Raw genomic sequence first — 56,170 nt, forward strand, 5'->3', positions numbered from 1 at the left:
TCGGCGTAGCTGAATTCCATCTGATAATCGGGGAAAACCTCGATCAGGCGTCCGATCATTCGCCGATTGAAGTCGGGCGACAACGTGTTGTTCAACGCCACTTTCAACGTGCGCTGCCCCGGCACTTTCAATGCCTCGACTTTTTCTTCCATCTGTCGTGTGGCAATCAACACTCGGTCCATATACGGCGTGAGCTCGGTGCCTTGCGGCGTCAGCGTCAAGCCTTTGTTGGAGCGGCGAAACAAGCGGAAACCGAACTGCTCTTCGACCTTGTTCAACTGCGCGGCCAACGCCTGCACGGTCAGGCACGAATGCTCGGCTGCGGCCGACAACGAGCCGGTCTGCACGATGCGCATGAGGTTGCGTAAGGTTCTGCTATCCATGGGTAATGCCCTCTGAAGTGGGCTGGGTATTGTTGTTTACGAGACTGCCCATCCGGCGTCATATGCCGGCTATATTCCTGCACCTGAGCATAGTTGTCGCGGGTTTAGTAGCGAATTGATGTCCCCGCCGATGGTTGGAGGCTGACAAAGGATCGGGGTTTTTGGTGACGTGGGGGTGATTGGGGTCAAAAAAAGTGCCCGACTCGGACGAGTCGGGCAATTTTATATGTCTCGGGACTACATCATTTCGAGTTGTTTCCCACACCGAAACACTACTTTTTTTTAGCGTTATCGGAAGCCTCCTATAGAACATAGCGAACGGGCTGATTTACCTCCAAAGCATAAGTAGCTGAAATATCGAGCAGTAATTTTCGGGGCGTTAAGTCCAAAGCGTATGGATATCCAGGCAATGCCGGCATCCGCGAAGCTAGCGAGTCGATGCCATGAGTTTGCAGGGGAGCAGGGCGTTACCCGACCAAAAAAACTGGAAAGATCTGGGCTTGCCGGATATTCGGGATATTGAACCCGGGCTTTTGATTTCTGCGGTTAGAGAGCTTCCGGGTGCATCAAGCCTCAATGCCGCGTGGGAGCAAGTTGCCAGCGGCTTCGGACTTGATCAGGGGCTGGATGCTGTTCTGATCGAAACACCTTATGAACCGATTTTGGTGAAGCGTGAACATTTACTTCATACGGTGGAAAAGCGTCCGAATGCCCGTGAGCGGTTCACCGAATTTGCCCGCGATACCCTGACGAGACCATTAGAGATATGGCGGGTTTCCTACGATGATGCCTCATTTCGACTTTCCTTCATCGGTGCTTACAACGCGAGATACCAGATGCTGGTGGTGATACATGTTGAGCACGGCAACGTACTCTGGAATTTCATGAACTGTGACAAAAAAAGCCTGAACAAGCATCGGCATGGTGGGCTGCTATATCGACGTTACCGATAGCGCAAACAAAAAAGGGCAGCCTTCTCAGGCTGCCCTTCATATGAATGTCGCTTGATATTGTGCTCCCTCAAGCAGGGGAGAAGAGGTCTCACCCGAGCGCTGATTTTCAGGTCATCAACGGGGTTCCTAACGCCGACTATCGCCACCTGAAGGCAGTCGGTTTCGCGCTCTTGGCCAGATTCTCTGCCACGGAACATTGCAGTGTCAATCTGGAGTTTTGAGTGGCTTATTCGTATACGAATAATTCAATGGAAAATATTCATATTTGTACTACGCTCAAGTTGCGTTACAGCTACGAAGGATAAACATGCCTACCTCAACTCAAGCCCTCACCCCGCATGAACAACTCGACGTTCCGGAAGCCGGGCGCGTTGCGTTGAAATTCTTCTTCAACCTCATGGAACGTTGGGGCTGCAACGCCGAGCAGCAGCGCACGTTGCTGGGTGGCGTCGGCAACACCACGTTCTACAAGTACAAACACCTGCCGCCGAACATACGTCTACCGCATGACACGCTGGAGCGCATCTCGTATCTGATGGGCATTCACAAGGCGTTGAGCATCATCTTCAGCAACAGTCGCGAGCGCGCTTATACGTGGGTCAGCAGCCCTAACACTGCCGCGCCGTTCAATGGGCGGACGGCGCTGGATTACATGTTGGCAGGGCGCGTGGTCGACATCGCTGACGTGCGCCGCTACCTCGACGGGGTGCGCGGTTGAAAGCCCCTCCGCTGGCCGAGCCGCAATGGCCCAAGGCCTACCGGATCGTCAACAGCAGCTTCCCGCCGATTGCGCTGTTTGAAGATGTGCTGGACCCCGAAGACCTGGAAATCGCCTACGCGCTGGAAGCGCTGACCAATGACCGCTTGATCGAACAGGCCGGCGTGCTCGCCCGCGTGCGCCCCGAAGACCGACTCTCAGGCCCCGGTTCGACGCCGGTGATGGCGGCATTTACCCACATTGGCAAAAGCAGCCGTTTCACCGATGGCACTTTCGGCGTCTACTACGCCGCCAGCAGCCAGGCTGCCGCCATCGCCGAAACCTGCTATCACCAGGAGCGTTTCCTCGCGGCCACCAACGAGGCGGATCTTGAATTGACCATGCGTACCTACGTCAATCGCGTGGTTAAACCGCTGCATGATGTTCGTCACGACTTCCCCGACTTACATCAACCCGATCCAGACGCCTATGGCCCATCCCAGTCGTTTGCCCGACAACTGCGCGAATCTGAATCCTGGGGACTGCTCTACAACAGCGTCCGCCTGCCGGGCCACGAATGTGTCGCCGCGTTCCGTCCGCCGGCAGTGTCGATACCGAAGCAGGGCAATCATCTGCGTTATGTGTGGAGTGCGAGCCAGCGCAGGATTTCGTTTGTGTTTGAGATCAGTCAGGTTTGAAATGCAGAGTTTTTGCGCAGGAAGGTACATTGCGCTGCATCCGGGTCTTTCGCGCCGCCGGATAATGCTGGTTGTGACCGGCAAACCCTGCACGTTGTCGGTGTGCAGAGGGCCGGTCCGTGGAGTCCACATACCTGAAGCTTCTCGCGTTACAGCGAGGGCGTTTTTCTGCCTGTTTTGTCGGGTTTTATCTTTTGTGCAATAACGGCAAAGTCTGCGCGCTTCCAACGCGGCAGGGTAGTGTCACCCCGGGATGCCTCCTTGAAGTAGGGCAAAGTTCCCCAGAGATCCACATCGCCTACCAGGTACACGCGATGCTGGGCACGCGTCAGCGCCACATTGATCAGGTTTGGTTTTGACGAAGCCCACTGGGCTCCTCCGGCGTTTTCGGGGTCGGTCCCCAACACCATAAACACAGTTTTTTCTTCCTTGCCTTGAAACGTATGGACGGTGCCGATGCTGCGCTTGATCCAGTGTTTCAACTCATCTCGCTTTGGCGCTGAAGGTTGCCACTCGACTTGCATGATCTGTTCACGCAGGGTCTGACGAATAGCCTTGAACGGCGAGATCACATAAAGCTCGGGCAGTACGCGGTCACGTTGGAAGAGCGACACAATGACCTTGATCATGAACTCGATCTGCTCTGGCACCGATTGCTTGCGTTCAACGGCGCCCCGAATGTCGACCCATCCACTTGCAAGATCAATCAAAGGTGCAGCCATGGGCACGCGGGTTCGCAGGCCGTAGACCATTTTGTTGTCGTAGGCGATGCGATTGGCGAGCGAGAACATCGGTTCATGACAACGACGGTGTACGCGCAGGGGGCTTCCGATCCAGATGTTCTCGTCCATGAAAGAGGCATAGGCGCCGAACCGATTAGCCTGGTCGGCCAGGCGCTGCACGGAAACACAATGGGGGGCGTAAGCATTGTCGGCTGTTACTGGATGGAGCTTTCCCAGCGCATCAATAAGGGGGGTTGGCAGGGTAAATACCGGTTCAATTTGCAACGGATCCCCCACCACGACGCACCGCTTGGCGCGCCAAAGTGCGCCGACCGCTGCTTGTGGGACAGCCTGTCCGGCCTCATCGATAAATACCCAGCCCAGCGAGCCTGGGCCTAAGCCGCGAAACTGATTGGCGAAAGACGCGAACGTACTGGAAACGACGGGCACGACCATGAACAGGTTTTGCCAGATTTGCAGCGTATGCTTCGGATCTTCCGGCACTTGATTGGAAAGCACTTTGTTTACAGCAACCAGGTTGGCTCCCAGCGCACCACCCTTTTGTGCGGTCTCATGTACCCACGCTTGCTGAAGCTGCAACGCAGCGGCGAACAGTGCTGAGCGCAGCTGCGCCAGCTCTTCGTCGTGCCATAGCCCTTCAATCTGCAATTGCTCATCACTGACCAGGTCCAGCGCTCGAGTGGGCAAGCGAGGTACACGTAACCGAGTACGGAGTTGGTCATGTTCCGAGCACCAATTGCGCCATTGCTGCGTCAACAAGCTCAGTTTCTGTTTCTCGTTCTCTAGATCACGGGTTGCTTCGTTTAATTCGTCGGTATGTTTCGTCACCTTGCCCTGTAGCGCCGTGATCCCTTGATGAGTGCTGAGCTGATTCAGAGCGTTGGATTTGCGTTGTTGAACGTACGCCTTCGCTTCCTGAGTGCGGAACAGGCGCGCCCAGAACCCGGGAGATGAGCGATCAATCAACTGCTGCTCCAGAATCAGCTGTTGTAGTGTCTGCTGCAGGGTACGCACTTCGTGCTGTTTAATGGTCAGCGCAGCAGAGATGACATCGACGTGTGCTTTCGCCTCTTGAATAAGGGCGACCGATGAAGCGAGATAATCGGCTTCAGTGCCTTGGCCAACGATGTCGAGCAATTCGGCCAGTCGCTCACGTTCGGTCAAGGCGGCCTCGACGGCTTTATCGGCCTGGTGAAAGAGCTCGCGAGCGTCGCTGAAGTTCACCGGGTTAGGTTCTTTGAGCCAATCCCAGAACCGTTTTGGTTGCTCACTGCTCTTGGTCTTAAGCGAGAACATGCTGAAGCGCTCATTAAAGAGACGTCGATTACGGGAGTTGCCCAGTGCACAACTGATCAACCCCCAGGGCATCTGATCTCCCTGAGGAGAAGTTGCGCCGCCCTTGCCTTCTTTCACCGCAATATTGTGTGCCACGGGTTGCAGATAACCGCAGTGACGCCAGTGTTCACCCAATGCTTTGCGCTTGACCAGGTCGACGGAGATATTTTCGACCGCAGCATTGTTTGTCGACGCTACCACCATTTCGAACCCGGTCAGTGCGTCAATCAGTGGACGCAATGTGACCGTGTTCGAGTTTCCTTTGAACCGAACCCGGCTGGAGTTTTTGACAAACGCATCATCCGCTTTCGCCAGCCCCGCCAGTATCCGAGCGCGCTGGACGATGTTGTCGGCAAACAGATCGCGCAACAGTGTCGTCTTGCCTGTGCCTGGCGGGCCGTTGACGGCAAAGAGGCCGTCGTTTTGGGTTTCTTGGCGAATCTGGTTGAGCGCAAACTGTTGCATCAGGCTCATCGATTGATCAGCTTCCGCCAACCAGTGTCCACGGTTGAGAAAACGTGGACGCAGTGCATTCAGGATCGCCGTGCAGCCGCCTTCGCTGTACAGGTCTATTCGATTGATCGCGGGCAGTGCACTCAGGAACTGCGCCAGCGTTGGTGGAATGGTGCCGCTGCTGACGCCTTCAATGGCGCGTTCGATATCGCGGATATAAAAGCTGTTGAGGATATCCAGTTCCTCAAGCACATCTTCTTCGTCATCCTTTTCTGACTCGTCCGGGACGATCTTTTCAGAAGATGAGCCGTTGAGGGGTTTTACTTTCGCGGTTAGCACTGCAATGGGTTGCGCGTCGTCAGGGGTGAAGCCGGCCCAATCGCAGAGCAGAGTCTGAAGCTTCACCACCTCGTGGGCTTGCATGCTTTGGCCCGCGAAAGTGCCACGACTGCTCATGAAGTTACGCAGTCTTTGTATGAGGTCCTCTCGTGCCGAATTGAACGCGTCATGGCTCAGGGACTGGAGTCCGCTGGACAGCGTTTGACCAAGCGCCCAGGGCGTTGTGGAAATGGAAATTGCGTCGATGACCGGGTTGCCTGCTCTATCCAGAGGCAACTTGGCGAAGCAGGTCATGCCCTCAAGCTCTGTCCGCTCTTCATTTTCAAAGCCGCCTTCATCGGTCGAAGCCGTTTGTGGAGGAGGCAATACGCTTTCACAGATACGACTGATTTGCGATTTGTCGAAGATGCCAAGAAAAAGGTTATAGCCGGTAACAGTTTTTTCTTCGGCTACGTCGATGCTGAGCCAGTCAGCATCAGTTTGTTCAAGGTTGTTACGCCGAAGGGTCGTGGATTGCCATTCTTCAAGATCATCAAGATATTGCTCCAATCCGTAGGGGATGAAGAATTCGACCTTATGCCAGTAATCCAGAATTGCGAGGGTTGTTGCTTGAGCGAGGGGGGTCACGTACTTATTCCCGAAAGTCCTTGTTCGAGCGCGCAGTTTACAACGGATGCTTTGACCGCAGTCAGCACGCTTAATGTGGACGTTCCAGAAACAACAAAGCCCCTGCATTTCTGCAGGGGCTTCGTTTTGTATGGTGCCGGCACCAGGAGTCGAACCCGGGACCTACTGATTACAAGTCAGTTGCTCTACCAACTGAGCTATACCGGCGTGTGGGCGACGATTATAGCGATTGGGTTGGTTCTGTAAACCCCTGAATTCAGACTATTTTTATGCAGGTGCTGGATCAGGTTCGGTGAAGAGGCTGTCTCTGCGTTTTGGCCCTTGAAAACAGGAGCTTCAACGGTCTGGCGCCTAAGGGAAGAGGGTGCGTTTTTCTTGAGCAAATCTGTCGCGCATAAGCGATTTATGTCCTTTTGATTGGGAGCTTATGCACAACGGATCGACTGGATTGCTCGCATTGGCATGAATTTGCGGAGCGGTTCTCATTTTGTTCGCAAATCCCTGTTTTTCAGGTTTTTTATCTATATGAACAAAAAATGACCAGCTGTGCTAAAGCCTCGAAACAGGCGCGGATATTGGATCCACTGAAATTCCATCAACAGAGTTATCCACAGGCTGTGCGAATTTAAACGCGCTCGGCCAACAACATGAAATTACGCGGAGTCAGCGGCGTATCGCAGAAGGTGCCAAGGCGTACGACGTATCCCAGCTTGACGAGGAAAAGTGCGCGGTCCAGATTCAGCCAAAGCTCCAGCGGTCGTCGGAATAATCCTCGCAATAACTCCAGGTTGCGAACTTCGGCCAACCGCAGCCATCCGGCTGCTTCTAGCGCTGGCCAATCTTGCGAGCCGACTGTGGATAACTCTTTGAGCGCTGCCAGATCGCGGCAGTAATCAGCGAATGGTTTGTCCAGCCAGGCGCTGGGCAGCGATGGCGTCGGCAAGTATTCGTCGACACCGCGCAGCTGTCGTTGCAGCAGATCGAAAGCCAAACGACGGGCCATCGAGGTATCGCGCTGCCGTCGGATCCGTGCACCAGCGGTGACGGTTTCGCTCATCGGCAGCGCCAGATCTTCCAGCGAGAGCAGTAGGAGTGATCTTGTTCCGGCCGAGGACAGTGGCTGATATTCGCTGCGGCTGATGCGGTTGTAGCAGCAAGGCGCGATTGCCATTTGCTGGCAACCGGCCGCGCTGGCCAGTTGCATCAAGCGCACATGCAGATCGCCGCAGGCGTGGAGGGCGACGGGTGTGTGGGCTGCGTTCAATACACCTGAAGCACTCGCTGCCAACACATCCTGCTCGACATGCAGCGCATGTAAATGATGGCGCTGACTCAACGCCTGACCGCTGGCGACCAATGCCGGATCGTATTCAACGCAGGTCAGCTGTTGGCCATCACTCAACAACCGCCGGCCCAGGTGGCCCTTGCCGGAGCACCAGTCCAGCCAGTGCGTCGGTTGCGAGGCGAAAGCCAAACGGCTGGCAAACGCCTCGATCTGCTGCCACTTGCGTCCCGGTACGTCGACATTCAGTCGATGGCCCGCAGCTTCCAGTGCATGCCCCGGCAACTCACCAACAGCACTCAGCTCAGCCGACAGCGTCGCCAACGAAGCAAACGGCTCCGGCACATCCACAAGATCAGCAGGTTGGTTGTGAGCGTTTTCTGCGTCTTCCAGAGTGCGCCCGCGTAGCCACAAGGCCAACTCCGGGTAGGACGCTTCCCAGGCAAGAGAACGATGAGTGAACGGACGAGGTTTCCACAGCGCCTGATGCTCAATCAAAAAAGTGTCCAGCGCGGTGAAGCGGGCGAGTAAGTCCTCGCCCGTCAGCACGCAGGAGGAGTCAACGCCCTTGGCAGGCATCGACGCGCAACCATCGCTCCAGCTGTTTGAATGCCTGAACGAGAACAAACGACATCAGCAGGTAAATGACGCCTGCGGTGAAGAACATATCCACGGTGAGGTAGTTGCGGGCGATGATCGTGCGGGTAATGCCGGTGAGTTCGAGCAAGGTCACCGTGCTCGCCAGAGAACTGGCCTTCAACATCAGGATGACTTCGTTGCTGTAGGCCGGCAGGCCGATGCGCGCGGCGCGCGGCAGGACGATATAGAACAAAGCCTTGGCCTTGGACATGCCCAGTGCACGTGCGGCTTCGATCTCCCCAGGGGGGATCGCTTGAATGGCGCCACGCAGGATTTCGGCGATATAGGCAGCAGTATGCAGGGTCATCGTGGCGACGGCGCACCAGAAGGGTTCTCGCAAATACGGCCACATGAAACTGTCGCGTACGGCGTCGAACTGAGCCAGGCCGTAGTAGACCAGAAACAGTTGCACGAGCAACGGAGTGCCACGAAAGAAAAAGATGTAAGCGTAAGGAAATGCGCGAACAAACCAGAGTTTGGAGGAGCGCGCGATGCCCAGAGGGATCGCCAGCAACAACCCGAGAATAACGGCGATGCCCACCAGTTCGAGTGTCAGGACGGCGCCCTGAAAGAACTTCGGCAGCCACTTATAGATGACTTCCCATTCCATTACGTCGTCCTCACGAAGCCACGGGCGGCGCGTTTTTCCATGAAGTGCATGGTGGCCATCGCCAGTATGGTCAGGCCCAGATACATGACGGCTGCGACCAGATAGAAGGTGAATGGATGCTTGGCGAAGGTCACGGCGTTCTGCGCATTGCGCATGATTTCTTCCAGGCCGATGACCGACACCAGAGCGGTGTCTTTCATCAGGATCATGAACAGGTTGCCAAGGCCTGGCAGGGCGATCCGCCACATCTGCGGCATGATCAACCGGGTGAAGATTCGCCATTTCGACAGGCCCAGGGCCTGACCGGCCTCACGGTGTCCTTTCGGAATGGCCAGGATGGCGCCACGAAAAACCTCCGTGGCATAGGCGCCGAAGCACAGTCCGAGTGCGGTTACGCCCGCCACAAAGGGGCTTAGCGCCAGGTCTGGATTGCCAAAGTATTCGCCAATGGCATTCATCGTCTTGACGGTGCCGAGGTAGATCAGCAGAACCCAAAGCAGTTCCGGCACACCACGTACGATGGTCGAGTAGGTTTCGCCAAGCCATTGCAGCGGCTTGTACGGGGAAGTCTTGGCCAAGGCGCCGAGCAGGCCGAGCACCAGTCCCAGGCACAGGGCCGTGAGAGCCAGTTGCACGGTCATCAGCGCGCCGGCAGCGAGGGCCGGGCCGAATCCGTAGAGGTCGATAATCATGGATTTCTGTTCAAATTGCGGCAGGCAAAGTCGGGAGCCGGCGCCATCGCATGGCGCCAGTCCCACAGGTCAGGATCAGTAGATGCTGAACGGGAAGTACTTGTCGTTGATCTTCTTGTAGGTACCGTCGGCGACGATTTCCTTCAGGGCGGCGTTCAGCTTCTCACGCAGAGGGTCACCCTTACGCACAGCGATGCCGATCTTGTCGCTTTCCACGACCGGGTCGCCTTTGAACTCGTAGTTCTTGCCAGCGTCGCTTTTCAGCCAGTCATAGTTGGCGTACTTGTCGGCGAGGATCGCGTCGACACGACCGGAAGTCAGGTCGAGGTAGGCGTTTTCCTGAGTGTCGTAGAGTTTGACGTTGACATCGCTACCGTAGGTGTCATCAAGCCAGGTGCCCGCCAGCGTGGCGCGCTGCGTACCGATGGCCTTGCCTTTGAGCGAGTCCTTGTCGGTTTTGAAGTCGACGTTTTTCGGGGCGATGAATTGCAGCTTGTTCGAGTAGTACGGGTCGGTGAAGTCCACCGCGCCTTTGCGCTCGTCGGTGATCGACAGCGAGGAGATCAGGAAGTCGAATTTCTTCGCGTTCAGGGCCGGGATGATGCCGTCCCAGTCGGAGGTGACCACGGTGCACTCGACTTTCATCTTGGCGCACAGGGCGTCGCCGATGTCTTTGTCAAAGCCGACAACCTGGCCGCTGGCATCTTTGTTGTTGAACGGCGGGTAAGCCGCTTCGATGCCCATCTTCAGGGTTTCGGCCATGGCACCGGCGCTGAACGCCAGGGTGACGGCCGCAGCCAGGAAGACCTTTTTATAGTTCTGCATGCATGTTGCTCCGTTAGCGGTTGCTGGACATGAATTGTTTGCAGCGCGCCGAAAGCGGGTTTTCGAACACCTGCTGTGGCGATCCTTGCTCTTCTATAAGGCCCTGATGAAGGAACACCACTTCGCTGGAGACCTGACGGGCGAAACCCATTTCGTGGGTCACAAGCAGCATGGTGCGGCCTTCTTCGGCCAATGCGCGGATGACACTAAGTACTTCCTGAACCATTTCCGGGTCAAGCGCGGAGGTGGGTTCGTCGAACAGGATCACCTTCGGTTGCATGGCCAGCGTGCGGGCAATCGCTGCGCGTTGTTGCTGGCCACCGGACAATTGCGCCGGGTAGGCGTGGCGCTTGTCGGCGATGCCGACCTTGGCCAGCAGCGCTTCGGCGACTTCGATGGCTTCGGCCTTGCTCTGGCCGAGCACACGGCGCGGTGCCTCGATGATGTTGTCGAGGATGCTCATGTGCGGCCACAGATTAAAGTTTTGAAACACAAAACCAATTTCGGAACGCAGGCGGTTGATCTGTTTGCCGTCGGCGGCAACCAGTTCGCCATTTTTGGCGGCCTTGAGCTTGAGTTCTTCACCGGCCACCAGAATCTGGCCCTGATGCGGGTTTTCCAGCAGGTTGATGCAACGCAGGAACGTGGACTTGCCGGAACCGGAGGAACCCAGGATCGAGATCACATCGCCGTCACGGGCGGTCAGCGAAATGCCTTTGAGCACCTCAAGCTTTCCGTAGCGTTTGTGCAAGTTGCGGATTTCAAGCGCGGGCGTGGCCTCAGCCATGTGCGTTCCTCATATATGTTGCGCTCCAGCTGTTGGGTGGCCTTCCTGGCGAGGCGGCCACGCTAGCATAGCGTTTCAATGGCAGCCAACAGCGCTACGAGCGGTAAACGGATGGCATGTGGCAGGTTGTCGCATCAGCACAGCTGACTGTCGCCCCATCAACAACCGAACGGGTGTTTGATCGTGCAATCCCGTGGGTGTCGCGTAAAAAAAGGCGCGATGTTGCCAGCTTTGGCGGGGTGTTGGAAGCGCTATCCGGCCGAACGTTCCTGAATCGCCCTTTTATTGTGCATCCCACACTTTTTCAGTGTGTTTCTGGTGCGCCCGATCGTTTGAAAAGTGAGTCGCAGGGTAACGCTCTGGCGTAATGCCATTAAATCCAAGGACTTGCGATGACTGTCCGGTCGCGCCGGAAACCGCAGGCCAGAAGAGTTTGAAACATTTTGGCGCAATTATTGCGTGCAGAATCTGGAACGCCCCGTTGGTTTCTTTTTACGAGAAGGAAAACCAGACGGGACGGACGCAATCGCTTTCCTCGCAAAGGTAGTTCCGATGAGCAGTACCCCAAGCTCCAATGGCCTTGAACAAGGGCTCAAACCGCGTCATGTGACCATGCTGTCGATCGCCGGTGTTATCGGCGCAGGTCTGTTCGTTGGCTCCGGCCACGCCATCGCTGCCGCCGGCCCTGCCGTGCTGCTGGCCTACGCCGCTGCCGGTACCCTGGTGGTGCTGGTGATGCGCATGCTCGGCGAAATGGCGGTTGCTTCGCCGGACACCGGTTCGTTCTCGACTTATGCCGACCGTGCCATCGGGCACTGGGCCGGTTTCACCATCGGCTGGTTGTACTGGTGGTTCTGGGTATTGGTGATTCCATTGGAAGCCAACGCCGCCGCGACCATCCTGCACGCGTGGTTCCCCGATGTGGGTATCTGGGCTTTCGCTCTGATCATCACCATGTTGCTGACCGTGACCAACCTGTTCAGCGTGAAGAATTACGGCGAGTTCGAATTCTGGTTTGCCCTGATCAAAGTGTTGGCGATCATTGGCTTCATCATCCTCGGTCTGGCAGCGATCTTCGGCTTCCTGCCGAACAGCCAGGTCAGCGGTGTTTCGCACCTGTTCGACACGCAAGGCTTCCTGCCAAACGGCATGGGCGCGGTGTTGGGCGCGATCCTGACCACCATGTTCTCGTTCATGGGTACCGAAATCGTGACCATCGCGGCCGCGGAATCGAAAAACCCGGGCAAGCAAATCTCCAAGGCCACCAACTCGGTGATCTGGCGGATCGGCTTGTTCTACCTTGTATCGATCTTCATCGTTGTGGCGCTGGTGCCGTGGAACGATCCTACGCTGGCCAACCTTGGTTCCTACCAGACCGTGCTTGAGCGCATGGGCATCCCTAACGCCAAGATGATCGTTGATATCGTGGTGCTAGTCGCTGTAACCAGCTGCCTGAACTCGGCGCTCTACACCTCGTCGCGCATGCTGTTCTCCCTGGGCAAACGCGGTGATGCACCGGCCATGGCGACTCGCGTGAACAAAAGCGGTACGCCTTACTGGGCGGTGATGCTGTCTACTGGTGCAGCGTTCCTGTGCACATTCGCCAACTACGTGGCTCCGGCCGCCGTGTTCGAATTCCTGCTGGCCAGCTCCGGCGCCATCGCGCTGCTGGTGTACCTGGTGATCGCCTTCTCGCAACTGCGTATGCGCAAACAGCGCGTGGCTCGCGGCGAGAAAATCGTCTTCAGCATGTGGCTCTTTCCGGGCCTGACCTACGCGGTGATCATCTTCATCATCGCGGCCCTGACCATCATGCTGTTCCAGGAAGCCCACCGCGTGGAAATCCTCGCGACCGGCCTACTGAGCCTGCTGGTCGTCGCGGCCGGCCTGCTGGTGGCGCGCCGCCGCAAGCTGGAAAAAAGTGGTGCGGTGGTGCTGAACTGATCCGTAACACGTAATGCAAACGGCCGCTGTCAGTGATGACGAGCGGCCGTTTTTGTTTGAGAGCTTTGCTCAGACGGGATGAACCCAATCCTCAATACGCAATCCAGAAACACGTTCAAATTCCCGCACATTGTTCGTGACTACGATAAGTCCAAGCGACCGTGCGTGGCCTGCGATCATTTGGTCGTACGGTCCAATGGGTGTTCCCGCTTTCGCAAGTTCAGATCGAATCATCCCGGTCTGTGCTGCTGCGTCATTATCGAAAGGCAAGATTTCCAATCGCGCAACGAATCCTTCGACAACCGCTAGATTCTTTTCTGGGGCCGCGGACTTTTCAGCACCGTAAATAAGCTCCATGAGCGTGATAGCGCTGATGCACAACTGCCCGGAATGTCGATTGAAAGCTTCCCGGACAATTTGTGGTTTGTTCTTGATGGTGAAGATGCAGATGTTGGTATCCAGCATGTATTTGATCATCAGAACGACTCGCGCTCCTGATCAGCGGGTTGCTCACGGTCAGCCATGAAATCAGGGGTGACGCTGTCGCCATCAAACCAGCTATCCCAGCTTTCTCCAGCAGGCGTAATGACGCGTGTTCTGCCAATCGCGATGATTTCCACTCGTTTAACGTCGCCGGGCATCGCAACTGCCTTTGGCAGTCGAACTGCCTGACTTCTATTGCTCATGAAAATTGTGGTCTGTTCCATATTTGACCTCCAAGGTCTGCTCCTGCGATGAGCTCAGGATAGGTTGAGCTTGGGATATGTCAATGGGATATACATTGTCATCGGACAAAGGGTAACCAAGCCATCCAAACTAAAACGGCCGCTGTCAGTGATGACTAGCGGCCGTTTTTGTTTGTGAGCGTGGTTTATTCGCTCTTGTCTTCCTGTGCTTCCACCGACTTGCCATAAGCATCCAGCGCAACCCCGAAATCGGTGATGAACTGTGGTTCGCTCAGCCAGGCCTGGGCTTCTTCGATCGTTACGCCTTCTGCCCACATGCGGTAGTCGATCAGCATGTCGGCGGCCAAGTGGGTGGCGGCCATGCCTTCGTTGTCGGCGTTTTCCATGTCCAGCAGCTCTGGATGATCAACGATGATGAACGCCAGTTCGCGCAGCAGCGTCAACAGCATCTCGTTGCGGCTGATGGCTTCGGCGTCGCGCATTTTGCTGAACATCGCCAGGGTGTAATCCGGGATCGGTTCGGCGAGGTGGCCGAGGTCTTCGTCCTGATCCAGCGGCTTACGCCCGACCATACGGATTTGCTTGGCTTTGGCCTTGGCGCGTTTGGCGCGTTTCTGTTGCTTGTTCAGGGATGCCATGGGAACTCAGTTCTTCTGTTGGGTTTGTGCAGCGATCGCGTCGGACGCTGCCACATAGTCGGCCTGGAAGGCCGGGGATTCGATCCACGCCAATGCGCCGGCCTCGTCGGTTTCTTTCGACCACTGGCGATACTCGATCAGCGCCGCGAGGATGAAGTCCATCGCGCCTTCTTCGCCTTCCTGCTCATAGACCAGTTCCAGCAACGGGTCTTCGAGGAACACCGTGCACAGGGCTTGCTGGCTGATCTTCTCGGCGTCGATCATTTTCTTGAACAGCTCGGTCAGGTCCACCGACTCGAAGTCGATGCGGTCGTCGTTCGGGTCCAGCTCGACCGGTGCTTCGGCGCGTTTGGTGCGGTTCTGTTTGGCCTTGGTCTTGGCCCGGGCGGCGCGTTTTTGCTGCTTGTTGGCGGAGGCCATGGTGTTGTTCCGTGGTGCGTTGGTTGGGCTCAGCTGCGCGGAATTTGCCGTCCGGGTGTATCGGGGGCCAATTCACCGGTTTGCAGCCAGGTCAGAGCGATGGGCCATAGTGTGGCTTGGTATGCGCTGCGAAAAAAGGCGAAATGTCCGACTTGTTGCTCGCCGATGTCCTGCGGTTCGATGCGCAGGTGGGTTTTCGGGGCATTGCTGAAGTACGCGAGCAGGCGTTCGATGGCCGGAATTGTGCCGTAGGGATCGTCGCTGATGCTGATCGCCAGGGTTTGTGCACGGACATTTTCGAAGGGCAGAGCGCCGCGTTTTTCCATGAGGGCGCGACCGCTTGGGCGCCGTTCAAAACGCGGGGCAGGCGTGCTCCAGTCGCGCACAACGCCGGTTGGCGTATCCTCCAGCCAGCCAAGGCGTTTGCCGGGGAAGTAGCCGCAGAACAGCGTCAGCAGCGGCATCAGCAGATGCCATTTGCCGAACATGCGCCAGCGCTGCTCGGGGGCGTAATCGCGCCAATAGGCGAACTGAGCGCCAACGGTGACCAGCCGTCGGATGACCTGCCCGGATTCACCGAGGCCCGCCGCACAGCCACCAAAACTATGCCCGACCACGTCGATGGGTTGACCGGGAAACTCTCGCTGCACACGTTTGAGCATCGCCTCGAAATCCAGCGCTCCCCAATCGGTCCATGAGGCGTGCAATCCTTTCATCGAGTCGGGGCGCGATTCGCCGATGCCACGGTAGTCGTAGGTGATAACGTCGAAACCATTGGCGAACAGATGAGCGGCGAAACGCGAGTAATGACGGCAGCGCACGGAAGTGGCGGCGTTGATGATCACCACCGGGTGCTGGATGTCGGGCAGGGCATGTCGCCAAGTGAAACCGCCAAGGACAAAACCGTCGGCAGCGGTTTCCTTGAAGGCTTCACCCTGCATCTCAGCGGCTGCTGATGCCCTGCGCTGCACACTTTCCAATTCGGGCGTGTCGTGAGAACTCATGGCACTCGATCTTCGCGGGTAGCTGCCAACAATAGTCTCGGCGCATCCAGGGGACAATCCGCAGCGCTTACTCAGTGGATTCGCTGAGTAAGCGTTCCTCGAGCAACGCCTGTTCTTTTTGCAGTTCCGCTCGTAGTTCTTCGACACTTGGCAGCACCGTTTTGTAGCTGCTGGCGAACAGTTGTTCATTGCCTTTGAGTATTGAATAGCGTGCAACCGCCTCGTTGTCCTGCGCACACAAAATGATCCCGACGGTGGGACGGTCGCCTTCACTGCGCTTGAGTTCGTCGTACATGCGTACGTACATGTCCATCTGCCCGACATCACCGGCACTGAGCTGGCCGCGTTTGAGATCAATGATCACGAAGCATTTGAGCAGGTAGTTGTAAAACACCAGATCGATGGACAGATCCGAACCGCCTGCGCTGATGCGTTGTTGTCGGGCCACAAAGGAAAAGCCTTTGCCCAGTTCAAGCAGAAAACTTTGCAGGTGATCGATGAGCGCTTGTTCAAGCCCCGATTCATTGACCTTGCCCGGGGAGGGCAAGCCGAGAAACTCGAGGATCACCGGGTCGCGGATGAACTCTCGCGGATTGCAGTGCATCGCTGCAATGTTTGTTGTGGCTTCCTCGACCACGCCCGCCTTGTCCCGACTCATCAGCAGGCGCTCGTAGTACATCGTATTGATCTGGCGGTCGAGGACGCGGCTCGACCAGTTGAGGGTGGCGCATTCGTCCATATACCACTGGCGGGCCTTGGCACTTTCGACCCGCAGGAGCCGGCGATAGTGGGTCCAGCTCAATTCGTGACGCAGTGCGTCACGAATTGGAAATGCTTGATAAAACAGCCGCATGTACCGGAGGTTCGAGGCATCAAAACCTTTTCCGAATTGGGACGTCAGTTCTTTTGCCAGTGTCGGCAGCAACTGCTTGCCATACCCCGCCCGCCGGGCGCCTTCCTGTTCAAACTCCACGATATGCCGGCCAGTCTGCCAGCAGGTCTGAACCTGAATCGTATCGACCACACGCAGCGCTTTTTGCCGGGACTGGCGGATCAGCTCGCCCAGTTCACCTAACAGTGAATCGATTTTCGGATCTTGCGTGTCAGCAGGTTCAAGCTTGCTCATCAGGTCTTCCACGTCATTGGAAACAGGAACACAAGCATGCCGACAGTCGTTGCCCAAGGATGTCGGGCGCACCTGTGAAGTCAGCAGGAAGACGGGATGGGTGTTGCAGGACGTTGCTGGCGAAGGGGGCTTTCGGTGACTTTGGTCTGTAGTCCGTTTCGTACACGGCCCAAGTTCGAATCATTCTAAAACGCGATCTGCCTGCCGCCGATCCAATGCAGGGTAACGGTTGGGCTCTACGAGAGCCCGGGAGTCACTCTCATGAAACGCGTTCTTTCATTCGTGCTGTCCGTCGCTACGGTTGCCGCATTTTTGTTTCCGGTGATGCTGCAGGCCGGCAGTCTTGAGCCCGTCGACAGCACGGGTGTGCAAGTGCAGCAACAACAGCAAAATGGCACCCGGTATCTGGCCGGCGGGATCGGTGAGGATGAGGCGAAAGCCATTCAGCAATCCAGCGGTTACAACCTGCACATGACGTTTGCGGTCGGCGCGCAAGACGAGTACACCGCCGACGTCGATGTGACGATTCAACAGGCCCCGGGGCAAATCGTGCTGACGCTGAGTCAGACGGGACCACTGGTGTACGTGCAATTGCCACCCGGCAAATACACCGTTGTGGCCACGCGTAAGGGCGAGACACGGCAGGATGTCACGGATGTTGGCGGCGGTGCTGCGCGCAATCTGGTGTTCCACTGGAACGACAACAGCTAGCGGGTTTTGGCTTTGCGCTTTGGCTGGGCAGCAGGCCGGGATATACGATTGACCCAGTACCATCCCGGTCCTGCGGCCAGTAACAGCAGCGCGAACAATCCCTGCCAGACGATCTCGAACCAATACAGGCGCGGTTGGGCCGCGAGGGTATAAGTCCTGGCCGGGCCGCCACGGGTGATCATGGTGATGGAGCCCTGTTCTAACCCATCGATGACCAGGTAACAGAGCATCCCACCCAGACATACCAGAAACACGCTGAACAGGATCGTCAGGCATATCGACAGGCGGCTTTGGCGATACGGTGGCGGATGGGGCAGGGGGATGCGGGTTCTTTTCTGATTCATGAGTTGGCTCTGCGAACGTCCTTTCGCGGTCAGGAAACCGCCGGTTCTTCCTGTTGCTCAATCAGTGGCTGCCGCACAGGCGACGGTCGCCCGGCGAGGTGCGCGCACTCGGCAATCACCTTCAGAATCTCGATCACGCCTGGGGTCAGTGCTGTACCCAGGCAGATGCGCACGCCCGTAGTTGCATGTCCGTCGGCGAAGAAAATTCCGCTGCCGGCGACATGGCAACCGCGTTCGGTGGCGAACGCTTGCAGAGCCGGCATGTCGGTGTGTGCGGGCATTTCGATCCAGTGAATAAAACCTCCACGCGGTGGCACGTACACGGTTCCCGCAGGGAAGTCCGTGCGCACCAGCCCCTCGACAAAACTTGCCAGCGATGACAGTTGCGACCTGAGCCTGGCGCAGTGCTCGTCCATGTAACCGCGCCCGATAAATTCGTTGAGGACATTTTGCGCAAGGCTGGACACCGCCAGATTGCGCGAAAACATTTGCGCCAGAATCGCGTTGCGGTACTTGCCGGCCAGACACCAGCCGACGCGATAACCGGGGGCGATGGTCTTGGAGAACGACGAGCAGTAAATCGTCTGCCCGCTGGTGTCGTAGCTTTTGATGGCGCGCGGGCGCTCTGTTTCCGGCACCAGATCGAAGAAGATGTCGTCCTCGATAATCGGCACGTCCGCTTCGCGGGCCATGTGTGAAAGTCGGGCGCGGGTTTCATCGGGCATGATGAAACCACGGGGATTCTGCAGGGTCGGGTTGAGAAAGATCACCGAGACCTTTTTCAGTTTCAGCGCTTCTTCGAGGTGATCGACGTCGAGGCCCAGTTTGCCGTGGGTGCGGATCGGCAGGGCGCGCATGCCCAGACGTTCGATGGTCTGCAGGATGCCGTAATAGGTCGGGGTTTCGATGGCGACCGTAGCGCCTCGCGGTGCGACGGCTTCGAGGGCCAGTTCCAGGGCAATCGTGTCGCCCGAGGTCACCAGAATATCGTCCGGCCCGCAGACCACGCCGCGCGTCAGCATCAGCCCGGCAATACGCCGTCGCAGTGCCGGCAGGCCGGGTGGCGCGACCAGGCCAGTCAGCGAGTTGTCAGCCTTGCCGGCCAGCACTGAAAGGCATTTGTTGAGCAGCACATTGGGCGTGAGATCGCTGTGCAAAACGGCTGAGTTCAACGAGGCGGTGGTGCGTGAAGCAGCCTCGGAGAGCATCGCCACCACCGCATGATTGACGTTGACGGTGACACTGGAGAAATCGAAACCGCTGGCGGGTTTTGCCTGTCCGGAGGCCGAAACGAAATAGCCGATGCGGGGTTTGGTCGACACATAAGCATCGGCTTCCAGATCCGCCAACGCGCGTTGCACGGTGGTGATGCTGGTTTCAAACATTCTCGCCAGGGTGCGGATCGAGGGCAGTTTTGCATCGGCTGCCCACTCACCACTGTCGATCTGACGAATAATCCAGTCCTTGACGATCCGCCAGCGCTTGTCCGGTAAATCAAACCTGTCCATAAGTTCTCTGTTATGTCTCGAAACAATTCAGAGAAAGTAGAGCAAAACGATTCCTGTTGCAGCAACTATGACGATGTTCAGAGCAACCAGTCCGAAGGCGAACCGGATCAGGTTGTGCTCCTCCTGCCGGTTGGCGCCCGCCAGCCCGATGATCAGCGACAGAATCGATAGCGATCCCAGCGCACCATGCCCGGCGGCACTGTTGACCATCGCCGCCAGCCACGCTCCGTGTTCGCTGCTCAGTGCGGCGATGGACGGCATGACCAGGGTGTTGCCGCCGACGTTGGAACCGGTGACATAACCGGCGATCCCCGCCAGCAAGGCGATGGTCGGCGCCAGGGAAATCCCCGACAACGATTGCAGCGTGCGCTGTGCCTCGACCAGAAATCCGGCGTTGACCATGACCTGGGAAAGCAGCAGGAACAGGAAAATCGTCGTGACCGGAAACTTCGCCCGGTTGAACAGTGCGCGCCACGGGAAACCCGTCGCCGCGCTTTGTTTGATTGCCATCAGCAGGGTGACGATCAGCAGCGCCAGCCCCGGGGATGCCAATGGCTTCCAGGAAACGTGCTCGCCTTTGACGATCCACAGCGCATCCCAGCCCGACAGAACAAACACGCCGCGCGAGGCAACGATCACCCCAAGCAAAGCCAGGTAAGGCCACGCCGCGTTCGGCCAGCGCACCAGTTTTTTCCGTTGTGCGTAGGAGATGCCCAGGCCTACGCAGGCCACGGCAAGACCCGCCAGCACCCCGGACACTTCCGGGCCGATCCACAGGTTGATGGAGAACAGCACCGCCACGAACAGCGCCGTTACCACGATCAGCCCGAGCCACGGTGAAACCGTGCGGATGCCGCCCTGCCACAGGGCGATCGCTGCGAGGCAGAGGAACACTGGGGCACTGATCAGCGCCGAATGACTGCCAAGGGTTTCTGCCGGCAGGTGCGCCAGCAGCGCACCAATCACCGTGGCCAGACCCAAGGTGCCCCACGGCATGATGACCATACCGGCCAGAGCGATTTTCATCCCCGACTGACGGGTGAACAGGCCCATCAACAACGGCACCGTGGCGATCAGTGAGACACCGAAACCGGTCATCGCTTCAAGCAGCGGCGCCAGGCCCAGCACGATGAAGATGACTTGCGCCGGCGGGGTCCAGCCCAACTCCTTGACCCAGGCGCCGATGGCCTGCGGCGCACCACCGCGCTCGACCAGGATGACGAAGGCCAGCCCCGGCACGATCACGCACGCGGTGCTGAGAAACAGGATCGTGGTGTCCTGAAAAATCGCTGAGCTGATGGCCGCCGACACCGGTCCGGCAGCGCCCAATGCCCATAGCACGAGCACCAGTACCACGCCTGCCAGCGCGGCTTGAACCGGCGGTCGGCGGACGATCAGGATCAGCGCGATCACCAGCGCGATCGGTGACATTTGCAACAAGAGAGAGCTCATACACAGTTTTCCTTAACTTAATCGTGAGTCTGCCCGCTGTACTCGGTCGCCCGCATGGAGGGGCGCTCACAAAAAGTCTGATACCACTCGGTCAGGCGTGTCTGAGCGGAAAAGTCCGATAGCTGGCGAAAGGCGATCCAGTCGAGCGCGGTCGCCAGGGCGATGTGACCAATGGTGATCGGACCATTGAGATCGACATGCTCTTCGATGAAGCGATATGCCTCTTTGAGTTTGAACGCCTGACCCTCGGCGTAGGCCGGATAGCGCAAGGCTTCCGGGCGACGCTCGACTTCCCAGCGCAGCTTGATGCCGACATCGCACATGCCCTGCGCCAACGCCTGCAGGCGCAGGGCCTTGTAGCGTTCGGGGCCGTTGGCCGGGATGAGTTTCAAGCCGTTGCTCAGGTCGTCGAGGTACTCGCAAATCACGATGGAATCGAACAGCGCGCTGTCGTCAGGGAGGATCAGCACCGGCACCTTGCCCAACGGATTGGCCTTATAGATAACCTCGTTCGGCGAAGTCGGGCTGGTCTCGTGATGGATCACTTCCAGGCTCGAAGCGATGCCGAGTTCGTGGGCAAGCACCAGCACTTTGCGGGCGTAGGGCGAATGCGTCTGGTAGTAAAGTTTCATGCGGGAGTACCTGCCTCAAGAATTGCAGCGGCGGCGCGATGAGCGTCCATGAACAGGCGCGAGGGCGCACCCGCCGATGTGACGTAGTGGTTGTAGTAGCAAGAGCCTTCGGCGAGCGGGCCAAGCACCCAGAGGTTGCGCACGGGTTCGCCCGCGCTCGACTTGGGATGACACGCCGCGTCGACATCAATGCCGTCGATGCCCGGCACGTCGGTACGCGGGCGGATCAGTCCAAGGCGCGCCAGGTCGCGTACCGGCGCGCAGTCGCTGTTGGTCACGCCGCTGCTTTGGACATAGCCGGCGACACGCTTGAAATGGTCTATAGCAGGTCGAGAGCCAGGCTTGAGGAACGTCAGCAGACCGGCGTCACACAGGGCCAGCAGGTCGGCGTGGCGCTCTTTCTGCGGGCCGGCGACGAGGCGGTTGATCGCCTTGTGCCAACGACCATAGAACTGCCGGTGGGAGGCGTCGGTCAGCCCGTCGAAGTCGACCGCTTCACGCAGTCGGTCACGCAGGTCGCGCCAGACTTCGATGGCCGCTTTGATCGCCGACGCCCCACGGCCCAGCCGCGACTCCTGCAAGTCGGCTTCGAGCGTGTCGTAGATCCAGGCGTGATAGTTGTGCGGCGTGACATTGTCCGGCAGTGCATGCCAGATCAACGCCTGCGGATTGATCGCGCCGCCGCTGGCTTCGTAATCGCGCAGCAACGCTTCGCAGGCGACAACGCCAGCAGGCCCGGCAACGCTGACGCTCCTGAGTTGCTCAAGTACCTGCGTCGGGTTTTCATGCAGGACAGCGACGGCCGCCGCACGCATCTCCAGCAGCATCAGCGGCAGGATGTCTTGCTCGAAATCCAGCTGCCGGTTCGGTGCATTGGCCCGCAAGCATTCGATGCGCGCGCTGGTGAGCAGCACGGCTTGATGGCGGGGGAACTCGATCAGGCCGTTGGGGCGAGTGCGGAAAGGCAGGCCGTCCCGCGACTGGATAAAGATCACCGGCTCGCGACCTGACGGTTGATACGCGTGACTGGCGTCGGCCATGCGCTTGTAGTGACCGCCGCGGCCCGAGGTGAGCGCCGCGAGGGTGTCCATCGCGCCGAGGCCCAGCCCTTCAATCAGCACGGTTTCGCCGGGTTCGATGGTGTCGAGGCTGCCAGGCAGCGGATAGACGTCCTCGATGCGGTTGCGATCAGCCAGGCGCAGGCGACCGGTATGGCCGACCGTCAGGATCAGCCGATCCACCGCCACCGCCTCGCCTGATGCGGTATGCAGAACGTATTGCTGAGCCGCATTGCGCTCGACCGCCGTCACTGCCTGTTGATGCAGATTTACGCTGACCCAACTCGGCGCGGTGGCGAGGATTTGCATAAAGGCATCCGCCAGGTAAGCGCCAAGCAGATGACGCGGCAAAAAGTCCTGCGCCTCGACATCGCGCCCATCGGCGGCGAGCAGGCCGCTGTCCGGATCGACCTTGATGCGCTGCTCACGGCACCACGTCAGGAAATCCGCGCCCGGCCTTTCGCGTGCATCCGCCAGATTTCCAAATGCCGCCGCGTCGGGGAATACCCCGAGCTGACCGGCGACGGTATTGAGCAAAAGATAATCCGGCTGATCCGGCCAGTGCGCGCCGCTACCGAGCACATTCGGCTCGAAAATATCGATGACGATCGGTTGCTCCGGGCGCTCCTCGGCGACGCTCAGCAGGCGTTCGAAAATCGACAACCCGCGCGATCCGCAGCCCACCAGGCCGATAAGCAGAGGCGCCTTCACCATCTGCGCTCCTCCCCGAAGAAGGACGGGATGGCGACCGCCGAGCCGTCCTTGACGGCGATGTCGTGAATCATCCGGCCAATCGCCAGATCGAGGATGCCCATGCCGAATGGCGAGTAGATCAGCGGTTTGTCTGTGGCGACTTGCAGATCGCCGCGAATCAATTGCGCCACGGTGCCGGTAACGAAGTCGCGATGACCGTACTGCTGCTCGGCCAAGTGCGGCGAGGTATTGGCCTTCAGGCAGTGGGTGACGTCGTCGAAGTAGTTGTAACTTTCCTCGATGATTTCTGCGCCGATATCCCGCAGCGAAATGTTCAGGACGATCTGCCCCGGACGGAAAGTGCCGCTGCCTTTCACATAAGGCTCGCCGGCGCTGGTGGCGAACACCACGATGTCGGCGGTGAGTGCGTCTTGCAGCGACAGCAGCTGTACATCCGGCACCCCGAGTTGTTTGCCGAACGCTGACAGCGCTTGCGCTGATTCGGCGTTGAGATCGTGAATCCCCACGCTGGCGAACGACCAGTCGTCGGCGATGAACGTCTCAAGGATGTTTCGCGAAATCACCCCGCCACCAATGATCGAAAGTCTTGGCGCGCTTTTCCTTTGGCCATTCAGCCACCACGCGCCGAGCACCGCCGATGCAGCAGTGCGCACAGCACTGATCAACGCACCCTCGAGCAGCGAATAGGGATAACCGGTGTCCGGATCGTTGAGGATCAATACCGCCGAAGCGCGCGGGATGCCCGACTTGATGTTGTCGGGATAGCTGGCAATCCACTTGATCCCGGACACGGACTGATCGCCCTCGCTGTCGACGATGGCCGCCGGCAGCGCAATGATCCGGTTCGCCGGTTCCGCCGGAAAGCGCAGGAAGTAACTGTCAGGGTTAACGGTTTCGCCACGCTCGTGGGTCAGGTAAGTCTGCGCGACGATCTCGATGGCTTCCTGCCGCAGGCCGTTGAGGATGTCCTTGACGACTGCGCCGGGGATAACGTGGAACGGTTGGATCGGGTTCTGTGTGGTCATGGGAATTACGCCGAAAGTGCCAGAGCGATTTCTGGGAAAAGGGGTTGCAACGCCGCTGCGCCGATACGCTGGGTGACCCAGTCGTCGGAATAGATGGTTTCGAGGTAGCGCTCACCCATGTCAGGCGAGATCGCCACGACAACGTCGTCGGGACGGATGTGCGGCGCCCATTGCTGGATCCCCGCGAGGACGGTGCCGGTGGAGCCGCCGAAGAGCAGGCCGTAGCGTTGCGCCAGCCAGCGGCAGACCTTGATGGTCTGTTCCTCGGGAATCGACAGGAAGTCGTGAATCCCGGACGCTTCGAATATCTCTGGCAGGCGACTGGTGCCCAGACCCGGGATATGCCGCGTGCCCCCCGGCAGGCCGAACGTGACCGAGCCGACAGTATCGACAGCGATGACTTTGGTCTGTGGATGATGTTCGGCGAAGTAGTTCTTGCAGCCCATCAGCGTGCCGGTAGTGCCGGCGCCGACAAACAGGTAATCCACATGGGGAAACTTATGGGCAATGGACTTGGCAGTCGCTTGATAGTGGGCGAGGGGATTGGTCGGATTCTTGTACTGGTTGAGCCAGATGTAATCCGGGTTCTCTGCGACCAGTTGCTCGATCAAACGAATGCGCGAATTAAGGTAACCGCCGTTTTCGTCACGTTGATCAACCATGATCATCTCGGCGCCGAGTGCCTGCATGAGCTTCCTGTTTGGCGCAGAAATGTTCGGGTCAATCACACAGACAAACTTGTAACCCTTGGCGGCGCAGACCATGGCCAGCGCAACCCCCAGATTCCCCGATGAAGACTCGACCAGACGCGTCTTATGGGAAATCCGCCCCTGATTTTCCAGATCGGTAATCAGTGCGTGTGCGGTTTTGAGTTTTATCGATCCGGCAGGATTCAGTCCTTCGATTTTCAGTTGGATCCTTGCGCTGCAAAGTTCTCCAATCTGCACATAACTATCTTCATTGATAAGTTGCTTGATCATACGTCGTCCGTTTCGCTCTTTTGCCGGGCGCACGGGGGCGCCAGCATTCATCCTGGAATGTTTGAAAAGCAGTAAATGCAGTTCGCCTGTTGGTTTTTTTTAGATTTTTTAGCTGGACAGGAAGTGACCTTGCGGTGAACGCCGATCTATTCAAAAAATCAGGTTTTGCGCTCTGACGACCTCAAGGGTCGAGAGTGTTGCGGGGCGCAAAGTAGAGCCAGTCATTGGCTCGCCAAGGCTTGGAGAAATACTGGCGAAATTTCCTACAAGGGGAGAGATACAGATTTCGGGTATTTTTCAGTACAGGTAGGGATGGGTGTATCGAGAGGGAGAGGGCGAGTAGGGAGGCATGATCAAATCGCAGGCATAAAAAAACCCTGAATCTTGCGATTCAGGGTTTTCGGTATTTGGTGCCCAGAGACGGAATCGAACCGCCGACACGGGGATTTTCAATCCCCTGCTCTACCGACTGAGCTATCTGGGCAACGGGGCGCATTAAAAGGGTTTTTCGGATTTACGTCAACGACTTTTTTAAAATTTCTTAAATTAATTCCGTCGCTTACGATCCGACCCCCGATTTTGCGGGTTTACTCGGCAGGCGGAACGTAGCCTTCGGCCTTGGCGTAATCCTCGCCGGAGAAGTACTTGTCCATCTCGCCCTGAAGATATTTGCGATCTTCGGCGTTCATCATGTTCAGGCGTTTTTCGTTGATCAGCAGGGTCTGGTGTTTCTGCCAGTCGGCCCAGGCCTTGGCGGAGACGTGATCAAAAATATCCTGACCTTTGGCGCCCGGGAAAGGAGCGCGTTCCAGAGCGGGCAATTCTTCTTTGTACTTACGGCACATGATGGTGCGGGTCATGGTGACTCTCCTGCATTCAATACGGCAGCCGCGCGTTCGAGCAAGGTTTTGACCGGGGCGGCGAGGCCCAGGCGCGGCGGGGTGGCGAGGTTATACCAGAGCCAGTCGGCCTCGGCCACGTGATGGCTGGCCTCCTGCACCTGAACCAGCCAGGGTTCGATGGACAGCTGGAAATGGCTGAAGGTGTGGACAAGGCTTGGCAGCGCCTGCTGCTCGCCCATGGTCAGCGAGTGCTGATCGGCGAGATGTTGCAGGTCGTCGAGGTCGTCGAGTTCCGGCAAGCTCCACAAACCGCCCCACAGGCCTGTCGACGGACGGCGATAAAGCAGAATCGCGCCGTCGCCATTGGCGAGCATCGGCATCAGCGTGCGTTTCTGCGGAATGGCTTTGCGCGGCTTGGGTATCGGATAGCGCGTTTCCAGACCAAGCATGTGCGCTTCGCAGCCACGTTCAAGCGGGCACAACAGGCAACTCGGTTTGCTCCGTGTGCACAGTGTGGCGCCAAGATCCATCATCGCCTGGGTGTAGGCGTTGACCCGATCATACGGCGTAAAACGCTCAGCGTTGGCCCATAGCTGTTTGGCGACCTTCGGCTCACCGGGGTAGCCCTCTTGCGCGGTAAAACGCGCCAGAACGCGTTTGACGTTGCCGTCGAGGATCGGCGCGCGCAAGCCCATGCTGATGCTCGCGATGGCGCCCGCAGTGGACAGGCCAATGCCCGGCAGATCCGTAAGCTTTTCGACGTCACGCGGAAACTCGCCGCCGTACTGGCTGACGACGATCTTCGCGGTCTTCTGCAAATTGCGCGCGCGGGTGTAGTAACCCAGACCCGTCCACAGGTGCAGCACTTCGTCTTCCGGCGCTTCGGCCAGCGCTTGAACCGTCGGCAGCGCGGTCATGAAACGGTCGAAATAGTTGAGCACGGTGCTGACTTGCGTCTGTTGCAACATGATCTCCGACACCCACACCCGATACGGATTGATGTCTTGCTGCCAAGGCAGATCGTGGCGGCCGTGGCGATCGAACCACTCCAGCACCGCCTGTGAAAACTGCTCCGCTCTCATCGCTTGAACAGCCCCTTCAATGCGTTTTTCAATTCCGGGCTGACCTTGTCGCCGAGTTTCTCGTTAATTTTTTCGCTGAGTTTGTCGCCAGCCAGTTTGGTTGCGACCTGACCGAGACGGTCGTTGTCCACACGGCAGGCCTTGGCGCCCAGTTCCAGCGGGCCACGGCAGCGCAGCGGCCACTCGATGCCGACGAATTTTTCGCCGACCTGACAGGCCGGATCCGGCATGGCGCTGGTGTCACCCTCAACGATGATGCCGACGCGGTAGTCCATGCCGAGCACACGCAGGTCGATATCGCCGTCACCGTTGACGGTCATGCCCGGGATGCGCACTTTCAGGTCCGGGTTGCTGGCGATGCCGTTGCGGAAAGTCAGGTTGCCCTTGAGTTCCTGGAACGGGGTGTCCTTGCCGCGTGGCTCGCCGCTAAGGGTTTTGCGGTTGAGCGTGGCGATGCCTTTGCACAGTTGCTGCTCAAGGTTGGCGTTCAGCAGCACGCCGTTGTTGATCACGAAACTGGCGTTGCCGTTGAGGGTTTCGATCAGTGCCTGTTGGCTGTTGCCGCTGCCGGTGACATTACTGCTGAGGGTCACCAGGCCTTTGACCGGCGGATTCTTGCCCTGGCTTTCGAGGATTTTTTCCGCCGGTACGCGGTTGATCTTCGTCTGTAGGTTCAGCACTGGCGCGCTCGGGCGTACGTCGAGGGTGCCTTTGGCTTCGAAGCCGCCGTTGTACAGTTCGCCGCTCAGATTATTGAGGGTCAGCAAGCCGCCTTGACCAGTGGCTTTGAGTGCGGCGTTCTGGATCGGCAATTTGTCGAGGGTCAACTGGCCGAAAGTCAGGTCGGCATCCACATCGAGCTTGGCCAGGCGTTCAACCGGCAGGAGGCGGTCAGTGCTCCAGGCGCTTTTGCTCGGTTTGTCCGGCAGCGGCGTGGAGCCTGCGCCCGCCATGGCATCGGCTTCGGTGCTGGCAACTTCGGCCTGACGCACTTGCGTGGCGCTGGTGGCTTTTTCCGATTTCGGCGGCAGGTAGCGGTCGACGTTGAAGGTGTCTGCCTTGAGGATCGCCCGCAGCGATTGTTTGGCGAAATCCTCGACGGCGATGCGGCCGCTGAAGCTGCTGTCGTCGATCTTCAGGTTGATGTTGTCGAACGCGGCGCTGGTTGGCGTGGCCGAAACACGGCTGACCAGTTCGACCTTGCTCAGGCTGCCCTCGGCCATGGCCGGCAGTTTCTGGCCGATGCTGTCGACGAATTTCGCCAGATCGAACTGCGCGATCGAGATGCCGCCAGTGATCTGCGGGGTCTTGTCGAGGTCGTTGGCTTTCAGTTCACCCAAGGCGCGCAACTGGTTGGCGGAGATCTTGATGCCGGTCCATTCGGCGACGTTCGCCGCTTTATCCAGCAGCAACTGCCCCTGAGCGGAGAAGGTCATGGTCTTGCCTTGGAGTGGGTCACCGGCCAGTTCGCCGGAAAGCTTCAGGTCTTCAAACTTGTAGCGTTGCAGAGCGCGCTCGAAGCGCAGTTCACCCGTGAGTTCGGTACGCACCCGCAGCACGGGCTGATTAGTGCCGAGGAATGCAGTGGCTTTCACCGGAATGTTGGTCGAATCGTGCACCGGGCCGGTGCTCAACTGGATGCTTTCGGCGCTGAACTGCTTGCCGGTCAGTTCGTCGTTGTACTCAACGCGGGCGTTGTTGACGGTCAGGCTGTCGATGTCGAGGCGAATTGGCTGCGCAGGTTTTTCCACCGCGACCGGGGTGTCGCTGGCGGGTTCGCCGGGGGTGGCTGGCGGCGTTGTGCCGGCCGCGACAGGCACTTTGCCGATATCTTCCCAGTTGCCGTGACCGTTCTTGTCGCGGTTCAGACGGAGGTTGAGGCCTTCGACGCGCACATCGCTCATCTGCACTTCGCGGCGCAACAGCGGCAGCACGCGCACGGACAGGCCGAGCATCTGCAGGTCGGCAAACGGTTCGGCAGGCTTGGCCAGGGTGGCGACGCTGGCTTCGTGCAATTCCAGGCCGAGCCACGGGAACAGGCTCCAGCCGATATCGCCATTGAGCGTCAGCTCGATGTGGGCCTTGTCGCGGGCAATCTGGCGGATCTCGTCTTTGTAATCGTTGGGATCGAAGAGGTGGGTCAGGGCAAAGCCTGCCGCCACGATGATCAGCAACAGCCCGAGAAGTACCAGACCCAGGATTTTGCCGAACGCTTTCATGGGCGAGTCCTTGTAGTTAGTCGAATTCGTAATTTAGCCGGGGAGTATAGCGCTGCAACGGCCCGGTTCGGGGTGAAGTCATGTTGTCAGCACCGTCAGTGGCAGGTGCAACCTGGCGGCGATGGCCTGGGCTTCAAGATGCCCGGCAGGCGCCAGCAGACGCAGTTCTGCCCCCGCTTGCGACGCCATTTTCTGCGCTTGGTTCACCAGCCGCTCGGCAACCCCACGGCGTCGGGTAACTTTTCGTACGCATAAATGCGACAAGTACCAAACCTCGGGGTGCCTTGTCAGACGTGCGGCGCCGAGCAAGCGGTCATTGAAACGTCCGGCAATAAAACAGCCGTCAGCCAAGGCGCTTTCGATCAGCTCGGCCTCGCCGGAGAACGGCGCAAACAGCCAATCGGGCGCATCGCGGTAAATCTTCTGCAAATCCTGCTGGTCCTGATAACTGGCGTCTTCAAGCGTCTGAACGATGACTGGCATGGTGGCTCCGTAGGAAATGTCCTGTGCAGGAGATCAGGTGACATGAAAAAGGTGATATCAGTTTGGTTTTTCTGTCACGTGCAAATGGTAACCTTCGCCGGTTCGTCCGTCCTTCTGCGACTTAACGTCGCGCCTTCAAGGAGCTTCACCTGAAAAAACGGTCATGCCTGCGTGCATTAAGGCCGAGGGTGAACAGTGGCTGGCGAACCATACTAATAATTGGGGGATACACAATGAGCACGAGCATCACGGCGGACGGCGTCAACGCCGACCAGCCTGCGTTCCTGTCCAAGGAACGCATCATCGCCAAGCCCGGTTTCAACCGCTGGCTGGTACCACCGGCCGCTCTGGCCATTCACCTGTGCATCGGCATGGCCTACGGTTTCTCGGTGTTCTGGCTGCCGCTGTCCAAGGCGTTGGGCATCACTGCGCCAGTGGCTTGCGCGCCGGACATGAGCTTCATCGCTCAGGTGTTTTCTTCGCAATGCGACTGGCCGATCTCGATGCTCGGCTGGATCTACACCCTGTTCTTCATCTTCCTCGGCTGCTCGGCAGCGATCTGGGGCGGCTGGCTCGAACACGCCGGGCCACGCAAGGCCGGTGTCGTATCGGCGCTGTGCTGGTGCGGCGGTCTGCTGATCTCGGCGCTGGGTATTTATACCCACCAGATCTGGCTGATGTGGATCGGTTCCGGTGTGATCGGCGGTATCGGTCTGGGCCTGGGCTACATCTCGCCGGTGTCGACCCTGATCAAGTGGTTCCCGGACAAGCGCGGCATGGCTACCGGCATGGCGATCATGGGCTTTGGTGGCGGCGCGATGGTTGGTGCCCCATTGGCCGCAGCGCTGATGGGCCACTTCGCCTCGCCAACCAGCGTCGGCGTGTGGCAGAGCTTCCTGGTGATGGCCGCGATCTATTTCGTGTTCATGATCGGCGGCGCACTGTCTTACCGCGTACCGCCAACCGGCTGGAAGCCTGAAGGCTGGACCGCTCCGGCGAAAAAAGCTTCGAACTCGATGATCACTCACCGTCACGTACACGTGAATGTTGCGTGGAAAACCCCGCAATTCCGTCTGGTCTGGCTGGTGCTGTGCCTGAACGTATCGGCGGGTATCGGCATCCTCGGCATGGCTTCGCCACTGCTGCAGGAAGTGTTCGGCGGCAAACTGCTGGGTGTTGACGTGCCGTTCGGTCAGCTGGATGCCGGGCAACTGGCCTCAATCGCCGCGATTGCCGCCGGTTTCACTGGTCTGCTGAGCCTGTTCAATATCGGTGGCCGCTTCTTCTGGGCGTCGTTCTCGGACTACCTGGGCCGCAAAAACACCTATTTCGTGTTCTTCGCTCTGGGTTTTGCCCTGTATGCGTTGATCCCGAACCTCGGTCATCTGGGCAACGTTGCGCTGTTCGTGGCGGCGTTCTGCATCATCCTGTCGATGTACGGCGGTGGTTTCGCGACCGTTCCTGCGTATCTGGCCGACCTGTTCGGTACGCAAATGGTCGGCGCGATCCACGGTCGTCTGCTGACGGCGTGGGCGGCAGCTGGTGTGCTCGGTCCGGTGCTGGTGAACTACCTGCGTGAGTATCAGCTGAGCATCGGCGTGGAACGCGCGGCGGCTTACGACATCACCCTGTACATCCTCGCCGGCCTGCTGGTGCTGGGTTTCCTCTGCAACATGCTGGTACGCCCGGTGGCTGACAAGTACTTCATGACCGACGCTGAGCTGGCGGCCGAACAGGCACTGGGTCATGACAAAGGTGCTGACGCCACCACCGTGCTGGAATGGAAAGCCGCGCCGGGCAGCAAGCCGTTGGCGGTGGCTGCGTGGCTGGTGGTGGGTATTCCGTTGGCGTGGGGTGTGTGGGTGACCCTGCAGAAAACGGCGGTCCTGTTTCACTAAGTAATTGGTAAAACGCAGTACCCCTGTAGGAGTGAGCCTGCTCGCGATAGCGGTCTGACAGTCACAGAAATGTTGACTAAGAGGCCCTCATCGCGAGCAGGCTCACTCCTACAGTCGTTTTGGGGTGCCTGTAATGGCTTGTATGGACATGTCTACCCGCGACAGCCGGGGGTTCTATCCGTCTGCCATGTCACGTCTCGTGTTTCTGTTTCGGCCCCGCGTGCCTATAATGGCTGCCTTTTTCGCCCAATGATTTTGCGGAGCTGGTGATGGCCGAACGTAAGGCGTCTGTCGAGCGCGACACTCTGGAAACCCAGATCAAAGCCTCGATCAACCTTGATGGCACCGGAAAGGCCCGATTTGATATCGGTGTTCCTTTTCTTGAGCACATGCTGGATCAGATCGCCCGTCACGGGTTGATCGATCTGGATATTGAATGCAAGGGCGATCTGCATATTGACGACCACCATACGGTGGAAGACGTCGGTATCACCCTCGGGCAGGCCTTCGCCAAAGCCATCGGCGACAAAAAAGGCATTCGTCGCTATGGGCACGCCTACGTGCCGCTCGATGAAGCACTGTCGCGTGTGGTGATCGACTTCTCCGGCCGCCCAGGCCTGCAGATGCACGTGCCGTACACCCGCGCCACCGTAGGCGGCTTCGACGTCGACTTGTTCCAGGAATTCTTCCAGGGCTTCGTCAACCACGCACTCGTCAGCCTGCACATCGACAACCTGCGCGGCACCAACACCCACCACCAGATCGAAACCGTGTTCAAGGCTTTCGGCCGCGCCCTGCGCATGGCCGTCGAGCTGGATGAGCGCATGGCCGGGCAAATGCCATCGACCAAAGGCGTTCTGTAATGCAGACGGTTGCAGTTATCGATTACGGCATGGGCAACCTGCACTCGGTGGCCAAGGCCCTCGAGCACGTCGGTGCCGGCAAGGTGTTGATCACCAGCGATGCGGACGTGATCCGCGAAGCCGACCGCGTGGTCTTCCCGGGCGTCGGCGCGATTCGCGATTGCATGGCGGAAATCCGTCGTCTCGGTTTCGACTCGCTGGTGCGTGAAGTCAGCCAGGATCGTCCTTTCCTCGGCATCTGTGTCGGCATGCAAGCCTTGCTCGACAGCAGCGAAGAGAACGACGGCGTCGACTGCATCGGCCTGTTCCCGGGCGCGGTGAAGTTCTTCGGCAAAGACCTGCATGAGGACGGCGAACACCTGAAAGTCCCGCACATGGGCTGGAACGAAGTGAAACAGAAGGTCAGCCACCCGTTGTGGCATGACATTCCGGACATGGCGCGTTTCTACTTCGTGCACAGCTACTACATCGCCGCCGCCAACGCGCGTCAGGTGGTGGGCGGCGGTCATTACGGTGTCGATTTCGCCGCAGCGCTGGCCGAAGGCTCGCGCTTTGCCGTGCAGTTCCATCCGGAGAAGAGCCATACCCATGGCCTGCAATTGCTGCAGAACTTCGCGGCGTGGGACGGTCGCTGGTAATGGCTATCAAGAAGAAGCCGCCGATCCTGACCCTCACTCCCGAGCAGGAGAGCGAGGCCAATCACAAGATCAAACGCTTCATGGAGGATCGATTCGAACTCGACCTCGGCTCGTTTGAAGCGGCGGAAATTCTTGAGCTGTTTACCCGCGAAATTGCTCCGCACTATTACAACAGGGCGATTTTCGATGTGCAGACCCACCTCAAGGAGCGGTTTGAAAGCATCGAAAGCGACCTGTGGGCGCTCGAAAAAAATTAAGAGCAGCGGCAAGCGTCAAGCTGCAAGCTGCAAGAGATAGACGCGCGTGCGCGCTTGCAGCTTATGGCTTGCAGCTTGCCGCTCTTTTGACGAAGGAAAAAGCATGCTGATTATTCCCGCTATCGATCTTAAAGACGGTGCCTGCGTACGTCTGCGCCAGGGCCGCATGGAAGATTCCACAGTGTTCTCCGATGACCCGGTGAGCATGGCTGCCAAGTGGGTGGAGGGCGGGTGCCGTCGTCTGCATCTGGTCGATCTGAATGGTGCGTTCGAAGGTCAGCCGGTCAACGGCGAAGTGGTCACCGCGATCGCCAAGCGCTACCCGACCCTGCCGATCCAGATCGGCGGCGGCATCCGTTCGCTGGAAACCATCGAGCATTACGTCAAGGCGGGCGTGAGCTACGTGATCATCGGCACCAAAGCCGTGAAAGATCCGGCGTTCGTCGCTGAAGCCTGCCGTGCGTTCCCGGGCAAGATCATTGTGGGTCTGGATGCCAAGGACGGTTTCGTCGCCACTGATGGCTGGGCTGAAATCAGCACCGTGCAAGTCATCGATCTGGCCAAGCAGTTTGAAGCCGACGGCGTGTCTTCGATCGTTTATACCGACATCGCCAAAGACGGCATGATGCAGGGCTGCAACGTGCCGTTCACCGCCGCACTGGCCGCTGCCACCAAGATCCCGGTGATCGCCTCCGGCGGCATCCACAATCTCGGTGACATCAAGTCGCTGCTCGACGCCAAGGCGCCGGGCATCATCGGCGCCATCACTGGCCGGGCGATCTACGAAGGCACCCTCGACGTCGCCGAAGCGCAAGCTTTCTGCGATTCGTACCAAGGCTGAGGACTGACCATGGCGCTGGCCAAACGCATCATCCCTTGCCTGGACGTGGACAACGGCCGGGTCGTCAAAGGTGTGAAGTTCGAGAACATCCGCGACGCCGGTGACCCGGTGGAAATCGCCCGTCGCTATGACGAGCAGGGTGCCGACGAGATTACCTTTCTCGACATCACCGCCAGCGTCGATGGCCGCGACACCACGCTGCATACCGTTGAGCGCATGGCCAGCCAGGTGTTCATCCCGCTGACCGTCGGTGGCGGTGTGCGTACCGTGCAGGACATCCGCAACCTGCTCAATGCCGGTGCCGACAAGGTCTCGATCAACACCGCCGCTGTGTTCAATCCGGAATTCGTTGGTGAAGCAGCGCAGCATTTCGGCTCGCAATGCATCGTCGTCGCCATCGACGCCAAGAAAGTCTCCGGCCCCGGCGAAACCCCGCGCTGGGAAATCTTCACCCACGGCGGCCGCAAGCCGACCGGCCTCGACGCGGTCGAGTGGGCGAAGAAAATGGAAGGCCTCGGCGCCGGTGAGATCCTGCTGACCAGCATGGATCAGGACGGCATGAAAAACGGCTTCGACCTCGGCGTGACCCGCGCCATCAGCGATGCACTGGGCATTCCGGTGATCGCTTCCGGCGGTGTGGGCAATCTGCAGCATCTGGCTGACGGCATCCTCGAAGGCCATGCCAGCGCCGTGTTGGCGGCGAGTATTTTCCACTTCGGCGAATACACCGTGCAGGAAGCCAAGGCGTATATGGCGCAACGCGGGATTGTGATGCGCTAAACCGTACAGGCCAGTGGACAGCATGGCGTACCCAAGGCACTCTTGGGCACGCCATGGATTTCGGTAGCCCGACATGATCAAACGCCTGCTTCTTGTTCTCGCCAGTGCCTGTGTGTTGCTGCTCAATACTGCCCGGGCCGAAAACAGTCCTGACACCGATCTGGTGCTCCTCACCGAAAACTTCCCGCCGTACAACATGGCCAAGAACGGCAAGAATTTCGCTCAGGGCGAGAACATCAACGGCATTGCCACCGACATCGTGCGCGAGATGTTCCAGCGCGCCGGCATCACCTACAGCCTGACCCTGCGTTTCCCTTGGGAGCGCGTCTACAAACTGGCCCTGGAAAACCCCGGTTACGGGGCATTCGTGATGGCGCGGCTGCCGGATCGCGAAAAACTCTTCAAGTGGGTCGGCCCGATCGGCCCCGACGACTGGATCCTGTTGGCCAAGGCTGACAGCAAGATCACCCTCGAAACCCTCAATGACGCGCGCAAGTACCGGATCGGTGCCTACAAGGGCGATGCGATTGCCGAGACGCTGACCAAGCAGGGCTTGAAGCCAGTGGTCGTGCTGCGTGATCAGGACAATGCGAAGAAACTGGTCAACGGTCAGATCGATCTGTGGGCAACCGGCGATCCTGCCGGCCGTTATCTGGCGCGGCAGGATGGCGTGACCGGACTCAAGACCGTGCTGCGTTTCAACAGCGCCGAGCTGTATCTGGCGCTGAACAAGGACGTCTCCGACGAAGTTGTGGCCAAGCTTCAGGCTGCGCTCGATCAGTTGCGCAAAGAAGGCGTGGTTGACGACATCATGGCAAGGTATCTGTAGCGTTCGGCAAGTCTGGCTCCGGCTCTGGTAATGGCGCGGTGACCTCGTTGTCTGCCGATGGCGTATCGATGATCGCCTGTACTGCCGGTTCAACCAAAGGCACAACCATTACTTCAGGCTCCGTCGGCGTGTATTGGCTGATGTGCAAGCTGTTGCCATCGGTGTAACTGACGTCGTCGGTAACGTGCGTACCGTCCGCGCGTAGCAGCACATAATCACTTTGCATCAGATAGACCCCTATCGAGCTGTTTTTTGCCATAACGGCAGCGACCTCGATTGGCGCGGGGTTGAGCCATTCATTCGACTGAATTTCGCACTGGGTAAAAGCATTGTTCAACCGCGCCGAAAACAGGAACGGCTGGCGAGCGTTGCTTTGCCATTGAGCGCCGAACTCGATCGAGGTGAGCTGGGTGAAGGTGCGCAGGTTTTCCGATCTCTGGGCGCGGGGTGCCGTCCAGCGAATCGGTCTGGCGTCATCTTGGCCGTTCTTGCAATGGCCGACGAGCTGATAGTAATCCGTGCGTTGCAGAAGATAGAAAGGTGACTCTCGCAGTTGCTCGCGTCTGGAAAGCTGTGGGTCCTTCACCGCGAACCATGGAAGCCTAGCGGTCTGTGTGGGGTGTTCAGGTACCTGCGCACAGGGAGGTATTTCACTGTCGAGCACGGGCAAGGTGGGGGCAGGATTGACCTCGAGCGAAATCCGAATGCGCAGCGAATAGGCGAACAAGTTGTCGGGTCTGGAATAACCGCTACAGCCGACAAAGGTGCCGGGCACCAAGTAAATTTCATCCGCTGGTGCCGATGGCGGAATGGCGCTCCAGGTGCTGATGCTTTTTCGAGCGCCGCTGCTTCTGTCATCCCATGTCTGTTCACTGAGACCAGAAGCGATCACAAGGTCGGCACGGACACAGCGAACGGCGTTGAAAGAAGGTTTTTGATGGCCGTCGGAACATACCGATCCCAGCGCCACGTAACCTTCGGGAGGAACGGGGCGCCAGATCGCTCCGTCCTTTTTCGATCCCGATCCGGTGTCTTCCCAGATCAGTTCGTAGTCGACAGGCCGGCGTAGTGCTTTGCCTTTGGCAGGATCTGCGCTGGGTGTATCAGCCTCGCAAACCACGGCCACGATATGCCTGCCAGTGATGTTGTCGTGGTTATCAATGAGCACGTCGCCCAATGGAAAATAGCCGGGAAGCACATCGGCGGCCGGGGTCGGACGCCAGATCGCGGCCTTTTTTGCCCGTGAACCGTGGGTGTCCCAGATGCGGAGAAACTCCGTCGTGAAGTTGATCAGCAGGTTGTCGTGGCGGATGGGCTCCATTTGCCCGGCTGGCACAGCGGTATCGTCATGCGTCGTCATAGTCACTCCTGATAGTTGAAAGGCGACTCAGGGAGTCGCAACCTGTTGCAGGTCTAACTATCCGGATGTAGGCCCAACCTCTGGCGGTAACTATGTATTGCGTGGTGACCGCGTGTTACCGATACACGCCGTCTTTGCCATGACCGGCCATAGCGCGATTGCTGCGCACGCTGATCATTTGCTTGATGTCGATCCATTCGATGCCCTGAGCCTTGAGCTTGGGCAGCTCGCGCTCAAGCACAGCGAGGGTCTGCGGGTACGGATGGCCGATCATCACCGCCGATCCTTGTTTGTGCGCCAGGCTGATCGCCGTCTGCAATTGGGTGAAAATTGCCGCTTCGGTGCGCTCGTCATCGAGAAACACATCCCGTGACACGCTCGCCAGATCGATCTTCTGCGCCTGTTGCGCCGCCACGGTTTGCGCACTGGTGCGGCTGTCGACGAAGAACTTGTGGCGGCGCTGCAATTCAGCCATCAACCACGCCATCGCCACTGGTTGCGCGGTCATGCGGCTGCCCATGTGGTTATTGATGCCGGCGGTGTAGGGGACCATTTTGAAAGCGGCGTTGAGGCGTTTTTCAAGTTCTTCGAGGGGCAGTTCGGGGTGCCAGGCATACGGCCCGGTGGCCGGGTCCATAGGCATGTGCAGGATCACGATCTTGCCGGCGCGATGGGCTTCGCGGGCGAATTCGGTGGCGTGCGGGGTGTCGGGCATGATCGCCGTGGTCACCGGGCCGGGCAAGGCCAGCACGCGGCGATCCCGGGGCAGGTTTTGCCCCAGGTCATCGATGATCAGTGTCAGGTAGGCTTTGTGAGGTGTCGAACCAGCGGGCTCTGCATGAGCAGCACCCGCCAGACAGCACAACAGAACGAAGACGAAACGCAGAGACATCCTCAGCGGCCGGACGTAATGCTCAGCCCTTTGAGCAGGCTCAGGGCCTGGGCCAGTTGGTAATCGTCATCCTGCGGCATGGCCTTGGCCTTGGCGCCGGAACCGGTCGGTTTGTCGGCGCCGCCGTTGCCATTGCCCAGGTGACCCTGCAGGTCGGCTTCCTTGAAGTAGTCGCCGTCCGCTTCGTTGGTGATCTTCGCCTTGCGCACTTCGATGTCCGGAACGATGCCCTGGGCCTGGATCGAACGGCCATTCGGCGTGAAGTACAACGCCGTGGTGATCTTCAGTGCGCGGTCGTTGTTCAGCGGCAGCACGGTTTGTACCGAGCCCTTGCCGAAACTGGTGGTGCCCATGACCACGGCGCGTTTCTGATCCTGCAGGGCGCCGGCGACGATTTCCGATGCCGAGGCGCTGCCACCGTTGATCAGCACGACCATCGGTACCGCTTCGCTTTCGTCCTTGCCGGTGGCGGAGAAGCGCAGTTCCGAGTTGGCAATCCGGCCCTTGGTGTAGACGATCAGGCCTTTGGTGATGAAGTGATCGACCACTTCCACCGCTGCCTGCAACACGCCGCCCGGGTTGTTGCGCAGGTCGAGGATGACGCCGTTGAGCTTCTTGCCGTTGTCCTTGCGCAGCTTGGCCAGGGCTTTGGAAACTTCTTCGCCGGTCTTGACCTGGAACTGGGTGATGCGGATGTAGCCGTAACCCGATTCCAGCAATTGCGCCTTGACGCTCTTCACTTGAATCACGGCGCGGGCCAGGGTCACGTCGAATGGCGTACCGCCGTCGCGCACCAGGGTCAGGGTGATTTTCTGGCCGATCTTGCCGCGCATCTTGTCCACGGCTTCAGTCATGGTCTGGCCACGAGTCGGCGCGCCGTTGATCTTGACGATGAAGTCACCGGCCTGAATGCCGGCCTTCGATGCCGGGGTGTCGTCGATTGGCGAGACGACCTTGATGAAGCCGTCTTCGGAACCGACTTCGATGCCCAGGCCGCCGAATTCGCCGCTGGTGCTTTCCTGCAACTCGGTGAAATCTTCCGGGCCCAGGTAAGCGGAGTGCGGATCGAGGTTGCTGAGCATGCCCTTGATCGCGTTTTCCAGCAGGGTCTTGTCGTCCACTGGCTCGACATACGCGGCTTTGATCCGGTCCATGACCTCGGCAAAGGTGCGCAACTCTTCCAGCGGCAACGGGGCCTTGGAGGTTGCAGCAGTGCCTGCTGGAGCGACAGCCGGAGCCGGTTGTGCGGCGAACGCCAGAGGCGCGCCGATCACCAGGGCGATCGTCAGGGCCAGCGAGGTAAGGCGGGACAAATGCAGCATGTCGAACGAACTCCTAATGTTGGTGACTCAACGCCTATCCTTGCGCGCGGCACCATTGCGCCGGATCACTCGGGTGACCCTGCTGACGAATTGCGAAATACAGTGCAGGTGTGTCCTGACCGCCACTGTTTCCGACAGTGGAGATGGACTCACCGGCTTTTACCACGTCACCGGCCGACTTGAGCAGCGTCTGGTTGTGACCGTAAAGACTCAGAAAACCGTTGCCGTGATCGAGGATCACCAGCAGCCCGGCACCGCGCAACCAGTCGGCGAATACCACACGGCCGCCGTGTACAGCATGCACCTGACTGCCGGCGGAGGCGCTGATCATCACGCCGTCCCACTTGGTCCTGGCGTCGTCGCCACGGGTTTCACCGAAACGTGCCAACAGTCGACCATCAACCGGCCACGGAAGTTTTCCCCGGGTTGCGGCAAAAGGGCCGCCGAAGGTCTCGCCGCTGCTTGAAACCAAGGCGCCGGGTGTTGATCTGGCAGGTTTTCGTGGGGCGTCGCTGTTTTCAGCTTCGGCCTCACGCAAACGCTTTTTTTCCGCTTCCTGCTGGGCGATCAGCGCTTTCTGCCGCGCTTCTTCTGCCTCACGAGCCTGGCGGGCCAGGGTTTCTTCAATGGTTTTAAGGACTTTAGACAGGTCTGCCTGATCCTGCTCGCGAGAGGCAAGTTTCTGGTCGCGGGCCTTTACGTCGTCGTTGAGTTTGGCGAGGACTTGCTGGCGTTCCTTGCGAACCTTGTCGAGCTCTTCGCGCTGAGTGTCGAGGCTGCTTTTCTGTACGAGCAATTGTGCCTGCTGCAAGCCGATGTCTTTTTCGACATTGGCCAGTTGGCGCAGGGTTTCGTTGAAATTCTTCAGCTGCTCCAGGCGGGCCTGGCTCAGGTAATCGTAATAGGTGAGGGTACGGGCGAATTTCTCGGGATTCTGCTGGTTGAGCAGCAGTTTGAGGTATTCCTGGCGGCCGTTCTGGTAGGCCGCGCGGGCCTGGATGGCGATCAGTCGCTGCTGTTCAGTGCGCGCGCTCTGGAGTTTTTTTTTCTCCGCATCGAGCCGCTGCAACTCGGATTCGCTTTTCTGCAGTTCTTTCTGCAGGGCGTCGACCTGCTTCTGCAGCTTGCCCATCTCGGTTTCAGTGCCCTTGAGCTCTTTCTGCACGCCGGACTTTTCTTCCTGGAGTTTGCCCAGCAGCTTTTTCAGCTCGGCAATGTCCTGACGCGTGGCATCCAGCTGCTGCTGGGTTTGCGCGCGCTCGTCAGCGAAGGCCGGTTGGAGCAGGCAGGTCAGAGCGAGGGCAATCAGGACGCGAAGCATAGGGGCGGGCGGCACCAGGGTAAGGGACGGCCTAGTATGCCCGCCCGAGGCTGCAAAAAAAACGCCCAATTGGGCTTGTGTGATAACTGGCCTTAAAAACTCTGCAAACCAGTGTAGAGCGACCTGTGGCGAGGGGATTTATCTCCGATCGGCTGCGCAGCAGTCGCGAAATCAGCTTGCACGGCGCGTCAGACACGCCGTGGTGTTCGGTTTCAGGGCGGCTTCGCCGCCCATCGGGGATAAATCCCCTCACCACACAGCCATTCCCACAAGGTTTTGCAGGGTTTTCTGGATTCGGGTCAGACCAGAATCGAGGTGCCGGTCATTTCCGCCGGTTTTTCCAGGCCCAGCAGCTTGAGCATGGTTGGCGCCACGTCCGCCAGTACGCCGCCTTCACGGACCTTGAGGTCGCGCTTGCCGACATAAATGAACGGCACCGGCTCGGTGGTGTGCGCGGTGTGCGCTTGCCCGGTGGACTCGTCAGCCATTTGCTCGACGTTACCGTGGTCGGCGGTAATCAGCGCTTCGCCGCCAACCTTTTCCAGAGCCTCGACGATGCGGCCGACGCAGGTGTCCAGGCATTCAACCGCTTTAACTGCCGCGTCGAACACGCCGCTGTGGCCGACCATGTCGCCGTTGGCGTAGTTGACCACGATGACGTCGTAGCGCTGGTTTTCGATGGCGTCGACGATACGGTCGGTGACTTCCGGCGCGCTCATTTCCGGCTGCAAGTCGTAGGTGGCGACTTTCGGCGACGGGATCAGGATGCGCTCCTCGCCCGGGAACGGTTCTTCACGGCCGCCGGAGAAGAAGAAGGTCACGTGAGCGTATTTTTCGGTTTCAGCGATGCGCAGCTGAGTCTTGCCGTTCTTCGCCAGATAGTCGCCGAGGACATTTTCCAGGCTGCCCGGCGCAAAGGCTGCGGGAGCCGGGATGCTCGCGGCGTATTGGGTCAGGCCCACGTATTGCACTTTCGGCTGGCGGGCGCGCTCGAATTCCTTGAACCCGTCTTCGACAAAGACACGGCTTAGCTCGCGGGCACGGTCGGCGCGGAAGTTCATGAACACCACGGCGTCGCCGTCTTCGACCTTGACTGGCTCACCAATCGAAGTGGCTTTGACAAATTCGTCACTCTCGCCACGGGCGTAAGCCGCTTCCAGACCTTCCAGCGCGGTGGCTGCGTTGAACTCGCCGTTGCCGTCAACGATCAGGTTGTAGGCTTGGGCCACGCGATCCCAACGGTTGTCACGGTCCATCGCGAAGTAGCGGCCGATGATGCTGGCGATGCGGCCCTTGCCGAGGGCCTGGAACGTCGCGTCAAGCAGTTCGATCGACGATGCGGCGCTTTTCGGCGGCGTGTCGCGGCCGTCGAGGAAGGCGTGCAGGTAGATTTTTTCGGCGCCGCGCTTGAAGGCCAGTTCGGCCATGGCGATCAGGTGATCCTGGTGGCTGTGCACGCCGCCATCCGACAGCAGGCCCATGAAGTGCACGGCTTTGCCGGCGGCCACGGCTTTATCCACAGCGGCGCAGATGGTCGGGTTCTCGAAGAACTCGCCGTCGCGGATCGCTTTGGTCACACGAGTGAAGTCCTGATACACCACCCGGCCGGCGCCGAGGTTCATGTGGCCGACTTCGGAGTTGCCCATCTGGCCGTCCGGCAGACCGACGTCCATGCCGCTGCCCGAGATCAAGCCATTTGGCACGGTGGCCCAGAGGCGATCAAGTACAGGCTTCTTCGCCGCAAAAACGGCGTTGGATTCGGGGCTGTCGCTGTGACCGAAGCCGTCGAGAATGATCAGGACCAAAGGTTTAGGCGTGGTAGTCATGGAATCCACTCGTGGCTAATAAAGAAGAGGGCGATGGAAAAGGGAGTTGGAGTTTAAAGCGAAGTTCCGACGGCGTCACCGCCGGACGGGGTTTGGCCGACCATAGTGGCTGTGTATACTGGCCGACATTTTAACGCCCTGGAACCTCCTTCGATGGTTGCTCACCTGATTGAATTTGCCACTAACCACTACATTCTTGTCGGTATCTTCGTCGTACTGCTGGCTCTGCTGCTGGCGCACACGATGCAGGGCGGCGGTAAAAGCCTGAGCACCGGTGAGCTGACCGCACTGGTCAACAAAGATGCGGGCGTGGTGGTGGACATCCGTCCGGCCAAGGATTTCGCTGCCGGCCACATCGTTGGCGCCGTGAACATTCCACAGGACAAACTGGCTGCGCGTATCGGCGAGCTGGAAAAACACAAGGCCAAGACCATCATTCTGGTCGACGCTCTGGGCCAGACCGCCGGCACCCACGCCCGCGAGCTGATGAAATCCGGCTTCACCGCCGCCAAGCTGTCCGGCGGGATTTCCAGCTGGAAAGGCGACAACCTGCCGTTGGTGAAGTGATATGAGTGAAGTCATCGTCTACTCCAGCGATTACTGCCCTTACTGTTCGCGAGCCAAATACCTGCTCGAGAACAAAGGCGTGGCCTTCAAAGAGATCAAGGTCGATGGCAAGCCGCAGGTGCGCGCCGAAATGACCCAGAAGGCCGGGCGCACGTCCGTGCCGCAGATCTGGATCGGCGACAAGCACATCGGTGGTTGTGATGATTTGTATGCCCTGGAGCGCGCCGGCAAGCTCGACGCGCTGCTCAAGGCCTGAACGGCTGCACCCACGTACAGCAATCCCTAAAGACCCAAGATCAGAAAGGATCTGAGATGACTGACCAACAGAACACTGCAGCCAGCGAAGAAGAAACCGCACCGCAATTCTCCTTGCAGCGCATCTACGTTCGCGACCTGTCTTTTGAAGCCCCGAAAAGCCCGGCGATCCTCCGTCAGCAGTGGGATCCGACCGTTGGTCTGGATCTGAACACTCGCCAGAAAGAACTTGAAGGCGATTTCTACGAAGTCGTGCTGACCCTGTCCGTGACCGTGAAAAACGGTGACGAAGTGGCCTTCATCGCTGAAGTGCAACAGGCCGGTATCTTCCTGATCAAGAACCTCGACCCGGCGTCGATGAGCCACACCCTGGGTGCGTTCTGCCCGAACATCCTGTTCCCTTACGCTCGTGAGACTCTGGACAGCCTGGTAACTCGCGGTTCGTTCCCGGCACTGATGCTCGCTCCGGTGAACTTCGACGCCCTGTACGCGCAAGAGCTGCAGCGCATGCAGGAAAGCGGCGAGACCCCAACCGTTCAGTAAACGGTCTGAGCGACAACGAAAAAAGCGCCGTTACAGGCGCTTTTTTCTTGGCTGATCGTTCCTACGCTCTGCGTGGGAATACCTCTGAGGACGCTCCGCGTCCAGTGACGCGGAGCGTCACGGGCTGTATTCCCACGCAGAGCGTGGGAACGATCAGACATTTATTTTGCGGTGTTATTTGAAGTCGTTCTGGCGCCACGCTTCGTATACAGCCACGGCCACGGTGTTGGACAGGTTCAGGCTGCGGCAGCCTTCGCGCATCGGCAGGCGCAGGCGCTGTTCGGCGGGCAGGGCGTCCAGCACTTCTGGCGGCAGGCCACGGCTTTCCGGGCCGAAGATGAACGCATCACCCGGCACAAACGCGGCATCGTGAAACGGCCGCGAACCCTTGGTGGTGAACGCGAACAGCCGTGGGTTGCCCAGGCTTTCCAGGCAACTGGCGAGGTCGGCGTGGCGTTGCAGCGTGGCATATTCGTGGTAGTCGAGACCGGCGCGGCGCAGGCGCTTGTCGTCCATCTCGAAACCCAGCGGTTCGATCAAATGCAGGTGGCAGCCACTGTTGGCGCACAGCCTGATAACGTTGCCGGTATTCGGCGGAATTTCTGGTTGAAAAAGGATGACGTGAAACATGCACGGCTCCGAAGGTAAAGATGAGCGGCATTCTACGCCGCCTGTGGACAACCGTTCGAAACTATTCCCGCGGGTGATCGGTTCGCTGGCGATTGTCGGCGTGATGATCGGCCTGATGATCGGCCGCCTGACCACACCGGATCCGAGCGTGCTGCAACAGGTCGAGGTGATCGACGGCGGTCTGGTGGTCTGGTTCAACAACGAGCCGAAGCTGCACGGCGAGGTGGTCGACGGTGCCGTGGCGCTTCTGTTCCAGGCTGAAGGCAAGGCGCAGAAAGGCCAGCTCAAGCTCAACGGCAAAGACGTCAACTGGCGTACGCGAGCGAGTGATGGCGGGTTGTTGCTGACGGTGCTGGCGGCGCGGCCGCTGCAAGGTGACTGGACCGGCAGCGAGGTCGATGACCGCTGGCGGCTGGAGATCCATCTCCGGGAGCAATAAAAGCGGGAATCCCTGACCTGCCTGTATCAGGGTTCCCAAAACGGGGTGGACTTCGCTCGTAGCGTCGGTCCGGTGTAAAGAGGGAACCCTCGGCCTGCCTGTACCAAGGATCCCAAAAGGGTGGGCGCATCGCATTGCGATGTGCGCCCGGTGTAAAGAGGGGAATCCCCGGCCTGCCTGTACCAAGGTCCCCGAAACGGGTGGTGAATCGAATCACCTGTAAGAGGTATTGCAGGGGGCGTGCCAGTTTTTAATCTGCTGAAACAAAAAAGCTGATGAGAAACGCGAAAGCCCCGGAATTCGGGGCTTTCGTGTTTTTGGCGTTGTTGTTTTTCGGTGATTTTCACTAACGATCTGAACTGAAAGTTATGCTCGATTGCGGTTCAAGGTGCATTACTCTGGTGCACAGAGGACTAGTTGTGGGAGCGGGCTTGATCGCGAAGGCGTCGTGTCAGTCACCATCCTTTTCAATGACACACCGCTTTCGCGAGCAAGCCCGCTCCCACATTGGATCTTTGATGTTCACGTAATGTGTGTTCACCGCAGACCTATAGGCTGTTTAACCCTCATCCCCCTCATCATCATCCCCACCATCAACCTTCATCCCCAGTTCCTTGATCTTGCGCGTCAGGGTGTTACGCCCCCAGCCCAGCAACACCGCCGCATCACGGCGACGCCCGGCGGTGTGCTTCAAAGCCGTCTCGATCATGATCCGCTCGAACGCCGGTACCGCGCTGTCGAGCAGGCTCGACTGGCCACGGGCCAATGCCTGATCGGCCCACTGGCGCAACGCCTGCTCCCAGTTGGTCACTGGCGCCGAATCCTGCGGCAGGTTCAACAGTTCCGGTGGCAAGTCGCTGATGTGCACTTCACGGCCGGAGGCCATGACCGTGATCCAGCGGCAGGTGTTCTCCAACTGGCGTACGTTGCCGCCCCACGGCAGGTTTTTCAGGTATTCCTCGGTCTCGCTTTTCAGCAGCTTCGGCTCGACCGCCAGCTCTTGCGCGGCACGGCTGAGGAAGTGCTTGGCCAGGGTCGGGATGTCTTCGCGACGGTCCGACAGGCGCGGGATGTGGATGCGGATCACATTGAGGCGGTGGAACAAGTCCTCACGGAATTTTCCGGCGTGGACCAGGGTTTCCAGATTCTGGTGCGTCGCGGCGATGATCCGCACATCGACCTTGACCGGTACATGACCCCCGACGCGGTAGAACTCGCCGTCGGCCAGCACCCGCAGCAAACGGGTTTGTGTATCTGCCGGCATGTCGCCGATTTCATCGAGGAACAGCGTGCCGCCATCGGCCTGTTCAAAGCGTCCGCGACGCAGGTTGGCTGCGCCGGTGAACGCGCCTTTCTCGTGGCCGAACAGCTCGGATTCCATCAGGTCCTTGGGGATCGCCGCCATGTTCAGCGCAATGAACGGCGAGGCCGCACGCGGGCTGTGGCGGTGCAGGGCATGGGCGACCAGTTCTTTACCGGTGCCGGATTCGCCGTTGATCAGCACGGTGATGTTGGAGTGGCTCAAGCGGCCGATGGCGCGAAAAACTTCCTGCATCGCCGGCGCTTCGCCGATGATTTCCGGGGTGCGGGTCAGCGCGGGCACCACTTCCAGGCCTTGCTGTTCTTGCGCGTGCTGGTTGGCGCGTTTGACCAGCGACACCGCCTCATCCACGTCGAACGGCTTGGGCAGGTATTCGAAAGCGCCGCCCTGATAGGAGGCGACAGCGCTGTCCAGATCGGAGTGGGCAGTCATGATGATGACCGGCAACCGTGGGTGCTGCTCGCGGATCCGCGCCAGCAGATCCAGCCCGCTGGCACCCGGCATGCGGATATCGGAAATGATCACATCAGGCTGCTGACGGGCCAGACGACTCATCACGCCATCGGCGCTGTCGAAGCTCTGCGTGGTCATGCCTTCCTGCTGCAAGGCCTTTTCCAGAACCCAACGGATAGAACGGTCGTCATCGACGATCCACACGGTTTCACTACGGCTCATGTCGATGTGGCTCCTTGTTCCAGTGGCAGAAAGATCGAGAACGTGGTGTGGCCGGGGTGGCTGTCACACTCGATCAGGCCCTGGTGCTGGCTGATGATGTTCTGGGTAATGGCCAGGCCCAGCCCGGTACCGTCCGGGCGGCCGCTGACCATGGGAAAGAAAATGGTTTCCTGGAGTTCCGCCGGGATGCCCGGGCCGTTGTCGATGATCTCGATCTTGGTCACCAGACGATGGCGGACGTGGCCGATGGTGAATTGGCGCATGGTCCGGGAGCGCAGGCTGATGCGGCCCAGGCGCAGCTCGTTCTGACTACTGATCGCCTGCATCGCGTTGCGCACGATGTTCAACACCGCCTGAATCATTTGCTCGCGGTCGATCAATACGTCGGGAATGCTTGGGTCGTAATCACGCACCAAGGTGATGCAGCCCTGACTTTCCGCTTCGACCAGTTGGCAAACGCGCTCGAGCACTTCGTGAACGTTGCACATGGCCAGCGACGGCAACTTGTTCGAGCCGAGCATGCGGTCGACCAGATTGCGCAGGCGGTCGGCCTCTTCAATGATCACGTTGGTGTAGTCGCGCAGGCTGTCTTCCGGCAGCTCTCGGGCCAGCAGTTGCGCGGCGCCACGAATGCCGCCGAGCGGGTTTTTGATCTCGTGGGCAAGACCGCGCACCAGCATCTTGCTGGTTTCCTGCTTCGACAGCTGGGCCTCTTCCTTGGTGATCCGCAGCAAGCGATCACGCGGGTGGACTTCCAGCAAAAGCAGGGTCGCGCCGTTGCTGAGGATCGGCGTCACCGCGTAATCCACGGTCAAGGTCTGACCGGTGAGGGCCGTGAGCATCGCTTCGCGCTTGGTGAACGGGTGTGCCTGTTCCACCGCCTGGCGCAGGGAATTGAGCGCTTCGGTGGATTCGGTGAACAGCTCGCTGATGAACTGCCCATGGCTACGCTGCCCGCTGATGGCGAGCAGCATCTCCGCCGCCGGATTCATGTACTCAAGGCGCAATTCGGCATCAAGCAAGATGGTAGCGGTGGTCAGGTTGTCGAGCAGCAAACGGGGGATTGCGTCACTTATAGTCATCAGGGCCTCTTTTGGGGGCGGAGCGTGCGCAACAAGCAAGCGTCGTTATCGGGAAAATGCAAAAACCAAACCAAGGCTCCGAAAAGAAGCGTTCAACCCCTGAAACGGGCGTTTGACGCTCGTTTGCGTGGCAGTCGGCCAGCTCTCGCGGGTACTTTCGAACCAAAATGGGTTGCAATGTGGGTACGGTGCAGCCTGTTGCACCAATATAGTGCGCAAAGCTGAATGGCGTTAAAAGAAACGCAGGAAGGGATTTTTCGGTTCTGGTGGTTTGTCCTTCAACGGACATTCCGGGCGCACGCCGTAATCCTCGTTAACGCAGGGTTTGACCTGGCGTTTCTGCGCCAGTGAGATGCGCAGCATGTGGAACGGCTGGTTGGCGGTGCGTTCGACGGTTCGGCCCTGCGCATCGAGAATCTCGATCGAAAGGTTGTGGCTGCCACGGTCGACATTGCTCAGCGGGAATACCGGACTAAGACCGGGCTCGCCAGTGGCCTGGCCGTCGAGCAACAGACGATAGCGATGGCCCGCTTGCAAGCCGGGCTCGCTGGTAACACTGACAATCAACTCGCCGGCGCTGCTGCGAATGGTCGCGTCCGGCTCGGGCACCAGAACGCGCAGCATGTCGTAATGGAGCAGCGGTTGCTCCGGGGATTTCTTTGCGGTGGTAATCGGCCGTGCAGCGCTCGGATTGGCCGGCATGCGATTGCTGGTCGCCAGCGGCACCCGCTTGGCGTTGCCGCGTGGTTGGTCGGTGTAGACGCGGTTGCCTTGCGCATCGATGTAGGTGAACACCTCGGCCGAGGCTTGCAGCGTGATCATCGCCAACAAGGCGATCAGCCATGGACGAATCATGGCTTGTGTACCCGCTGTACGGTAAAGACCACCACCGGGCTCTGCTGGATGATTGCCTCGCCATCGATGACCTGAACGGCAAGTCGATGTTCGCCACGGTCGACATTCACCAATTGCAGGATCGGCACGTTGCCTGGCTGCCCGTAAGGCTCATCATCCAATACCAGTCTCAATTGATGCGGCGGCTGCAAGCGCGGCTTGATCAGCACATTGACGGTGAAGGTGCCGTTGTTGGCGCGCAGGGCTTCTTCGGTGGGCAGGCCACCCAGTTCGAGAATTTCGTAGGCGCTGCGCACGGGCTCACGGCTATCGGAGATGGGCGCGGCGGGTGCGCTCGGCCCCTGAGGCTCAACGCTGTTGAGTGGCGGTAACTCAACCGTCTGCGCCTTGACCCCCTCCGGCGAGTGATCGCTGTACACCGTATTGCCGTTGGCGTCGGTGTACTTGTAGATCTGCGCGGCGGCGGGCAGGGCGATCACCAGCAGCAGGAAGAGAAAACCACGACCCATGGATTCGACCGATCAACGATGAGAGTGGATGCAGCATAGGCCAGGGGCGGCGGTAAGCCCAACCGGGACAACATCCGCTCACACAAACCGGCCGATTCTGAACGGCTTTCAACTGCTGAAGTTGAGCATGCGTTTTTGCCTGCCAACGGGCACGACGGGTTTTGGACACCCCTCGGGGCCGGGATAGGTTTGCTGTCCGGTCTCGTCGTACTGCGTGGTGCAACCGACAGGCCCTTTGTCGTAAAACGCCCGGCTTTTAACCACGCCGTTACGGTGATAGCACAATTGCTCGCCGGTCAGGTCGCCCGCGTGTTCATAGGTTTTGACTTGTCGCTGATTGATGTTCAGCAGACTGAAACCCACGCGATTCTTTTGGCATTCGATCTGCCCATTGTCGTAATAGCTGATGTCGGTGATATGGTCGTTATCGCCAATGATCGTCTCACTGGTCTTGCGACCGGTTTCATAGTTGTAATCAGTGGATGCTTGGCGCTCACCGTAAAGGAAGTCGGTCTCCGACGACAATTTGCCATGGGTGAAGTGTCGGGTTATCCCGCAGCGGTCGACGGTCGGGTGACCATCCTTGTCAAAACGGCACCAGTTGGATTCTTCATAAAGCACTTCCTGGTCATCGTATTGTTTCATCGAGCCGACAAAGCGGCGCAGCTCGAAACGTCCAACGGTGGCGGGAGTGCCGTCACGCAAAAAGGTCAGATAGGGGCCTTCGCGCTCATCGTTGTGCCAGGAGATGTCATTGATCAATGCGCTGCCGTCGCTGCTGTAATCCAGTGCGCGGCCTTCTTTCTTGCCGTTTTCGTAATGACGCAAGTTCAGCAGTTTGCCGTCGGCGTTGTAGAACTCCTGGGTGCCGGACAATACATCGGCCTTGTAATGCTCGATCAGAATCACGACGCCATTGGCATCGGTTTCCCGCAGTTCACCTTCTTTTTTCCCAGCCACGAAGTTAACGCTCTGGCTGTGGCCCTTGTCGGTCTTGAGGGTCCATGGACCGCTTTTCAGGCCGTTTTCGAAGGCGCCGCTGCCGATCGCGGTCACCCATGGGCCTTCGCGCTGGTCGTTGCGGTAGTTGCCGCGCTCGATTACGGTGCCAGTGATCTCTTCGCTCGGGCCGTCGAGTACGCCGTGCAGGTACGTCTGGAACCCGGTCGTGGTGTTATCGGGATCGCCATCGTCGAGAATTGTCCAGCGTCCCTCGCGTGCGTCATCGACGTACTGACCGGTGTAGCTTTTCGAGTAGTCGGTCTCGGTCCATTCGCCCTGTCGTTTGCCTGCCACATAGTTGCCGCTGGCCGAATATTTGTATTCCTTGGCGAACGACCAGGTGCCAGTACGCAGACCTTTTTCGTAAGCGCCCTGGGCACTGATGTCGCCGAAATTGAATGAAACCGAAGCGCCATCCTCGCTGCCACTGAACGTGGCGGGAGTGGTTTCCCAGGCCATGCGGCCCACTTGATAGTTATAGAGCGTGCGATCGCCGTCTTTCACGGACGTATCGATGTCGCGCCAGAATGTGACAGTCAGAAAGCGCCCGTTTTTTTCCTGATAGGTTTTTTTGAAGTAGTACTGATCAGGACCGGGTGTGTTGATGTCGAGTGGCTTGGTCTGTTCGTCGAAATAACCGACCAGCGTTCCTGCGGTGAGATCAAGTTGGTCAAATTCGGCAATGCCCGATTGCGTGTAGCGCAATCGATAGTTGATCGGCGTGAGCTGCGCCAGTGCTTTCTTGATGGTGAGGGCGTCCAGCCGCTTCTGGCCTGCGGCAATTCGGTCGAGGGCTTTTTGCAGTCCTGTGACGCGAGTGTAGAGCTGACTGCTGGCGTCGTATTTGTAGGCGTAAATCCGGTACTTCGTTTGCTGCTTGAAGAGCACCAGGCGGATGGGGTCTTCGCTGTCGATTGGCGTCAAAAATACCGACTCGATGGTCGCCTGGCCGAAGTCATCCAGTAACTGCGGGCTTGCCTCGGGCGTGTCGCAGATGCAGTAGTAACCTTTGACGCCCCCGGCTTCCTTGATAAACGCCAGCGTCGCCGAGCTTTCCTGCAAGCCCTCGATCAGCGGGTGGGCCAACGGTTTGTCTTCATAGAACGCTGCTGCGCCGGCCATTTGGCAGGCGAGGCCGGCCGTCAGGGCGATGGCCCATAACCACTTCATGCGAATCCCTTCGTCAAGGCGCCGGACGGGCGCTGAGGCGGCGGATTATCCATGGAAGCGCGGGCACAAAAAAGGCCTCCCGAAGGAGGCCTCTTTTTGTCACGCCGCGTGCTGCAGCGCTACCGGATCAGCAGCTGTAGTACAGCTCATATTCCAGTGGGTGCACGAAGGTGCGGACCTTGATTTCTTCTTCGGATTTCAGCGCGATGTAAGCGTCGATGAAGTCGTCGGAGAACACGCCGCCCTTGGTCAGGAACGCACGGCCCTTGTCCAGCTCTTCCAGGGCTTCTTTCAGGCTGCCGCAAACTTGTGGGATCTCTTTCGCCTCTTCAGGCGGCAGGTCATACAGGTTTTTGTCAGCGGCATCGCCTGGGTGGATCTTGTTCTGGATACCGTCCAGACCGGCCATCAGCAGTGCTGCGAATGCCAGGTACGGGTTGGCAGCCGGATCCGGGAAACGCGCTTCGATACGACGGCCACGTGGGCTGTTGACGTAAGGAATGCGGATCGAGGCGGAACGGTTGCGAGCCGAGTAGGCCAGCATTACCGGAGCTTCGAAGCCTGGCACCAGACGCTTGTAGGAGTTGGTGGCCGGGTTGGTGAAGCCGTTCAGTGCCTTACCGTGCTTGATGATGCCGCCGATGAAGTACAGGGCGGTTTCGGACAGGCCGGCATAGCCTTCGCCAGCGAAGGTGTTCTTGCCATCTTTGGCGATGGACATGTGTACGTGCATGCCCGAACCGTTGTCGCCGTACAGTGGCTTCGGCATGAAGGTCGCGGTGCGGCCGTAAGCGTCAGCAACGTTGTGTACAACGTATTTCAGAGTCTGAACTTCGTCAGCTTTCTTCACCAGGGTGTTGAACTTGACACCGATTTCGTTCTGACCGGCAGTCGCCACTTCGTGGTGGTGAACTTCTACGGTCTGGCCCATTTCTTCCAGTGCGTTGCACATGGCAGTACGGATTTCGTGGTCGTGGTCGAACGGCGGAACCGGGAAGTAGCCACCTTTGACGCCTGGACGGTGGCCTTTGTTGCCGCCTTCGATGTCCTGGTCGGACATCCACGAACCTTGTTCGGAGTAGATCTTGAACATCGAGCCGGAGATGTCCGACTTGAACTTCACTTCGTCGAAGATGAAGAATTCTGGCTCTGGGCCAGCGAAGACGGTGTCACCGATACCGGTGGTCTTCAGGTATTCCTCGGCGCGGTGAGCGATGGCGCGTGGGTCACGATCGTAACCTTGCATGGTCGACGGTTCGATGATGTCGCAGACCAGGATCAGGGTCGCGTCTTCGGTGAACGGGTCGAGCACGGCAGTGTCGTCGTCCGGCAGCAGGATCATGTCGGAGGCTTCGATGCCTTTCCAGCCAGCGATGGAGGAACCGTCGAACATCTTGCCGACTTCGAAGAAGTCGTCTTCCAGCGCATCGCGAGCCGGCATGGTCACGTGGTGCTGAGTGCCTTTGGTGTCCGTGAAGCGCAGATCAATCCACTTGACGTCATGATCTTTGATGAGTTGAACCGACTTCGACATAGTGTCCTCCGGGTGGCTTAGGGCTTGGTAGTGGATGCCCTTAATATGGGTGATGCCGGCGCAGATAGTCTGCCAAGGCAACCTGCCTCACAAGGGAGCAAATTGCATGCCAGTGCCCCAGCATGGGTTTTTTGCCCCAAATTCAAGCTTATTAAGGTGCAAAGCGTCTTAAAGCGTAAATTCTCGCCCTCTAATGTGGCGTCACAATCGAAAAATGACCTGTTTTGGTGCGTGCAAAACCTTCTGCACATTAACTGGTTAAACCTTGAGCAATTTCCGCTATAATCCGCGCCCCCCTTTTTCGGCTGGCCCTGCGCGCGCTGTTTTCATGAAACTAATCGTAAAAGTCTTCCCCGAGATCACCATCAAGAGTCGACCTGTCCGGACGAAATTTATCCGCCAGTTGGCCAAAAACATCCGCGCCGTGCTCCGCGATCTGGACCCGGCTGTGGTGGTGAACGGTGTGTGGGACAACCTCGAGCTGGAAACCCGTGTTACCGACGCCAAAGCCTTGAAAGAGATGGGCGAGCGCCTGACCTGCATGCCCGGTATCGCGCACTTTCTGCAGATCGACGAGTACCCGCTGGGGGACTTCGACGACATCACCGAAAAGTGCAAACAGCACTACGGTGATGCGCTGGCCGGAAAGATTTTCTCGGTGCGCTGCAAGCGTGCAGGCAAGCATGCGTTCAGCTCGATGGACGTCGAAAAATACGTCGGCAGCAAGCTGCGTCGTGAATGCGGTGCTGCCGGAATCGACCTGAAAGCGCCGGAAATCGAAGTCCGCATCGAAGTTCGCGACAAACGGTTGTTTGTGATCCACAGCCAGCACAACGGCATCGGCGGTTACCCGCTGGGTGCGTTGGAGCAGACGCTGGTATTGATGTCCGGCGGCTTTGATTCGACTGTTGCGGCCTACCAGATCATGCGTCGGGGCCTGATGGCGCACTTCTGCTTCTTCAATCTGGGCGGGCGTGCCCACGAATTGGGCGTGATGGAAGTCGCGCATTTCATCTGGAAGAAGTACGGCAGTTCGCAACGCGTGCTATTTGTCAGTGTTCCGTTCGAAGAAGTGTTGGGCGAAATTCTCGGCAAAGTCGATAACAGTCATATGGGCGTCGTATTGAAGCGTATGATGTTGCGCGCGTCCTCGGCCATTGCCGACCGACTGCACATCGATGCGCTGGTCACGGGTGAGGCGATCTCCCAGGTATCGAGCCAGACCTTGCCGAACCTGTCGGTGATCGATTGTGTAACTGACAAACTGGTCCTGCGCCCACTGATCGTCGCCCACAAGCAGGACATCATCGACACGGCCAACGAGATCGGCACCGCCGATTTCGCCCGGCACATGCCGGAATACTGCGGGGTGATCTCGGTTAACCCGAAGACCGCTGCCAAGCGTGGCCGCGTCGAACACGAAGAGAAAGAATTCGACATGGCGGTGCTCGAGCGTGCGCTCGCCAACGCCAAACTGGTCGCCATCGATCGAGTCATCGACGAATTGGGCCAGGATTTGCAAATTGAAGAAGTCGGCGAAGCGCTGGCCGGTCAGATCGTCATCGACATCCGTCACCCGGACGCCGCTGAAGACGAACCGCTGGAGCTTGCCGGCATAGAGGTACAGACGATGCCGTTCTATGCAGTGAACGCACGTTTCAAGGAACTGGACCCTACTCGCCAGTACCTGCTGTATTGCGACAAAGGCGTGATGAGTCGCCTGCATGCCCACCATTTGCTCAGTGAGGGGCATGCCAATGTGCGCGTTTATCGACCGAGCTAAGTGCCCGGGGCTGTTTGCCTGTGGCCTGCGTCACCGGCCCCCCGACACCGCCGTCAAGCTGTAACGGCCATGCCGGACACTACTGCTAATCGCTGCCAAGACTTGTCAGCAAACCGAATCCTCTGATCGAGATACACAAGTGATCGAAAATCTACGCAACATCGCCATCATTGCCCACGTTGACCATGGTAAAACCACCCTGGTAGACAAACTCCTGCGTCAATCCGGCACCCTGGAGCGCAACGAGCTCAACGACGAGCGCGTGATGGACTCCAACGACCAGGAAAAAGAGCGCGGTATTACCATTCTGGCGAAAAACACCGCCATCAACTGGAACGGCTACCACATCAACATCGTGGACACCCCGGGCCACGCCGACTTCGGCGGCGAAGTTGAACGCGTAATGTCGATGGTTGACTCCGTTCTGCTGCTGGTTGACGCTCAAGACGGCCCTATGCCGCAAACCCGTTTCGTGACCAAGAAGGCTTTCGAAGCCGGCCTGCGTCCAATCGTGGTCATCAACAAGGTTGACCGTCCAGGCGCGCGTCCGGACTGGGTTCTGGACCAGATCTTCGACCTGTTCGACAACCTCGGTGCGACCGAAGAACAACTGGACTTCCAGGTTGTTTACGCCTCGGCCCTGAACGGCATCGCCGGTCTGGATCACACCGACATGGCTGAAGACATGACCCCGCTGTACCAAGCGGTTGTCGACCATGTTCCGCCTCCGGCCGTTGACCGTGATGGTCCGTTCCAGATGCAGATCTCCGCTCTGGACTACAACAGCTTCCTGGGTGTTATCGGTGTTGGCCGTATCGCTCGTGGTCGCGTCAAGCCGAACACCCCGGTTGTCGCTATCAGCGCCGACGGCAAGCGCCGCAACGGTCGTATCCTGAAGCTGATGGGTCACCACGGTCTGCACCGCATTGACGTTGAAGAAGCAGCGGCCGGCGACATCGTCTGCATCAGCGGCTTCGACGAGCTGTTCATCTCCGACACCCTGTGCGACATCAACACCGTTGAGGCGATGAAGCCGCTGACCGTTGA

54 protein-coding genes and 2 tRNA genes (2 of these 56 cut by a window edge) are annotated in these 56,170 nt (G+C 58.8%); 18 read left to right on the top strand and 38 right to left on the bottom strand.

Annotated features, from left to right (window positions below; genetic code table 11):
* A protein-coding gene (locus tag ACVVH8_RS01550) for a LysR family transcriptional regulator (protein ID WP_103304171.1) crosses the window boundary here: on the bottom strand, positions 1–383 show its 5' portion. 544 nt of this gene lie to the left of the window's left edge; 383 of the gene's 927 nt are visible here — the first part of the coding sequence; it begins with the start codon at positions 381–383; its stop codon lies off the left edge, out of view.
* Positions 384–826: 443 nt separating this feature from the next.
* On the opposite strand from ACVVH8_RS01550, the gene ACVVH8_RS01555 reads away from it, so the two are divergent.
* From ACVVH8_RS01555 to ACVVH8_RS01565, 3 genes are all read left to right on the top strand, one after another.
* Entirely contained in the window at positions 827–1,336 is a 510-nt protein-coding gene (locus ACVVH8_RS01555) for a PBECR2 nuclease fold domain-containing protein (protein WP_475228185.1), read from the top strand.
* Between the two features lie 307 nt (positions 1,337–1,643).
* Positions 1,644–2,054, top strand: coding sequence for an antitoxin Xre-like helix-turn-helix domain-containing protein (locus ACVVH8_RS01560; protein WP_315445240.1), 411 nt, complete (start codon positions 1,644–1,646; stop codon positions 2,052–2,054).
* Positions 2,051–2,731, top strand: a complete 681-nt coding sequence (locus tag ACVVH8_RS01565) for an RES family NAD+ phosphorylase (RefSeq protein ID WP_475228187.1) — start codon at positions 2,051–2,053, stop codon at positions 2,729–2,731. The genes ACVVH8_RS01560 and ACVVH8_RS01565 overlap by 4 nt, the downstream gene beginning before the upstream one ends.
* A 149-nt stretch (positions 2,732–2,880) precedes the next feature.
* On the opposite strand, the gene ACVVH8_RS01570 is transcribed toward ACVVH8_RS01565, so the two are convergent.
* The 7 genes from ACVVH8_RS01570 to ACVVH8_RS01600 all read right to left on the bottom strand — a co-directional run bounded on the left by ACVVH8_RS01570 (position 2,881) and on the right by ACVVH8_RS01600 (position 11,063).
* Positions 2,881–6,228: a DEAD/DEAH box helicase gene (locus tag ACVVH8_RS01570; RefSeq protein ID WP_475228189.1), complete on the bottom strand. Its 3,348-nt coding sequence runs from the start codon at positions 6,226–6,228 to the stop codon at positions 2,881–2,883.
* A 131-nt stretch (positions 6,229–6,359) separates the two neighbouring features.
* Positions 6,360–6,435 (bottom strand) — tRNA-Thr (locus ACVVH8_RS01575).
* A 418-nt stretch (positions 6,436–6,853) separates the two neighbouring features.
* Positions 6,854–8,089: a methyltransferase gene (locus ACVVH8_RS01580; protein ID WP_475228192.1), complete on the bottom strand. Its 1,236-nt coding sequence runs from the start codon at positions 8,087–8,089 to the stop codon at positions 6,854–6,856.
* Entirely contained in the window at positions 8,070–8,759 is a 690-nt protein-coding gene (locus ACVVH8_RS01585; RefSeq protein WP_099757735.1) for an ABC transporter permease, read from the bottom strand. The genes ACVVH8_RS01580 and ACVVH8_RS01585 overlap by 20 nt, the downstream gene beginning before the upstream one ends.
* Positions 8,759–9,451 (bottom strand): ABC transporter permease, encoded by a 693-nt coding sequence (locus tag ACVVH8_RS01590; protein ID WP_095047149.1) that lies wholly within the window; start codon positions 9,449–9,451, stop codon positions 8,759–8,761. The genes ACVVH8_RS01585 and ACVVH8_RS01590 overlap by 1 nt, the downstream gene beginning before the upstream one ends.
* Before the next feature lie 75 nt (positions 9,452–9,526).
* Positions 9,527–10,276, bottom strand: a complete 750-nt coding sequence (locus tag ACVVH8_RS01595) for an ABC transporter substrate-binding protein (protein ID WP_103304176.1) — start codon at positions 10,274–10,276, stop codon at positions 9,527–9,529.
* A 13-nt stretch (positions 10,277–10,289) separates the two neighbouring features.
* Positions 10,290–11,063 (bottom strand): ABC transporter ATP-binding protein, encoded by a 774-nt coding sequence (locus ACVVH8_RS01600; RefSeq protein WP_103304177.1) that lies wholly within the window; start codon positions 11,061–11,063, stop codon positions 10,290–10,292.
* Positions 11,064–11,615: 552 nt separating this feature from the next.
* Between ACVVH8_RS01600 and gabP the strand changes: the two genes are divergently transcribed.
* Positions 11,616–13,007 (top strand): GABA permease, encoded by a 1,392-nt coding sequence (gene gabP / locus ACVVH8_RS01605; protein WP_103304178.1) that lies wholly within the window; start codon positions 11,616–11,618, stop codon positions 13,005–13,007.
* 69 nt (positions 13,008–13,076) lie between these two features.
* On the opposite strand, the gene vapC is transcribed toward gabP, so the two are convergent.
* The 6 genes from vapC to ACVVH8_RS01635 form a co-directional block, all read right to left on the bottom strand.
* Positions 13,077–13,484, bottom strand: coding sequence for a type II toxin-antitoxin system tRNA(fMet)-specific endonuclease VapC (gene vapC, locus ACVVH8_RS01610; protein WP_103304179.1), 408 nt, complete (start codon positions 13,482–13,484; stop codon positions 13,077–13,079).
* Positions 13,484–13,714: a type II toxin-antitoxin system VapB family antitoxin gene (gene vapB / locus ACVVH8_RS01615; RefSeq protein WP_103304180.1), complete on the bottom strand. Its 231-nt coding sequence runs from the start codon at positions 13,712–13,714 to the stop codon at positions 13,484–13,486. Before vapB ends, vapC begins: the two co-directional genes overlap by 1 nt.
* 164 nt (positions 13,715–13,878) lie before the next feature.
* Positions 13,879–14,331 (bottom strand): hypothetical protein, encoded by a 453-nt coding sequence (locus ACVVH8_RS01620; RefSeq protein ID WP_103304181.1) that lies wholly within the window; start codon positions 14,329–14,331, stop codon positions 13,879–13,881.
* 6 nt (positions 14,332–14,337) lie between these two features.
* On the bottom strand, positions 14,338–14,751 hold the full coding sequence (locus ACVVH8_RS01625; RefSeq protein ID WP_475228194.1) for a hypothetical protein: 414 nt from the start codon (positions 14,749–14,751) through the stop codon (positions 14,338–14,340).
* A 29-nt stretch (positions 14,752–14,780) separates the two neighbouring features.
* The gene (locus ACVVH8_RS01630) at positions 14,781–15,692 is read right to left on the bottom strand and encodes an alpha/beta hydrolase family protein (RefSeq protein WP_475231110.1); all 912 of its coding nucleotides are present in this window, start codon (positions 15,690–15,692) and stop codon (positions 14,781–14,783) included.
* A gap of 130 nt (positions 15,693–15,822) precedes the next feature.
* Positions 15,823–16,881, bottom strand: a complete 1,059-nt coding sequence (locus ACVVH8_RS01635) for a PDDEXK nuclease domain-containing protein (protein ID WP_475228196.1) — start codon at positions 16,879–16,881, stop codon at positions 15,823–15,825.
* 261 nt (positions 16,882–17,142) lie between these two features.
* Here ACVVH8_RS01635 and ACVVH8_RS01640 point away from each other — a divergent pair, with 261 nt between their 5' ends.
* A complete protein-coding gene (locus ACVVH8_RS01640) occupies positions 17,143–17,592 on the top strand; it encodes a carboxypeptidase regulatory-like domain-containing protein (RefSeq protein WP_475228199.1) in 450 nt (149 codons plus the stop codon).
* Here ACVVH8_RS01640 and ACVVH8_RS01645 read toward each other — a convergent pair.
* The 12 genes from ACVVH8_RS01645 to ACVVH8_RS01700 all read right to left on the bottom strand — a co-directional run bounded on the left by ACVVH8_RS01645 (position 17,589) and on the right by ACVVH8_RS01700 (position 29,931).
* Positions 17,589–17,936, bottom strand: coding sequence for a hypothetical protein (locus tag ACVVH8_RS01645; RefSeq protein WP_103304186.1), 348 nt, complete (start codon positions 17,934–17,936; stop codon positions 17,589–17,591). The two genes, ACVVH8_RS01640 and ACVVH8_RS01645, sit on opposite strands and share 4 nt — an antisense overlap.
* Before the next feature lie 29 nt (positions 17,937–17,965).
* The gene (locus ACVVH8_RS01650; RefSeq protein ID WP_103304187.1) at positions 17,966–19,444 is read right to left on the bottom strand and encodes an aminotransferase-like domain-containing protein; all 1,479 of its coding nucleotides are present in this window, start codon (positions 19,442–19,444) and stop codon (positions 17,966–17,968) included.
* Positions 19,445–19,471: 27 nt separating this feature from the next.
* A complete protein-coding gene (locus ACVVH8_RS01655; RefSeq protein ID WP_103304188.1) occupies positions 19,472–20,896 on the bottom strand; it encodes an L-lactate permease in 1,425 nt (474 codons plus the stop codon).
* Positions 20,897–20,913: 17 nt separating this feature from the next.
* A complete protein-coding gene (locus ACVVH8_RS01660; protein WP_315445257.1) occupies positions 20,914–21,528 on the bottom strand; it encodes a glutathione S-transferase N-terminal domain-containing protein in 615 nt (204 codons plus the stop codon).
* Positions 21,525–23,300, bottom strand: a complete 1,776-nt coding sequence (locus ACVVH8_RS01665; protein ID WP_475228201.1) for an FAD/NAD(P)-binding protein — start codon at positions 23,298–23,300, stop codon at positions 21,525–21,527. The genes ACVVH8_RS01660 and ACVVH8_RS01665 overlap by 4 nt, the downstream gene beginning before the upstream one ends.
* Positions 23,294–24,325 carry a 2,3-diaminopropionate biosynthesis protein SbnB gene (gene sbnB, locus ACVVH8_RS01670; protein ID WP_475228203.1) on the bottom strand — a complete coding sequence of 344 codons (1,032 nt, stop codon included), beginning with the start codon at positions 24,323–24,325 and terminating at the stop codon, positions 23,294–23,296. Before sbnB ends, ACVVH8_RS01665 begins: the two co-directional genes overlap by 7 nt.
* 5 nt (positions 24,326–24,330) lie before the next feature.
* Positions 24,331–25,305 (bottom strand): 2,3-diaminopropionate biosynthesis protein SbnA, encoded by a 975-nt coding sequence (gene sbnA / locus ACVVH8_RS01675; RefSeq protein ID WP_349306216.1) that lies wholly within the window; start codon positions 25,303–25,305, stop codon positions 24,331–24,333.
* A 408-nt stretch (positions 25,306–25,713) separates the two neighbouring features.
* A tRNA-Phe gene (locus ACVVH8_RS01680) sits at positions 25,714–25,789 on the bottom strand.
* A 103-nt stretch (positions 25,790–25,892) separates the two neighbouring features.
* Complete coding sequence (locus ACVVH8_RS01685; RefSeq protein WP_003220737.1) at positions 25,893–26,165, bottom strand: oxidative damage protection protein; 273 nt, start codon at positions 26,163–26,165, stop codon at positions 25,893–25,895.
* Entirely contained in the window at positions 26,162–27,229 is a 1,068-nt protein-coding gene (gene mutY, locus ACVVH8_RS01690; protein ID WP_475228205.1) for an A/G-specific adenine glycosylase, read from the bottom strand. Before mutY ends, ACVVH8_RS01685 begins: the two co-directional genes overlap by 4 nt.
* A complete protein-coding gene (locus ACVVH8_RS01695) occupies positions 27,226–29,448 on the bottom strand; it encodes an AsmA family protein (protein ID WP_475228208.1) in 2,223 nt (740 codons plus the stop codon). The genes mutY and ACVVH8_RS01695 overlap by 4 nt, the downstream gene beginning before the upstream one ends.
* Before the next feature lie 78 nt (positions 29,449–29,526).
* Complete coding sequence (locus tag ACVVH8_RS01700) at positions 29,527–29,931, bottom strand: acetyl-CoA sensor PanZ family protein (protein ID WP_475228210.1); 405 nt, start codon at positions 29,929–29,931, stop codon at positions 29,527–29,529.
* A gap of 233 nt (positions 29,932–30,164) precedes the next feature.
* Between ACVVH8_RS01700 and ACVVH8_RS01705 the strand changes: the two genes are divergently transcribed.
* The 7 genes from ACVVH8_RS01705 (at position 30,165) to ACVVH8_RS01735 (ending at position 36,037) form a co-directional block, all read left to right on the top strand.
* On the top strand, positions 30,165–31,829 hold the full coding sequence (locus tag ACVVH8_RS01705) for an OFA family MFS transporter (RefSeq protein WP_213027262.1): 1,665 nt from the start codon (positions 30,165–30,167) through the stop codon (positions 31,827–31,829).
* A gap of 269 nt (positions 31,830–32,098) precedes the next feature.
* Entirely contained in the window at positions 32,099–32,692 is a 594-nt protein-coding gene (hisB, locus tag ACVVH8_RS01710; RefSeq protein ID WP_007909204.1) for an imidazoleglycerol-phosphate dehydratase HisB, read from the top strand.
* Positions 32,692–33,330, top strand: a complete 639-nt coding sequence (gene hisH, locus ACVVH8_RS01715; RefSeq protein ID WP_103304195.1) for an imidazole glycerol phosphate synthase subunit HisH — start codon at positions 32,692–32,694, stop codon at positions 33,328–33,330. The genes hisB and hisH overlap by 1 nt, the downstream gene beginning before the upstream one ends.
* Positions 33,330–33,587 (top strand): DUF2164 domain-containing protein, encoded by a 258-nt coding sequence (locus tag ACVVH8_RS01720; RefSeq protein WP_103304196.1) that lies wholly within the window; start codon positions 33,330–33,332, stop codon positions 33,585–33,587. Before hisH ends, ACVVH8_RS01720 begins: the two co-directional genes overlap by 1 nt.
* Positions 33,588–33,690: 103 nt before the next feature.
* Entirely contained in the window at positions 33,691–34,428 is a 738-nt protein-coding gene (gene hisA / locus ACVVH8_RS01725) for a 1-(5-phosphoribosyl)-5-[(5-phosphoribosylamino)methylideneamino]imidazole-4-carboxamide isomerase (RefSeq protein ID WP_003220753.1), read from the top strand.
* 9 nt (positions 34,429–34,437) lie between these two features.
* Complete coding sequence (gene hisF, locus ACVVH8_RS01730; RefSeq protein ID WP_003220755.1) at positions 34,438–35,208, top strand: imidazole glycerol phosphate synthase subunit HisF; 771 nt, start codon at positions 34,438–34,440, stop codon at positions 35,206–35,208.
* 73 nt (positions 35,209–35,281) lie between these two features.
* Positions 35,282–36,037 (top strand): substrate-binding periplasmic protein, encoded by a 756-nt coding sequence (locus tag ACVVH8_RS01735; RefSeq protein ID WP_315445267.1) that lies wholly within the window; start codon positions 35,282–35,284, stop codon positions 36,035–36,037.
* Here the strand turns inward: ACVVH8_RS01735 and ACVVH8_RS01740 are convergent.
* From ACVVH8_RS01740 to gpmI, 5 genes are all read right to left on the bottom strand, one after another.
* Complete coding sequence (locus ACVVH8_RS01740) at positions 36,018–37,397, bottom strand: Vps62-related protein (protein ID WP_475228212.1); 1,380 nt, start codon at positions 37,395–37,397, stop codon at positions 36,018–36,020. The genes ACVVH8_RS01735 and ACVVH8_RS01740 overlap by 20 nt on opposite strands.
* A gap of 115 nt (positions 37,398–37,512) precedes the next feature.
* Complete coding sequence (locus ACVVH8_RS01745) at positions 37,513–38,289, bottom strand: divergent polysaccharide deacetylase family protein (RefSeq protein ID WP_475228217.1); 777 nt, start codon at positions 38,287–38,289, stop codon at positions 37,513–37,515.
* 2 nt (positions 38,290–38,291) lie between these two features.
* A complete protein-coding gene (locus ACVVH8_RS01750; RefSeq protein WP_103304200.1) occupies positions 38,292–39,611 on the bottom strand; it encodes a S41 family peptidase in 1,320 nt (439 codons plus the stop codon).
* A gap of 34 nt (positions 39,612–39,645) precedes the next feature.
* Positions 39,646–40,932, bottom strand: a complete 1,287-nt coding sequence (locus ACVVH8_RS01755; RefSeq protein WP_103304201.1) for a murein hydrolase activator EnvC family protein — start codon at positions 40,930–40,932, stop codon at positions 39,646–39,648.
* Between the two features lie 299 nt (positions 40,933–41,231).
* Positions 41,232–42,758: a 2,3-bisphosphoglycerate-independent phosphoglycerate mutase gene (gene gpmI / locus ACVVH8_RS01760; protein WP_475228220.1), complete on the bottom strand. Its 1,527-nt coding sequence runs from the start codon at positions 42,756–42,758 to the stop codon at positions 41,232–41,234.
* 153 nt (positions 42,759–42,911) lie between these two features.
* Here gpmI and ACVVH8_RS01765 point away from each other — a divergent pair, with 153 nt between their 5' ends.
* Genes ACVVH8_RS01765 through secB form a run of 3 tightly spaced genes read left to right on the top strand, consistent with a single transcriptional unit; the run spans position 42,912 to position 44,123 of the window.
* Positions 42,912–43,325: a rhodanese-like domain-containing protein gene (locus tag ACVVH8_RS01765; protein ID WP_083367280.1), complete on the top strand. Its 414-nt coding sequence runs from the start codon at positions 42,912–42,914 to the stop codon at positions 43,323–43,325.
* 1 nt (position 43,326) lies between these two features.
* Positions 43,327–43,581 carry a glutaredoxin 3 gene (gene grxC / locus ACVVH8_RS01770; protein WP_016986347.1) on the top strand — a complete coding sequence of 85 codons (255 nt, stop codon included), beginning with the start codon at positions 43,327–43,329 and terminating at the stop codon, positions 43,579–43,581.
* Positions 43,582–43,637: 56 nt separating this feature from the next.
* A complete protein-coding gene (secB, locus tag ACVVH8_RS01775) occupies positions 43,638–44,123 on the top strand; it encodes a protein-export chaperone SecB (protein WP_475228223.1) in 486 nt (161 codons plus the stop codon).
* 174 nt (positions 44,124–44,297) lie between these two features.
* Here secB and ACVVH8_RS01780 read toward each other — a convergent pair whose 3' ends face one another.
* Positions 44,298–44,753, bottom strand: coding sequence for a tRNA (cytidine(34)-2'-O)-methyltransferase (locus tag ACVVH8_RS01780; RefSeq protein ID WP_003220777.1), 456 nt, complete (start codon positions 44,751–44,753; stop codon positions 44,298–44,300).
* Here ACVVH8_RS01780 and ACVVH8_RS01785 point away from each other — a divergent pair.
* Positions 44,752–45,192, top strand: coding sequence for a hypothetical protein (locus tag ACVVH8_RS01785; RefSeq protein ID WP_103304205.1), 441 nt, complete (start codon positions 44,752–44,754; stop codon positions 45,190–45,192). The genes ACVVH8_RS01780 and ACVVH8_RS01785 overlap by 2 nt on opposite strands.
* A 559-nt stretch (positions 45,193–45,751) precedes the next feature.
* Here the strand turns inward: ACVVH8_RS01785 and ntrC are convergent.
* The 6 genes from ntrC to glnA form a co-directional block, all read right to left on the bottom strand.
* Complete coding sequence (gene ntrC / locus ACVVH8_RS01790; protein WP_007909238.1) at positions 45,752–47,188, bottom strand: nitrogen regulation protein NR(I); 1,437 nt, start codon at positions 47,186–47,188, stop codon at positions 45,752–45,754.
* Complete coding sequence (gene glnL / locus ACVVH8_RS01795; RefSeq protein ID WP_201235934.1) at positions 47,185–48,270, bottom strand: nitrogen regulation protein NR(II); 1,086 nt, start codon at positions 48,268–48,270, stop codon at positions 47,185–47,187. The genes ntrC and glnL overlap by 4 nt, the downstream gene beginning before the upstream one ends.
* 231 nt (positions 48,271–48,501) lie before the next feature.
* Positions 48,502–49,125, bottom strand: a complete 624-nt coding sequence (locus ACVVH8_RS01800) for a DUF4124 domain-containing protein (RefSeq protein WP_315445270.1) — start codon at positions 49,123–49,125, stop codon at positions 48,502–48,504.
* Positions 49,122–49,634 (bottom strand): DUF4124 domain-containing protein, encoded by a 513-nt coding sequence (locus tag ACVVH8_RS01805; RefSeq protein WP_475228225.1) that lies wholly within the window; start codon positions 49,632–49,634, stop codon positions 49,122–49,124. The genes ACVVH8_RS01800 and ACVVH8_RS01805 overlap by 4 nt, the downstream gene beginning before the upstream one ends.
* Before the next feature lie 108 nt (positions 49,635–49,742).
* Positions 49,743–51,806 (bottom strand): toxin-antitoxin system YwqK family antitoxin, encoded by a 2,064-nt coding sequence (locus ACVVH8_RS01810; RefSeq protein WP_475228227.1) that lies wholly within the window; start codon positions 51,804–51,806, stop codon positions 49,743–49,745.
* Between the two features lie 127 nt (positions 51,807–51,933).
* Entirely contained in the window at positions 51,934–53,340 is a 1,407-nt protein-coding gene (gene glnA / locus ACVVH8_RS01815) for a glutamate--ammonia ligase (RefSeq protein WP_007961736.1), read from the bottom strand.
* Positions 53,341–53,668: 328 nt separating this feature from the next.
* Here glnA and thiI point away from each other — a divergent pair, with 328 nt between their 5' ends.
* Together thiI and typA are read left to right on the top strand one after the other, a co-directional pair.
* Positions 53,669–55,123, top strand: coding sequence for a tRNA uracil 4-sulfurtransferase ThiI (gene thiI / locus ACVVH8_RS01820; protein ID WP_103304211.1), 1,455 nt, complete (start codon positions 53,669–53,671; stop codon positions 55,121–55,123).
* Between the two features lie 139 nt (positions 55,124–55,262).
* Positions 55,263–56,170: the 5' end (the start) of a translational GTPase TypA gene (gene typA / locus ACVVH8_RS01825; RefSeq protein WP_277760222.1), read on the top strand. The gene runs 913 nt beyond the window's last position; the window shows 908 of its 1,821 coding nt (coding positions 1–908); the start codon lies at positions 55,263–55,265; the stop codon falls past the right edge of the window.

The organism is Pseudomonas trutticola BRTCR10 (assembly GCF_056155105.1).

Coding starts and splice junctions, on each gene's coding strand:
- gpmI (WP_475228220.1), bottom strand. CDS start 42,758: ATGACTACCACGCCTAAACCTTTGGTCCTGATCATTCTCGACGGCTTC.
- ACVVH8_RS01655 (WP_103304188.1), bottom strand. CDS start 20,896: ATGAGCTCTCTCTTGTTGCAAATGTCACCGATCGCGCTGGTGATCGCG.
- ACVVH8_RS01595 (WP_103304176.1), bottom strand. CDS start 10,276: ATGCAGAACTATAAAAAGGTCTTCCTGGCTGCGGCCGTCACCCTGGCG.
- ACVVH8_RS01625 (WP_475228194.1), bottom strand. CDS start 14,751: ATGGCCTCCGCCAACAAGCAGCAAAAACGCGCCGCCCGGGCCAAGACC.
- sbnB (WP_475228203.1), bottom strand. CDS start 24,325: ATGACCACACAGAACCCGATCCAACCGTTCCACGTTATCCCCGGCGCA.
- ACVVH8_RS01555 (WP_475228185.1), top strand. CDS start 827: ATGAGTTTGCAGGGGAGCAGGGCGTTACCCGACCAAAAAAACTGGAAA.
- ACVVH8_RS01745 (WP_475228217.1), bottom strand. CDS start 38,289: ATGTCTCTGCGTTTCGTCTTCGTTCTGTTGTGCTGTCTGGCGGGTGCT.
- ACVVH8_RS01780 (WP_003220777.1), bottom strand. CDS start 44,753: ATGTTTCACGTCATCCTTTTTCAACCAGAAATTCCGCCGAATACCGGC.
- ACVVH8_RS01660 (WP_315445257.1), bottom strand. CDS start 21,528: ATGAAACTTTACTACCAGACGCATTCGCCCTACGCCCGCAAAGTGCTG.
- thiI (WP_103304211.1), top strand. CDS start 53,669: ATGAAACTAATCGTAAAAGTCTTCCCCGAGATCACCATCAAGAGTCGA.
- ACVVH8_RS01650 (WP_103304187.1), bottom strand. CDS start 19,444: ATGGACAGGTTTGATTTACCGGACAAGCGCTGGCGGATCGTCAAGGAC.
- glnA (WP_007961736.1), bottom strand. CDS start 53,340: ATGTCGAAGTCGGTTCAACTCATCAAAGATCATGACGTCAAGTGGATT.
- ACVVH8_RS01765 (WP_083367280.1), top strand. CDS start 42,912: ATGGTTGCTCACCTGATTGAATTTGCCACTAACCACTACATTCTTGTC.
- ACVVH8_RS01785 (WP_103304205.1), top strand. CDS start 44,752: ATGCACGGCTCCGAAGGTAAAGATGAGCGGCATTCTACGCCGCCTGTG.
- ACVVH8_RS01635 (WP_475228196.1), bottom strand. CDS start 16,881: ATGAGCAAGCTTGAACCTGCTGACACGCAAGATCCGAAAATCGATTCA.
- secB (WP_475228223.1), top strand. CDS start 43,638: ATGACTGACCAACAGAACACTGCAGCCAGCGAAGAAGAAACCGCACCG.
- ACVVH8_RS01685 (WP_003220737.1), bottom strand. CDS start 26,165: ATGACCCGCACCATCATGTGCCGTAAGTACAAAGAAGAATTGCCCGCT.
- ACVVH8_RS01750 (WP_103304200.1), bottom strand. CDS start 39,611: ATGCTGCATTTGTCCCGCCTTACCTCGCTGGCCCTGACGATCGCCCTG.
- ACVVH8_RS01755 (WP_103304201.1), bottom strand. CDS start 40,932: ATGCTTCGCGTCCTGATTGCCCTCGCTCTGACCTGCCTGCTCCAACCG.
- ACVVH8_RS01740 (WP_475228212.1), bottom strand. CDS start 37,397: ATGACGACGCATGACGATACCGCTGTGCCAGCCGGGCAAATGGAGCCC.
- ACVVH8_RS01665 (WP_475228201.1), bottom strand. CDS start 23,300: ATGGTGAAGGCGCCTCTGCTTATCGGCCTGGTGGGCTGCGGATCGCGC.
- ACVVH8_RS01645 (WP_103304186.1), bottom strand. CDS start 17,936: ATGAATCAGAAAAGAACCCGCATCCCCCTGCCCCATCCGCCACCGTAT.
- ACVVH8_RS01590 (WP_095047149.1), bottom strand. CDS start 9,451: ATGATTATCGACCTCTACGGATTCGGCCCGGCCCTCGCTGCCGGCGCG.
- ACVVH8_RS01560 (WP_315445240.1), top strand. CDS start 1,644: ATGCCTACCTCAACTCAAGCCCTCACCCCGCATGAACAACTCGACGTT.
- ACVVH8_RS01810 (WP_475228227.1), bottom strand. CDS start 51,806: ATGAAGTGGTTATGGGCCATCGCCCTGACGGCCGGCCTCGCCTGCCAA.
- vapB (WP_103304180.1), bottom strand. CDS start 13,714: ATGGAACAGACCACAATTTTCATGAGCAATAGAAGTCAGGCAGTTCGA.
- ACVVH8_RS01735 (WP_315445267.1), top strand. CDS start 35,282: ATGATCAAACGCCTGCTTCTTGTTCTCGCCAGTGCCTGTGTGTTGCTG.
- ACVVH8_RS01600 (WP_103304177.1), bottom strand. CDS start 11,063: ATGGCTGAGGCCACGCCCGCGCTTGAAATCCGCAACTTGCACAAACGC.
- ntrC (WP_007909238.1), bottom strand. CDS start 47,188: ATGAGCCGTAGTGAAACCGTGTGGATCGTCGATGACGACCGTTCTATC.
- hisF (WP_003220755.1), top strand. CDS start 34,438: ATGGCGCTGGCCAAACGCATCATCCCTTGCCTGGACGTGGACAACGGC.
- glnL (WP_201235934.1), bottom strand. CDS start 48,270: ATGACTATAAGTGACGCAATCCCCCGTTTGCTGCTCGACAACCTGACC.
- hisH (WP_103304195.1), top strand. CDS start 32,692: ATGCAGACGGTTGCAGTTATCGATTACGGCATGGGCAACCTGCACTCG.
- ACVVH8_RS01695 (WP_475228208.1), bottom strand. CDS start 29,448: ATGAAAGCGTTCGGCAAAATCCTGGGTCTGGTACTTCTCGGGCTGTTG.
- vapC (WP_103304179.1), bottom strand. CDS start 13,484: ATGATCAAATACATGCTGGATACCAACATCTGCATCTTCACCATCAAG.
- ACVVH8_RS01800 (WP_315445270.1), bottom strand. CDS start 49,125: ATGATTCGTCCATGGCTGATCGCCTTGTTGGCGATGATCACGCTGCAA.
- grxC (WP_016986347.1), top strand. CDS start 43,327: ATGAGTGAAGTCATCGTCTACTCCAGCGATTACTGCCCTTACTGTTCG.
- sbnA (WP_349306216.1), bottom strand. CDS start 25,305: ATGATCAAGCAACTTATCAATGAAGATAGTTATGTGCAGATTGGAGAA.
- hisA (WP_003220753.1), top strand. CDS start 33,691: ATGCTGATTATTCCCGCTATCGATCTTAAAGACGGTGCCTGCGTACGT.
- ACVVH8_RS01700 (WP_475228210.1), bottom strand. CDS start 29,931: ATGCCAGTCATCGTTCAGACGCTTGAAGACGCCAGTTATCAGGACCAG.
- mutY (WP_475228205.1), bottom strand. CDS start 27,229: ATGAGAGCGGAGCAGTTTTCACAGGCGGTGCTGGAGTGGTTCGATCGC.
- ACVVH8_RS01720 (WP_103304196.1), top strand. CDS start 33,330: ATGGCTATCAAGAAGAAGCCGCCGATCCTGACCCTCACTCCCGAGCAG.
- ACVVH8_RS01630 (WP_475231110.1), bottom strand. CDS start 15,692: ATGCAGGGTGAAGCCTTCAAGGAAACCGCTGCCGACGGTTTTGTCCTT.
- gabP (WP_103304178.1), top strand. CDS start 11,616: ATGAGCAGTACCCCAAGCTCCAATGGCCTTGAACAAGGGCTCAAACCG.
- ACVVH8_RS01580 (WP_475228192.1), bottom strand. CDS start 8,089: ATGCCTGCCAAGGGCGTTGACTCCTCCTGCGTGCTGACGGGCGAGGAC.
- ACVVH8_RS01585 (WP_099757735.1), bottom strand. CDS start 8,759: ATGGAATGGGAAGTCATCTATAAGTGGCTGCCGAAGTTCTTTCAGGGC.
- hisB (WP_007909204.1), top strand. CDS start 32,099: ATGGCCGAACGTAAGGCGTCTGTCGAGCGCGACACTCTGGAAACCCAG.
- ACVVH8_RS01805 (WP_475228225.1), bottom strand. CDS start 49,634: ATGGGTCGTGGTTTTCTCTTCCTGCTGCTGGTGATCGCCCTGCCCGCC.
- ACVVH8_RS01705 (WP_213027262.1), top strand. CDS start 30,165: ATGAGCACGAGCATCACGGCGGACGGCGTCAACGCCGACCAGCCTGCG.
- ACVVH8_RS01640 (WP_475228199.1), top strand. CDS start 17,143: ATGAAACGCGTTCTTTCATTCGTGCTGTCCGTCGCTACGGTTGCCGCA.
- ACVVH8_RS01620 (WP_103304181.1), bottom strand. CDS start 14,331: ATGGCATCCCTGAACAAGCAACAGAAACGCGCCAAACGCGCCAAGGCC.